This is a genomic window from Yinghuangia aomiensis (assembly GCF_039542225.1).
Taxonomy (GTDB): domain Bacteria; phylum Actinomycetota; class Actinomycetes; order Streptomycetales; family Streptomycetaceae; genus Yinghuangia; species Yinghuangia aomiensis.
The window spans coordinates 1-57,128 of the sequence record NZ_BAABHS010000035.1; the positions used below are offsets into that span (position 1 = coordinate 1).

Here is a 57,128-nt window from a genome sequence, read left to right on the forward strand (position 1 = left end):
CCGATGATCCACACGTGCTCCGAAGCCATGCGGAGATTCCTTTCTGCGGGGTGGCGGAGGCTCAGGAGCGCGGGGCGAAGGCGTAGGCGACGGCTTCGACGCCGTTGTCGTCGGTGCCCGCGACGTATGTCGTCAGCCGCACCGGCATGCCCAGCGTGATCTGCTCCGGGTCCGGGTCGACGCCCACGATGTTGCTCTGCACGGTCTCGCCTTCGTCCAGCCGCACGATCGCGGAGACGAAGGGGACCGGGATGCCCGGCGCCGCGCGGTGCACGATCGTGAACGCGACGACCGCGCCGTCGGTGCCCAGCTCGCGCGCGGTGAAGTCGGTCCCGCCGCAGGACGCGCAGGCGTTGCGGCGGGCGAGGTAGTCGGCGCCGCAGGCCGCGCAGACCACGGCCTTCAACCGGGGCTCGGGCTCCAGCAGCAAGTGGTCGACGACGGGAATGCGCGTGGCCATGCGGCTCCTTCCGTAGCGGGGACCGTCCACGGCGGCGGGCGGCCGGTCGCGGGCGGGACACCGGCGGTCCGCGAGGCCCGCACCGGGCCGCGTCCCGCCGGGGCGGAGCCTAGGCGCAGTTGCTTGACTCTGCAATGCAAATGGCCGGGGTCTCGGCGGAACGGCGTTTGCGCAGGTCGCGGGGTGGTCTGCGGGGATCAGCCGTCCGTCGTCCCGGCCAGCGCCCGGAACGCGGGGCGCAGGGCCGCCGCGATGCGGTCAGGAGAGGCGTCGCGCAGCGTGTCGACCTCGAGCAGCTGGTGGCCGACCGTGACGCCGATCATCGCCATGATCATCACCGCGGCGCGGAGCTCGGCGTCCGGCCCGGGGCCGAGGGCCGCGGCGATGCCGGCGATCTGCTTGGCGATGGTGCCGCGGGCGTGGTCGGCGGCGGCCGGGTCGGTCAGCATCGAGCGCAGCAGCGCGACGGCGCCGTCCGGGAGGCCGCCGAGTTTGAGGCCCATGGTGGTGAGGAGCTGCTCGACCACGGCGTCCGGGCCGGCGGCCTCGGACCCGTCGGCGCCCGCGGGGATCGGCGCGGCTTGGACGGCGCGCGTGAACAGGTCGCGCTTCGATCCGAAGTACTGCATGACGAGTGCCGGATCGACCTCGGCCGCGGCGGCGACGGCGCGCACGGTCGTCCGGTCGAAGCCGCGTTCCGCGAACAGCGTGCGGGCGCTCGCGAGGATGCGCGCCTCGGTCGCGCGGCGGCGCTCGGCGCGGGTGGTCGGGGTATCGCTCACCGGTTCACTCTACAGCTGTTGACCGAACCGGCGGGACGGTCGTACGGTGGCGGCATCGATTCGCTCAACACTTGTTGAGTGAATGCCGTGCGAATCGAGGAGTCGTTCCATGCCCACCGCCACCCGAACCGCCCGCGAGACGCTCGCCGCCTTCCACGACGCGATGCGCACGAAAGACGCCGACGCGCTGGCCGACCTCTATGCGCCCGACGGCGTCCACGAATTCCCGTTCCCGTTCCCGGGCTTCCCGGAGCGATATGTGGGGCGCGAGGAAGTGCGTGCCGGATACGGCGCGAGTTGGGGGGCGACGCCCCTGCGAGTGAGGGAGGTTCGGGCGACCGCCGTGCACCAGTCGGAGGAGCCCGGTGTCGTCGTCGGCGAGCACGTCGTGGTCGTGGAGCACTCCGCCGGCGGCACGTTCTCCGTGCCGGGGCTGGTGGTTCTGCATGTGCGCGAGGGGTTCATCACGCTGGCCCGCGACTACATGGACGGGCTGAGCGTCACCCGGGCGCGCGGGGCGGGAGAGGGCTGAATTGGTGAAGGGGTGAAGGGGTGAAGGGAACGCGGCCCGGCCCCGGCCCTGTCCGGCCGCGGCCGAGCCGCCCTGAGGCCCGGGCCGTGCTTCAGCCCCGGTAGTTCCGCCACGCCGCGATCTCCGGCTCGGGCGGCCGCCGGTTCGGCAGCGGCGGTTCGTCCGACGGCCGCAGCCCGGTCGTGTTGGCCACCGCCCACGTCGGCGGCTGCCGGTGCACCGCGCGCGGCGGGGGAGCGGCGGGAGCGGGGGCCGAGCGGCGGACGGTGACCGAGTCCGGTCCGGCGGCCGCGGCGGCTGCCGCGTCGGCCGGCAAGTCGATCCGGTAGCGGCAGCTCTGCCGCCGCCACCCGTCGGCGACCCGCAGCACGCCGCCGTGCCGCTCGACGATCCCGTGCGCCATCCGCACCCGCGCGTCGTCGCTCGGCCCCGGCGAGCGGATGTCGATGCGGACATGCGCGCCGTCCCGCGTCGGCACGGCGGTCACCGTCGACGGCGCCCGGTCCGCGGCACCCCACGGCGCCGGATCGTCCGCCGGGACCGCGGGTTCCCCCGCGATCAAGTGCGCCAACGCCGACACCAGTTGCGGGACGTCGGCAGGCAGCTCGATGCGCGCGACCGGCAGCGTGTACTCCGCCTGCCGGGCGCCGAGCAGTTCCGTCGCCGTGCCGACGGCCTGCTCGAGGACGTCCGCCAGCGTCACCGACATCCACCCGGGAACCCGGTCGCCGTCCGCGGACACCCGCGCAGCCGACGACTGTTCGCGGAAGGTGACCACCGCGCCCCGGACGTGCTCCCCGTCGAGCTGCGGCAGCGTGGTCATCCGCACCGGCACCGCCCGGCCCGCCTTCGACCACAGCACCGCGCTCGTCTCGTGGTGGCGCCGGCCCGAACGCAGCGTGTCGGCGACCGGCGTGTCCCGCGGCGGCAGCGCGGAGCCGTCCTCGCGCGCGTGCATGGCGAGCGCCACCAGGTCGCGGCCGCGCAATTCGCCCGCCCGATAGCCGAGCAGCCGGATCGCGGCGGGGTTGGCCATGACGATCCGGCCGAACGCGTCCACGCCGACCACGCCTTCCGACGCGGCGCGCAGGATCAGCTCGGTCTGCCCGCGCTGGTAACGGAGTTCGGCCTCCAGGCGAAGCCGCTCGCCGATGTCCCGGACGGTCACCAGGAACGCCGTCCCGGGCCACGCCGCTCCGCGGCCGAACACGCCCGCGTCGCGGTACGGCACGCCCCGCACGATGATCTCCGCCGGGAACTCCGTCCCGTCCGTGCGCCGCGCGGTCGTCCGCTCCGGGACGTCGTCCGCCGGATCGCCTGCCGTGTCCGGATCCGGCGGAAACCGGTCCGGATCCCAGAGCGGCAGCAAATCGAGAACGCACAGGCCGATCAGGCCCGGACCCGATCCCGCGAAGACGTGGGACGCCGCGGTATTCGCGTCCACGATGGTGCCGATGCCGTTGACCAGCAATACCGGAAACGGCAACGCATCGGCCCGCACGCCGTCCGGTGTGCCGGGACCAGGCCCACCGCGGGTGTTCTGCGCACGCGGCGCCGGCCACGGGACGGCCCGCAAGGCCACCGCGGACCGCACTTCTTCCACTCCGAGATTCCGCTGATTCAACCCGGCCGCCAAATGTTCGAGTCGCTGGTGGAACTGCCCGGGGAGAAAAGGACTTTGCCGGAGCGGGCGGTCCCCGGCGCTCCCGATGCTAAGGCGGCCCGAGCGGCCCGGGCCCGGCGATAAGCCACTGTTAAGGCAGCCGATCGCCACCCTTAATCAGCGCAGGAACCGGCGTAAATGCGGGAAGAGTTCCGCAGCCGCCGCCCGGGTCACAACGCCAGCCGGTACACCACGAAACCGTGGTGCTCCGCCACCGCGTCGTACAACCGCCGCGCTGCCGTGTTGTCTTCATGGGTCTGCCAATACACCCGGTCGCACCCGCGTGCGCGCGCCCAGTCGGCCACCGCCGCGATGAGCGCGCGCCCGACCCCCGCGCCCCGGGCCTCCGGCGCGGTGAACAGGTCTTGCAGGTAGCACAAGTCGGCCGTGGTCGTGCTCGGGTGCGTGAGGAAGTGGACGATGCCCACCAACACCCCGTCGACGCGCGCCCCCAGCGCGTGGATATCCGCGTCCGCCGCGAATCGGCCCCATGCGGTGTCGAAGAACCCGGCGCTCATCGTGCGCCCGTAGAAGGTGTTGTAGCCGTCGAAGAGCCGCTGCCATACGGCGCGGTCCTCGGGGGTGAGCATGCCGACGGTGACCATGCGGCGATTCTCCGCCGCGCCCGGAAACCGGCGCCATCCCGCGTATCGCCGGATTGCCAAGCAAAGGTAAAGTCCGCGTCATGGATCTTCTCCCGGGCGCGAATGCGGCGCTTCCCGCCGCATCCCTCGCCATCGACGTGACGTGGCGCGACGGAACCGGCGTGGACGTTTCCGCGCTGCTGCTCGGAGCGGACGGCAAAGTCCGCGGCGACGCCGACATGGTGTTCTTCAACAACCCGGAATCCGCCTGCGGCGCGGTGCGGTTCACCGGCCGGCCCGGCGCCGCCCGCATCGACATCGACCCCAAGGCGCTGCCCGCGGACGTGGAACGCGTCGCGCTGGTCGCCGCGGTCGATGTCGACGCCGTTCCCGGCACGACGTTCGCCCAGGTCGCCGGCCTCCACGCGGCCGCGGCCGCCGGAGTGGAGACGTTCGCGTTCGCCGTCCCGGACCTCGACCGCGGCGAGACCGCCGCCGTGCTCGCCGAGGTGTACCGGCGCGGCGCGGACTGGAAGATCCGTGCGGTCGGCCAGGGATACGCCTCCGGACTCGCGGGCGTCGCCACCGATTTCGGCGTCGACGTCGGCGAGGAGCCCGCCGCGGAGACACCCGCGCCCGCGGCAGCGGCACCCGTTGCCGAACCGGCTCCCACCCCGCCCGTCTCCCTCGGCAAAATCGACCTGGCCAAGGGCGCGAAGGCCACCATCTCCTTCGACAAGCGCGACGATTCCGCCACCGTCGTCGCGACCCTGGAATGGGACGGCGGCAGCGAAAGCCGCCGTGAGCAGGGCGCCGACCTCGACCTGTACGCGCTGTTCGTCCCCGCGGCCGCCGTCGTCGACGTGTCCGACGCCACCATCGGCGTCCGGCTCGGCGGCAAGCACGGCGGCAAACTGCCGCGCCCGCTCAAGAAACTGGCCGGCGAAGCCCGCGACAAGCCCAAGCGGGGCGCGGTCTATTGGAACCACCTCGGGTACCTGACGCGCGACCCTCACATCGCGCTCGACAAGGACGCCAAGAAGCCGGGCATCGAGACGGTCCGCATCACCCGGCCGCAGGACCAGGGCTTCGTGCTCATCTGCGCCTACAGCGCGGTCGGCAACGGCATCGGCAGCTTCAAGAGCTACGGCGCGAAAGCGGTCGTCACCGACGGCCGCGGCAGCACCGTCACCGCCCCGCTGTACGACGACAACGACACGTCGTACTGGGTGGCCATCGCCCTGGTCGACTTCACGGCCGACCAAGGCGTGGCCATCCACCACGTCGAGGCCTACAGCGACCGAAGCTCCGAGCAGCGCCCCGTGCTCTTCCCGGACGGCAGCTTCGCGATGGACCAAGGCCCCATCGAGTTCAAGTAGCCGATCAGCCGCCGAGCGCCGCCACGGCCAGCGCGGTGCCTTCGATCCGCGCGCGGATCTTGGCGAACGCGGTGTCCCGGGACTTCGACCGGTCGTCCGCGTACGGCGCGAAGCCCGCGTCGTCGCAGGTGCCGAGCCGGTCGAGGGGGATGTGCCGGGCGGCGTTCAGCACCCGGTCGCGGACCTCCTCGGGGCTCTCGACCCGCGGGTCGATCGGATCGACGACACCGACGAAGATGCGGCCTTCCGAACGCATCTGCTCGGCGACGATCCGCAGCACCCGGTCCGGGTCGGACTCGCTCGCCATCTGGAGGTAGAAGTTGCCGGCTTCGAGACGGAAGAGCGAGGGGAGCACCTCGGCGTAGTCCACGTCGAGGCTGTGCGTCGCATCCTGGTCGGCCCCCGGGTCGCAGTGGATGCCGATCCGGGCGCGGTCGGCGTCGTCGAACCGGGACAGGAGCCGGTTGTTCAGATCGACGAAGTCCCGGAGCAGGCCGCCGCTCGGGTCGAGCTTGACGGAGAGCCGCGCTTCCGGGAAGTCGATCTGCACGACGTGCGCACCCGCCGCCAGGCAGGCGCGGATGTCGGCCTCCGTCTCGTTGAGCACATCGTCGACGAAGTCCTCGCGCGGGTAGCCCGACAGCCCGTCCGGCGGGTAGAGCAGGCTCAGCGTCGAAGGCGCCACCACGGCCTGCTTCACCGGGACCGTCGCGTGCTTCTGCGCGGCACGCAGGTAGTCGGCCGCGTGGTTCCGGATCCGGAACGGCCCCGCGGTGAGCCGGGGGAGCTGCCGCTGGTGGCCGTCCGCGTACGGGATCACGACCCCGTCCCCGACGGCGACGTTGTCGGCGCCCGTGACCGGGTACGTCCACGCGTCCGCTTTGGTCTGTTCCCCATCGCTGACGACCCGCGAGCCGAGCTTCTCCAGCATCTGGACGGTGTCGCGCACGGCCTGCACGACCACTGCGGCACCCTCCGAACCGTCCCACATGGAGACGAGTTCGGTGGTACGCGGAAGGCTGCCGACGAGTTCGGAAGGAATAGTCACGGCGGCAGGCTAGAAGTACTCGCACCCCGCCTCGGCCCCTCACACGCCCACCCGGACCATGATCGCTCGTTCGGGGGACGACCCGTTGGTTCGGGACGCGTACGAGACGCGCCCGAGCCGGCCGAGGAGGGGAGTTTTCTCCACCGCCCCGGACCCGCGGCACCCGACAGAATGACAGCGCGGCCGCCCCCCCGGCCGCCCCCACCGGGACACACACGCAGGGAGAACGCAGCCATGGACGCCGCCACCGGCGCGATACCGCTCGACGACGAGCCTTCGGGAAGCCGGGTCACCGGCTTCTCCGCCGCCGCCGGATGGACGGCGCTGCGCCGCTCGCTGACGTTGTGCCACATGTCCTGGGCCGTGCTCTGGCGTTCGTTCGTGCTCAGCTGCGCGCTCGCCATGGTGTGGCCGAACCTCGGCCTGATGCAGCGGGCGATGGAGGGCATCCGCAGGCTCGGCGACCGGTACCGGGACGTGGCGTTGCGCTGGTCCGGCGTCCGCATTCCGCCCCCGCCCGCCGAATTGCCGCCCGTTCCCGCGGGCGCGTCCGGGACGATCGCCCGCTACCGCTGGCTCGCGGGCAATCCGCAGACGCGCCGCGAAGGCATCTGGGTGTTCGCCGAACCCGTCGTCGGAGCGTTCCTCGCGTTCCTGCCGATCGCGCTGGTGATCGCCGGGGTATGGGGCATGTTCCTCGGCTTCTTCGGCCCCCGGCTGGCGCGTGAATGGGACGGCCTCTGGTTCGAGTTCGTCCCGATCGACGGCACGTTCACCGCCGTGCTCGCGGGGCTGCTCGGCGCCGCGCACCTGCCGCTCGCGCTCTGGGCGGCACCCCGCACGGTGCGCAGGCACGCCGAGTTCACCCGGTCGATGCTCGCCCCGAGCGAAAGCGAGGTCATGGCGAGCCGCATCCGCCACCTCGCCGCCACCCGCTCGGAAGCCGTCGACACGCAGATGGCGGAGATCCAGCGCATCGAACGCGACCTGCATGACGGTGCCCAAGCCCGCCTCGTCGCCATGGGCATGACCCTCGACGCCGCCGAACACCTCCTCGACACCAACCCGGAAGCCGTGCGCACCCTGCTCGTCGAAGCCCGCGAGTCGTCGTCCAAGGCCCTCGAAGAACTGCGCAACCTGGTCCGCGGCATCCACCCGCCGGTGCTCGCCGACCGCGGACTCGCCGACGCGGTACGCGCGCTCGCCCTGGTCAGCCCCATCCCGACCGACGTCGAGATCGACCTGCCCGGCCGCCCGCACATGCCCGTCGAGTCCGCCGCCTACTTCGCGGTCAACGAACTCCTGGCCAACATCGCCAAGCACGCCGCCGCCGACCACGTCCGGATCACCCTCGGCTACGATCACGGCGTCCTGCGGATCGTCGTCTCCGACGACGGGCGCGGCGGTGCGGACGCCGCCCGCGGCACCGGCCTCCGCGGCATCCAGCGGCGCCTCGCCACCTTCGACGGCGTCCTCGCCGTGGACAGCCCGGCCGGCGGCCCGACGACGGCGACCATGGAGATCCCGTGCGCATTGTCCTCGCCGAAGACCACTTCCTCCTGAGGGACGGGCTCATCCGGCTCCTGGAGGCCTACGGCCACGAGATCGCCGCCGCTGTCGACAACGGCCCCGATCTGCTCGCCGCGCTCACCGCGGAACGCCCGGACGTGGCCGTCGTCGATGTGCGCCTTCCACCGGACTTCACCGACGAAGGCCTCCGCGCCGTCGTCGAAGCCCGCCGCACCGTCCCCGACCTGCCGGTATTGCTGCTGTCCCAGTACGTCGAACCGCTGTACGCCCGCGAACTCCTCGCCGCGGGCGGCCGCGGCGTCGGCTACATGCTCAAGGACCGCGTCACCAACGGCCGCCAGTTCCTCGACGCCATCGGCCGCGTCGCCGCCGGCGGCACCGCACTCGACCCCGACGTCGTCGCCCAACTCCTGGTCCGCAAAGAACGCGACACCGCGGTCGCCGGGCTGTCCGCCCGCGAACGCGAAGTCCTCGCCTGGATCGCGCAAGGCCGCTCGAACGCGGGCATCGCCCAAGGCCTGTTCATCACCGAGAAGGCCGTCGCCAAGCACATCGGCAACATCTTCACGAAACTGGGCCTGCACGCCACCGACACGGACAACCGCCGCGTCCTCGCGGTGCTCGCCTACCTCGATCAGTGATCTCCGGCAGCGCCGACCACGAGGGCCATCAGGCGAGCCGCACGATCCGCACGACGATTCCCCGGCGCCGGGGGGCCGCCTCAGTGGACGCGGTCGGCCGCGGTGCGGCCCAGCGCGGTGGCGATGCGCAGTGCGTCGGCGTCCTTCAGCCGCAGGAACACCGAGAACGCCAACGACACGGTCCGGCCGCCGTTTTCGAACACCAGCTGCCGGCTGCCCGGGGACCAGCGCGCCTGCTCGCCGACCCCGGAGACCGGCACGGCGTCCGCGGGAGTGCCGCCCGCCGCGGCCTGTGCCGAGGGCGCGACGCGCACGACGACGGCACCGAACTGCGGCGGAACGTCCGCGATTTGGTAGCGGCATTCCTTGGCGCTGTCGGTGCCCAGATGACTGTCGGCGACTTCGGCGCGTTCGACGGCCTTGCCCAGCGCGGCGGACACCTCGGCGGGAGTCAGATAGCCGCAGAGGTCGTCGGCCGCCGCAGGGCCGCTCGGCGGTGCCGCACTGCTCGAACCCGGCGCGCTCGGCGGCGCCGCCGGGGCGGACGGTGCGCCGTTCCGGGTCGACCGCGCCGACTCGGCGTCCTCCTTCGAGCAGCCGGCCAAGCCGGCCGCCGTTACCGCCACCAGCACCGCGGCGGTTGCGCCCACCGCTGTTCGCCCACCGGACACGCTGATCAGCCCCCGTACCGATTCCGCGTTGTTGCGTCGTCCCGCAACCACCAGGGCCATGATGGCACCGGAGGGGAGGAATGCGACCTGTGTTGCCGAAGTGGCCGTGCGGACAGGGGAATTCCGCGCGGCCACCGGTTCGGAGGGTCGGTCAGGAGCCGTCGCGCTCCGGGGCGACGTTGGCGATCATTCGCTGCATGACGCGCACGGCGGTGGCGTAGTCGGCGTCGCCGATGCCTTCGTGGATGTGCGCGCGCACCGACGGGGCGATCTCCTTGACACGCAGGCGCGCGGCCTCGCCTTCCGCGGCGAGCCGCAGACGGCCGTCGGGCTCCCGGGTGAGCCACCCGCGTTCCACCAGCACATCGGATTCCGCGACGAGGTCGTCGGTCGGGAGCAGGTAGTCGCGCATGGCGTCCTGCAGCTCGGCGACCGAGCGCGGCGCGCCGTCGGGTGACAGGTCGTCCGTCGAGAGATTGCGCAGCAGCCAGAACTGCGGCTGCGTGAGGCCGATTTCGCCCTGGCGTCGGCGGATGTACGCGATCACGTCGCGGTGCGCGAGGCCCGTCCAGTAGCCGACCGGCTGTCCGGCAAGCTCGGCGTCGGTGGCGGTGTCGATCGCGGCGGCGGTGGAGGCGGTTTCGTTGCTCATGGCACTGTCTCCTGTCGGCTTGCCGCCTGCCCCGTGTCCCGGTGCCGGCGGTGCCCCGGGGGAACGGGGTTGATGACAGTAACCGGCAGGGCGCGGGGATCGATCCCGGACGGGGCGGTGATCACCGCCACAGGATCGTGTGCCGTGTCCCGGATTGACCCGCGGGCGGGTTTCGCTGCTGCGCCCGCCTGTTCACCCCCGCCGGATCAGCCCCCGCGAGCGGGCCGCGGCCACCGCCGACGTGCGCGAGTCGACGCCGAGCTTGGCGTAGATGTGCACCAGGTGGGACTTCACCGTCGCCTGGCTGAGGAACAGTTTCCTGCTGATCTGCTGGTTGCTCAGACCGTCGGCGACCAGCCCGAGCACCTCCGCCTCGCGGGTGGTGAGCGACGGCAGCGGGTCGCGCATGCGGCTCATCAACCGGCCTGCGACGGACGGCGCGAGCACCGACTTTCCGGCGGCCGCGTTCCGTACCGCGGCGGTCAGTTCCTCCGGCGGCGTGTCCTTCAGCAAGTACCCGGCGGCGCCGGCTGCGACCGCCTCCAGGATGTCGGCTTCGGTGTCGTACGTCGTCAGGATCAGCACTCGCGGCGCACCCGGCCGCGCGCAGATCTCCGCGGTCGCATCGATGCCGCTCATGCCGGCCCCGAACTGAAGGTCCATCAGCACGACGTCCGGCGCGAGTTCCCCGGCCAGCCGGACCGCGTCCTCGGCGGTCGTCGCCTCGCCGACGACGTCGACACCGGGATCGGTGGCCAGCAGGGCGCGCAGCCCGGCGCGGACCACCGGGTGATCGTCGGCCAGCAGCAGGCGAAGGGGCGCGGTCACGGGGTCTGCTCCGGGATCGGGGCGGGGGCCGGGGTCTCGTGGTCGTGGGGGCCGGTGTCCGCGCGGGCGGCCGCGAGCGGGAACGCCGCGGCGATCGCGGTCCCTTGGCCGGGTGCGGACTCCACCTCGACGCGGCCGCCCAGCTCCTCGGCACGGGCACGCATCGTGATCAGCCCGTATCCGGAGCCGTCCGCGGGGCGCGCGCCGAGCGCCGCGGGGGCGAAGCCGACACCGTCGTCGACGATGTCCAAGGTCACCGAGGCGTCCATGTAGCTGAGCGTCACCTCGGCCCGCTCGGCCTTCGCGTGCGCGGCGGTGTTCGCCAGCGCCGACTGGGCGATCCGCAGCAGTGCCGCCTGATAGGCCGTCTCCAACGGGAAAACGTCACCCGTTCGGTGGAAGCGCACCGCCACCCCGGATTCCTCCGCGCTCCGTGCGCACAACCGCGCCAACGCGGACTCCAACGAGGCCCCGTCCAACGACGGCGGCGCCAGCGCGCGGACGAAGCGGCGCGCCTCCGCGAGGTTGTCGGTCGCGGTGACGCGGGCCTGCCGGACGTGCGGCACGGCGGCCTCCGGGTCGCCGGGGAGTACGCGCTCCGCGGCGCGCAGCAGGAGCTGGATGCTGGAGAGGCCCTGCGCGAGAGTGTCGTGGATTTCGCGTGCGAGCCGCTCGCGCTCCGCGAGGACCCCGGCCCTGCGTTCGCTCGCCACCAGCTCGGCCCGGGTGTCGACCAGCTCGGCGATGAGCCGGCGGCGCGCCTCGCTCTCCCGGTGCAGCGCCTGATAGCCGAGCACCATGCCGACGGTCACCGCGGCGCCGAGCGTCGGCCCGAGGACGGTGCCGAGGCTCAGCGCACCGCGGTGCGCGGAGTAGCCGGCAACGGCCGCGGCGGTGGTCGCGGCGACCGTGGCGATCCCGGCCACGCGCGGCAGCGTGTGCAGCTCCACGACGAACAGGGGGAACGCCAGCCACGTCGCCTCCGGCGACAGCCCGAGCAAGGCCAGCCACGAGGCCGCCAGGACCAGCAGCCACCACCGGTCGGCGTGCCGGGGCCGCGCCAGCCGGGCCACCCGCGGCCCCACCGCGTACGCCCCGGCGAACACCCCCGCCGCCACCGCCACCGGCACGACGTCCCCACGCGGGACGGCGGCGATCACGGCCACGACGAGCAGAACCGCAACCAGCAGGTGAAGACACGTACGCAGCGCACGCAGAACGGGGGTGAAGGCGGAGACGTCCATTTCCTCCAGGCTACGGGGAGGCGGGCGGCGGGCCATGAATCAAAGGGTTGATTCGAGGGGGCGTGTGGGCCCGCGCGCCGGGCGGATGGCCTCGACGAGCCGTGGCTCCCGACGCCGCCCCGGCCCCCGCGCTTGACGACGGACGTGGTGACGCGGAATCCGCATGCCCGACCGCACCGAGCGACGACGCGCACGCGACCCGCGGACCCGGTCGGGTTCGCGCTCCCGCTCGCGCCCGCCCCCGCGCACCAGAAACCCCAACGCCGCGGCCCGCCCCCGAACGCGTGCGTCCGGGAGCGGGCCGATGTCCGGCGGGCGTCAGGTCCGGCTCACGTCGTCCTGGCCTTCGGGGCTTCGCCCGCCCGGTCGGCGGCGGCCTTGGCGAGCACGGCCGAGGAACCGAGGACCGTGCCCGCGGGGCCCGTGTCCGAGGCCTCCACCAGGACCGTGCGTTCGCCGAGGAACGTGTGGGTGGCGCGGTCGAAGATCCACTGGGTCTCCCGGCCCTGCGCGGAGCGCGCGACCGCGACGCCCTCGCGGCCCGCCGCGTCGGTGGCCGACGGGACCACGGTGACGCCGGGAATCCGGGCCGCCGCCTGGTAGAGCGCGGCGCTGACCTGCGGCGGGGCCCACGAGCGCCCGCCCCCCGCCGCGCCTCGACCTCCGCCTCGGTGAGGTTCCGCAGCCGGTCCCGGGCACGCGACAGACGGGACCGTACGGTGCCCACCGGAATGCCGCGCCTCCGCGGCGGCCGTGTACTCCAGGCCCGCCCAGACGACGAGCATGAACACCTCGCGGTCGCGCCGCCGGAGCCCGGACAGTGCGGCGTGCGCCGCGCGCAGCTGCTCGGTCTCCGCGACGTGGCCGACGACGTCGTCCGCGAAGTCCGGAACGGTCCCGCGCTCCGGCAGGCGAGCCAGGGCGATGTCCCGGCGCCGTCGGGAGCGCGCGTCGTGCCGCATGATGTTCGTCGCGATGCCGAGCAGCCACGGGCGCAGGCTGTCCCCGTCCGGCCGCAGTTCGGCGCGGCCGCGCCACGCCGCCGGGAATGTCGCGGACACGACGTCTTCGCCCTCGGCCCCGTTGCCCGTCACCCGCAGGGCGTAGCGGTAGAGCACCTGGGCGTTCTCGTCGTGGAGCTGCGCCAAGGCCTCGGGTTCTCCGCTGCGGAAACGGTTCCTCATGAGTGATTCCACAGCCGGCACTGCCGCCCCGGTTGTCCGGGTTCCGGTGATCCGCGCCACAGGGGCAGAGGGGCCGGTCCGCGCGCTCCGCCGAACGGGCGCTCCGCAGGCGGTCTTGCCGCGCTCGTGTCAGGTTGGTGTCCGGCGGGGCGCCACCCGCCGACCTTCTCGGAGGAGGTGGAGGCCGTGCACGAGATGCGACTCGACGCCGGCGACGACGCCCGGCCGCGCGCCTGGCACATCACGGAGCCCGGCGAGCACACCGCACTGTGCGGCACTGCGATCGTCCCCGTCGGCGGTCCGCCGCCCGCGGACGGCTGCCTCGGAGACGACCTGCACTGCGGCGACTGCTTCGCCGCCTACCGCGAACTGATCACCGCGGAACCCGCGGGCAGCAACAACTGACGGTCACCCCGCACGGCACCTCAGCGCCCGCCGGAAGCACCTGATCCCGGCGGGCGCCACACGCGTGCCGCGCGCGGGCGCCCGGCCCCTGACGCCCGCACCCGCGCAAAACGAACGCCGGACCTCCGCGGGCCGCCACCCGCGGAGGTCCGGCGCGTCGGCGCGGGCCGTGCCGCCCCTACAGAGGCTTGCGCGCCACGCCGCCGAACTCGATCCACTCGGTGGTCTCCTGGACCGGACCTTCGGTGCCGTCCGGGCGCCACGTGGAGATCTCCACCAGGCCCGGGTCGAGGAGATCCAGGTCGCCGAAGTAGCCGGTGACGTCGGCGGCGGTGCGGACGCGGCCCCAGTTGCCCTGGGTCGCGGTCAGCATGAAGTCGGAGAGCCGCAGCCGGACCGCGTCGTCCTCGGCGACCAGATGCGAGATCACCACGAAGCTGCCGGGCGCGAGCCGGTCCATGACGCGGCGGACCAGGCCCGCCGGGTCGTCGGTGTCCGGGATGCAGTGCAGGACGGACACGAACAGGGCGGCGACCGGCTTGTCGAAGTCGATCAGCTTCACCACGTCGGCGTCGGCCATGACCGCGTCCGTGTCGCGCATGTCCGCGGTGATGACCGTGGTGGCGGCGTTGTCGGCGAGCAGCGCACGGCCGTGCGCGAGCACGATCGGGTCGTTGTCGATGTAGACGACGCGCGCGTCCGGGTTCACCGACTGCGCGATCTGGTGCACGTTGTCCTGCGTCGGCAGGCCGGATCCGTGGTCCATGAACTGCGTGATGCCGTACTGCTCGGCGAGCACCCGCACCGCGCGCTGCATGTAGCGGCGGTTGTTGATGGCCAGCGCCTTGGTGCCGGGCGCGGCGAGGGCGAGCTGGTCGGAGGCCTCGCGGTCGACCTTGAAGTTGTCTTTGCCGCCGAGGTAGTAGTCGTACATGCGGGCCACGCTCGGCACGGTGACGTCGATGCCCGTCGGTGCCCAGTCGTCGGCCGGATTGTGGTCGTGGGTCTCGGACACCCGTACTCCTGTGGTCACTTGACGGTTCGTCAGTTCGATGTTGCGCTGTACAGCGTAATGCCTTGCCGCTCATATGAAATGACGAAAAGCGTGTCGCGACGACAAGTCGGTTGATACGCGCCGGCCCCGCCGGTGCGAAACCGGCGGGGCTGGCGGCAACACGCGGGCGGCTACACGTCGTACGTGATGATGTTGTCGATGTTGCGCTCGGCCAGCGCGGTGATGGTCACGAACGGGTTCACGCTCGTGTTGCCGGGGATCAGCGAACCGTCCATGACGTACAGGCCGTTGTAGCCCTTCAGGCGCCCGTAGTTGTCGGTCGCCTTGTTGAGGATCGCGCCGCCCAGCGGGTGGTACGTCAGGTGGTCGCCCCAGATCTTGTACGTGCCGAACAGGTCCGTCCGGTAGATCGTGCCCTCGGTCGAGTTGATCCGGTCGAAGATCGACTTCGCCATGTCGATCGCCGGCTGCTTCCACGCCGTCTGCCAGTTCAGGTCGACCTTGCCGGTCGCCGCGTTGTAGCTGAACTGCGCACGGTTCGGGTTCTTGGTGATCGACAGGTAGAACGACGCGTAGGTCTCGATGCCGGTCGGCAGCGGGGCTACCTCGGCGAACGCGCCGCCCGCCGCCCAGTTGTCGATGCCCGCGGTCGGGATCGACGACTGCTTGGCACCGGTCGGGTCCCACATGTGGTTGGCGCGGCCGCACATGACGTTGCCGTTGTCGCCCCAGCCCGTGCCGACCTCGCCGTTCAGGTTCGGCAGCGAACCCGTGTCGCGGAACTTCACCAGCAGCTTGCTGGTGCCGACGCTGCCCGCGGCGAAGAACACCTTGTCGGCGACGACCGTCTTGACGCCGGTGACATTGCCGGAGGTGTCGATCGTCTCCATCGACACCGTGTAGCCGCCGCCGCTCGCCGGGGCGACGTTGGTGACCCGGTGCTGCGGCGAGATGGTGACCCGGCCGGTCGCGAGCGCGGCCGGGAGGTAGGTCTTCGCCAGCGACTTCTTGCCGCCGTTGTTCCCGTACAGGATCTCCGCGGCCAGCGCCGACTTCGGGACGGTGCCGGCCTCTTCGGCCTTCATGTAGTCCCAGTCGTACACGTTCGGGACGAACACGAACGGGAAGCCCGAGCGCTGCGCGTGCTTCCGGCCGACGCGCGCGAACTGGTAGTACTGCGTGCTCTCCCACCAGCGCTGGTCGACGTTGGTCACGCCCAGGCCGGCGTTCGCCCGCGGGTAGTAGGTGTTGTACATCTCGTCCGGGTTGACCGATGGCAGAATCGCCCCGAAGTTCTCGCGCTTCGGCGTGACCGCCATACCGCCGTTGACCAGCGAACCGCCGCCGACGCCGCGGCCCTGGTACACGGTGATCCCGGAGAACTCCTCGGCGTCCAGGATGCCGGTGTACTTCGGCACGTCCTTGTCGATCGGGAAGCCCAGGAAGTTGCTCAGCGGCGCCTTCGTGCGGGTCCGCAGCCAGTACGAACGGTAGTCCGGCGACGTGGTGTTCGCGAAGATCTTGCCGTCCGAGCCGGGCGTGTCCCACGACATGCCCTGCTCGATCACGTGCACGTTCACGCCCGCCTGCGCGAGGCGCAGCGCGGTGACCGAACCGCCGTAGCCGCTGCCGACGATGAGCGCCTGCACGCGCGCACCGTCGCCGATGACGGTGCCGCCGGGCAGCGCGGCGGCCGAGGTCGCGGTCCGGCCGATGAGGGTCGCGGCACCGATCGCCGCGCCCGTGCCGAGCACGAAACGGCGCCGGGAGAAACCGGACTGGGGGGCGGCTTCGGCCGCGACGGGGGTGGTGCCGGACTCGACGTTCTCACTCATGGAGCGTTCTCCTTGGTACGGACGGGAAAGGGGAACACGTGCGGTGGCGCGGGGTCGTGCGGGTACGGCGGCATTACCGGACGGTCGAGTTCCGGTTGGATCGCCGCGGTGTCCGTGATCCGGGCCGGGGTACGGACGTTTCCGCGGTCCGCGCGTTACGGCGTGCGCGGGACCGAAGGCAGGGTGAAATCACGCGGGCGGCACAAAGCCGCGGCGTGCGACGCGGTACCGGGTGGTGCTGCGCCCGGGCGCGCGCTCGGCGTCGGCGCGCCCGGGGCCGGCATGGGGTTGCCCGCGCCGCCGTCCGGGGTGGCGGCGCGGGTCGTCACGGGGTGTGCGGTGGAACGGCCCTGCGGTGAACGGGCTTGCGGTCGTGCGGGCTTGCGGTCGAGCGGGGTGTGCGGCCTATCGGGAAGCCGGGCTCAGTGCGGGGCGATCACGCACACACTGTCCAGCCCCAGCACGTGGTTGAGCCGACCGAACGCCAGCCACGAGCCGATGGCCATGCTCAACTCGACGATCTCCGCCTGGGTGTACTGCGCCTTCATGCGCTCCCAGAACTCGTCGTCCAGGTTGTGGTGGTCCTCGGCGTAGCGCTCGGCGTACTCGGCGGCCAGGCGCGTGCGTTCGTCGAAGGCGTCGGTCGTCCGCCACTCGGCGACCGCGTCGATGAAGGTGCTCTCGACGGTGTCCTCCCCCTCGCGCTCGGTGCGCCAGTCGAGGCAGAACACGCAGCCGTTGATCTGCGCGATCCGCAGCCGCGCCGCCTCGAACTCGCGCAGGCCGAGCTTGCTGTGGTCGTACACCGACATGGAGTACGCCGCCGCGGCGGTGCCGATCTCCGGCACCATTTCGGCCCACACGTAGGGGATGGGCTCCTCGCCCTCGGGGATGTCGATGATCACTGTTGCTTCCTTCCCGCCTTCCCGAGCTTCCCGACTGCCGGGCGCAGCGGGACGTCGAGCGCGTCGTACAGTCCGGGCTCGGCCTCGGCCAGCCAGTCGATCGCGTTGACCAGGCGGCCGACCGCGGTCGCGTTGCCGCCGGCCGCGCGGTTGCCGCCCTCGTCGGTGGCCTCGACGGTCACCTCGATGTGCGGGCGGCCTTCGATGATCACGCGGTGCGCGCCCGCACCGTCCGGCGGCATCGGCCAGTCGGTCGCGCACGTCGGGTGGATCCGGGTGACGTGCTCCACGACGATCCGCGGCTCGCCGCCCACGATGCCCTGCACCTCGAAGCGCACGGCGCCCTGCGTGCCGGCCTCGAAGTCGCCCATGGTGGAGGTCGATACGGTCGACTCCAGCGGCCGCCGTTCGACGGTCTCCCGGATTTCGTCCAGTTCGACACCCAAGGCCCGCGCCATCAGCCGGACTTGCCCGCCCCAGACGAGCGTCGGCATGTCCGGCCACAGCATCGGCGGGCCGTAGTCCATGGGCTGGCCCATGCCGACCAGGTTGCGGACCGAGTCCTCCTGGTCATACGTCGAGTAGTCGAAGATCTCCTGGCAGCGCACCGCGTCCACGACCGACCCGAGCCCGCTCATCAGCAGCGGCAGGATGTCGTTGCCCCAGCCGGGGTCGACGCCGGACACGAACAGCGAACCGCCGCCTTCGGCGATGGCGGCGAGCACCGGGTCGCGGAACTCCTCGGGTGCGTTGCGCGGGTCGTACAGCGGGTACAGCGCGGGGCTCACCACGATCGCGCCCGCGCGGATCGCGCGGCAGATGTCGGCGAGCGCGTCGTCCGGGCGGATGTCGCCGGACGCCGCGTACACGACGGCCTTGGGACCGGCGGCGAGCACGGCGTCGATGTCGTCGGTCGCCGGCACACCCAACGTGCCTTCCATATCCGCGAGTTCGGCCGCGTCCCGGCCGACCTTCGCGGGGTTGCTCACCAGAACGGCGGTGAGTTCGAGCGCCGGGTGGGCATCGACCGCGCGGATCGCCGCGCGGCCCACGTTGCCCGTACCCCAGACCACGGTGGGAATCATGCGGCGGAAGATAGCAACCGGAGTCGGTGATTCCTAGACCGTCTGCGCACCGTCTTTTGCGCGTCCCGACGCCCCTCCGCGGCAATCCCGCAACCGGCTTGATCAAGCCCCTTCGATATCCCGTGCGGCCCTTGTGGAACTGGTCAAGGCGCGGTCAAATGTCTCATCGCCGGGGTGCCCGAGGAATTTACCCGCCAGGTCCTGCGGATCTTCCTCATGCCTGCTAACACCGGTCCGGAGAAAGGGCGTTGCCCCGCAGCAGCCAAGAGATCGACACCACCCACCCGACACGTGTCGAGTGCTGTACGGGCCACGGAATTCCGGGTCGGTAAACCGGTACGGCCACCACGGTCGGCGAATGCCGACGCGATGCGGAATGCCCCGCAGCGTCGGCCGCAGGGCATTCCGCGGAATATGCCGCCGAGGTCGTCAGCGCAGCGGCGGGCTGCCTTCCGGAAGCTCGACCCAACGGCGCGGCGGACCGGCAACGGCGGTGGCGTCGGTGATGCGAAGGCCGGCCATCGCCGCGGCGAAGGCGAGGTACGGTGTCGACCGCATGCCCGGCTCGAGGTCCCAGTCCCAGAACCGGTACAGCCACTGGAGTTCGGGGTTGCCCGAGCCTTCGCGCACGGCCAACCCCAGCTCTCCGCCGCACGTGTCCGCACCGTCGACCGAGAAGTGGCCGAACGTGCCGCCCTTCGGGTTGAAGTACAGGCTGAACGCCTTCCCGCCCGGCGACAAGGCCGTCAACAGCGGGGTGGTGTTCGCTTTGTAGCCGCTCGGCTGGACGACCACGCACCCGCCGTCGACCCCGGTGACGCCGAGGAACCGCAGGGCGGTGTCCCAGTCGTACGGATCGAAGCCCCCGGGCCCCGTCCCGTGCGGTCCCGGCTCGGCAGCCAGGTCGAGCACCGGCGAACTCTCCGGGGTGGAGCCGAGACGCCGAACGGCCTCCTCCTCGTCGACCCCGCCGACGAACGCCACCGACACGCCTTCGGTGTGGATCCCCTTGAACACCGCCGCGTGAGCGTCGGCTTCGGCCTGCTCGGCACGTTCCGTCGCGGTCAACGGCACACAGCCGGGCAGGCCTTCGAACAACGGCGCGAGCTTGGTGCGCAGGGCGAGAGACCCTGCGGACCGCCCGCCGAGCACCGGCGCCCACGGCTTCGCACCGGCCGCCAGCAGCGCCTCGGCGGCTTCCGCGTGCCCACGGCAGACCGCGGCCCACAGCGGGGTCTCGCCCGACAGTTCGTTCACCCGGTCGATGTCCCGGGCGTGCCGTGCCACTTCGGTGACGACACGCCCCGATCCCTGCTCCGCGGCCCACTGCAGTACGGAATCGCCGTTGACCAGAATCGCGTCCGGATCGGCGCCGTGCGCCAATCGGGATTTCACCAAGGCGAGGTTGCCGAAGTTCTGCCGGTGCATCCCCTGCCAATCGTCGCGCTCGAACGCGACCGGGGGCGGAAGGGGAGGCCGGTAAGGCTGCGGTGGAGGAGGCGGCGCCATCAGCCTCCGCGGCGCGGAACTGGTGCGCAGCATGCTGAACCTCTGCGGTGCCGCCCCGGGCTCCGGCGGGTTCGGCGGAGCGATATCCGGCCACACCTCGACGGCCCGCGAGGCGGCCGCCACCACCGCCGAACCGTCCAACTCCGTCCAGGTCTCAGGTACATTCCGATCCGGCCACTCGGTCACCAGTCGCAGTTCGCCTTCGGGCGGCAGGTGGGACAGGTGCAAGTTCATCGTGTACCGGAACACGCCGCCCATCCCGGGTCGAACGCTCAGCGTGGGCCTGGCCGCGGCGGGCGATTGCGGCCACGCCGCGCCGTCCAACGTGGTGATCCGCCGCCCGTCGGCGAACCGGAGCCCGAAACGCAGGCCACCTGCGGTATTGCGGCCATGTGCCGACGCGGAACCGTCACCGCCGGCCGGGATACGCGAGACGAAGACATCGAGCCGTAGCGTCGCCGAATTGCGCCACACCCGCCATCCGTTGACCCGGATCCGCACGTCGGTGCCGCGGCCCGCCTCGGCATGGTGCTCCAGCCACGCGGGGACGAAGTGGTCTTCGGGCGGGAAATCCTCACCCGCCTCCCGCAGCTGATATCGCGTCAAGAACCGATCCTGCGGCTGGGGTTCCGGCTGCGCATCGGGATCCGGGGTGACGAGTCCGTCGAAGAAGCCCATGCCGGGGATGGTGGCAGCCACCACCGACAACCCGTTGGCGGGCGCCCGAGGGGGAGTTGCCGCCGTGGGCGGACCACCGCCCGGCACCGACGCACAGTTCCGGCCGTGGCGGCGGTCGCTGGTAGAACGGGAGCACGGGGGAGACGGTGGTGGACGGTACGGAAGCGGGGACAGCATGGATGACAAGATCGCCTCGGCGGGGCGGGGAGAGGACGGTGCGCACACCGGCGAGGCGGCGGCGCCGCTCGACCTCGATGCGGCCGACGCGCGCGCCGTCGAGGCGGTGATCGCCAAGGCCGCGGGCAAGCGCCTCACCCGGCCGTTGCGCGACGAACTCCGGCGGCTCGGCGCTGTCGTCCGTGCCCGCGGTGAGACGTGCGACGTCGTCGGGGCGGCGACCGAGCGGCCGTGGAGGAGCCCGTCCGGCGCCGTCTACGACCTCGACCTCGACCTGCTCGACGCCGCCCTCGAGGCGGGCGTCCCGATCACCGACCCGGCCGCCGGCACCGTGTTCGCCTTGCGCACCTGGCTCGCCCGCGCCCGCCGCGGACAACTCGCCGCGGTCGCCGCCGACGCACGTTTCCGGCCACTGCTGCGGGACGCCGTGCTGGACTGGCGCGGCGACCTCCTCGCGCTCGGCCGCTCCGGCGCGCTGCTGAGCCACGGGGAGGGCGCGGCCGAAGCCGTGCTCGCCGCGGCGGGCATCGTCGACGTCCTCGGCGAAGCCGTCGCCGCGTGGGCCGAGCAGGTCCGCGGCGGCAGCCTCCCGGCGCTCCACGAAGCCGTCCACTACCTCGACCTGCTCGGCCCCGCCCGGCTCGTCGCCGCGTCCGCCGACCCGGGCCTACGTGACGCCATCGGCGCCATCCTGGCCGCCGACCCGGCCGAGGCGCTCGCCGCGACCTGGCGGACCGGGCTCGTCGACGAACTCGGCGACTCCGGGCTGGACGCGTACGGCCGGTTCAGCCACACCGACGACGTCTTCCGCATCACCCCCGAGGCCGGTGCGGCAGAAGACACCTTCGTGGTCGCCGACGAGAACCGCAGCATCGTCTTCGGCCCCCGCGGCGTCGTCGCCGGCCCGCTCTACGGCCGCTTCCGCCACCAGCCCAACTCCGCCCAGACCACCGACCTGTTCCGGTACGCCGACTGCACGTACACCGCCGAGCCGCTTGCCCCCGGCGACAGCCCCGACACCGCCGTCGCCCTGCCCGGCGCCCCCGCCCCGGTCCGCGCCCACCGCACCGCCGACGGGTACTGGGAACTCCAGGACGCGCACGGCACCGCCACTGCCCGCTGGTACCAGGGCCCGGCCCGCCCCAACGGCGTCGCCGGCACCCACAGCGTCGGACGGCAACGCCACCGCTGGGCATCCGGCAGCGAACTCGTCCCGCCTCCGCAGGTCTGGCACCGCCTGCCCGCCCGCGACACCGCCGGCTCCCGGCTGCTCCGCACCGCCGACCGCGCCTTGGCCGCCCGCGTACTCGACGCCGCCTCCGGCCCCGACGGCGACATCGCCCGCCACGTCACCGAACTCGGCAGGCGCCACCCCGTCGGCGACCACTCCTGGGAAGTCGCCGAAGCTTTCGCCGCCCTCCGCGCGGCCGCGACGCCCGAACTCCCCGGGATCACCGCGGACCGCCTCCTCGACGGCATCGCCGGGACCCTCTGGACGGCTCTCGAAACCCGGGTCCTGGCGGCCCGGCACCTCGACGACGCGAGCGCGCTGCGCATCACCCCGCTGCCTTGTCCGCGCGCGGACGCGGGCGACCTGCGGGCCCGCATCTTCACCGAGATGCAGGACATGTACCGGCGCATCCAGACCGTCGCCGACCTGTGCGTCGACCCGGGCATCCCCGTCCCGCCCCCGCACATCGACCTCGCCAACGCACAGGGCTGGGAGCAGAAACTCGGCCGGCTCGGCGGGCAAGCCCTGCGCGCCGCACTCTCGACGGCCACCACCTCCCGCGGCGGCGACCTCAACAACGACGGCCTCCGCTCGTGCGGTGCCCTGCCGATGAGCGACCCGGCAGGCCGCTGGCGCACGATGACCCTGAGCCTGGACGTGCGGAACAGCCCTCGGGAAGGCACCGTCTGCCGTACCCCGCGCGGCTGCCTGATCGTCCTGCAACGCGCCAACTCCGGACCGGTCACCGCCCTGGAATACGCCGCCGACGGCGTCTTCGGCCCCCCGCCCTTCGGCAGCACCACCGACGCCCGGATCTGCGCCGGCTGGGGCGGCGCCGACCGCATCGCCGCGCTGCTCCGGCTCCTCGACGAACGCGGCGGCGCCCCCTGGCCGGAGAAGTCCGTCGCGGCCTTCGCCCAAGCCACGCACATGTCGGTCGCCCGCGCCGCGATCCTGACCGTCGGCTTCGAACCCCGCAACGCCCCCATGGTGGCGCGCGGGAATCCCGGCATGACCCAGCCGTTCGCCGATGCCGCGGGCCTGAGCGCCCGCGACTTGGCCGACGCCGGCGCCGGGCTCGCCCGCGACGTGCCCATCGAACTCCGCCTCGAACTGCCCGAATTCCTCATGCCCGACGACCCCGAGGACCTGTGGCGCGACCGGTTGGCCGTCACCCGCGCGGCCGCGTGGTGGAACGCCGCCATCCTCGGCTGACCGACAACCCCCGACAAAGCGCGACCGCCGCGCCCCGCCCGAAGGCGGAACGCGGCGGTCGCGTCGTATCCCGTGCCGGTACCCGCGCTACGCCGCGGCGCGCGCCCCCAGCACGCTCCCGAGCAGGTCGTCGAGACCGACCATGCCCAGCAGCTGCCCGTGCTCGTCCTGCACCAAGGCCAGCGAGGCGCGGCGCTCCCGGAGCGCGGCCACGGCCTGCTGGATCGGGGTGTCGACCGGCAGCGACAGCACCGGCGAGGCCAACTCGCCCGCGGTCGGGGCCGGACCCGCGGAGTCGCCCCCGCGTATCGCGAGCACCTCGCGCACATGCAGTACACCGGTCAGTCGGCCGTCCGGCGTGCGGACCAGCAGCCGGTTCCGGCCGTTGCGCCGCGACGCCGCGACGATCTCCTCGGGCCCCGCATCGGACGGCACCTCGTCGATCCGGTCGGCCGGCACGACCAGCCGGGCCAGCGCCTCGGTGTGCGTACGCAGCGTGGCGGCCAGCACGTCGTGCTCGTGCGAGCCGATCAGCCCCAGGCGCCGCGACTCGCCGACCAGGCGGCGCAGCCCCTCGGCGTCCTTCGGTACCGACAGCTCGTCCTTGGGCTTCACCCGGAACAGCCGCAGCACGCCGTTGCTGACCCCGTTCAGGCCGCGCAGCAGCGGCCGCACCGCCTTGGTGAACGCCCGGAACGGAGGCGCCAGCACCAGCGCGGCCCGCTCCGGATCGGCGATCGCCCACGACTTCGGCGCCATCTCGCCGACCACCATGTGCAGCAGCACCACGACGGTCAGGGCGAACGCGAACGACACCGCGTGCGCCGCCGTCGACGGCACGCCCGCGGCCCCGAACAACGGGCTGAGCATCGCCGCGAACGCCGGCTCGGACACCACACCAAGGCCCAGCGAACACATCGTGATGCCGAGCTGCGCGCCCGCCAGCATGAGGGTCAGCTCGCGGACTCCGGCCAGCGCCGACGCCGCGCCGCGCTTGCGGGCCGCGGCGGCCTGTTCCAGCCGGTGCCGGCGCGCGGCCAGCAGCGCGAACTCGGCCGCGACGAAGAACGCGTTCCCGGCGAGCAGCAGGACCGTCGCGATGACGGCCGGGACGACACCGATCGAGCCGCCGCCCGCGGCAAGCGTCATCGACGCCGGCTCGGCGGAAGCGACACCGGTGGAAGCAATACTCGTGGAAGCAATACCAGCGGAGACAAGCCCGGTCATGCGGCCGCCTCCACGGTTCCGGCGCCGACCGACGCGGTGTCCGCGTCGGACTCGGACACGACGGGCACCCGGGTGCGCACGCGCACCAGCTCGGGCACGTGCCGCTCGACGGTGAGCACCTCGATCTCCACCACGGTGGTGACCGGCGCCTCGGGGTCGACGGCCTCGTCGGGATCCGGAATGGTCACCCGGTCGCCGACCTGCGGCAGCCGGCCCAGGCGGGCGATGACCAGGCCGCCGAGCGTGTCGTACGGGCCCTCGGGCAGTTCCGTGCCGATCATCCGCTCGACCTCGTCGACGCGGAGCACCGCGTCGAGACGCCACCAGCCGTCCTCGGGGCACGCGTCCACGACGGGTTCCGTGTCGGTCTCGTCGGCGATCTCACCGACCAGTTCCTCGGCGACGTCTTCGTAGGTGACGATGCCAGCGAGGCCGCCGTGCTCGTCCAGCACGATCGCGAATTCCTCGTCCGCGGCCCGCAGCTGCTCCAGCAGGGACGGCAGGCCCGCGGTGTCGGGCACCAGTAGGGGGGTCCGGGCGAGCGTGCCCACGCGGACCGCGTCGGCCCGCTCGGGCGCGACCTCCAGCAGGTCGGCGACGCCTATCACGCCCACGATGTCGTCGACACGGTCGCCGACCACCGGGTAGTGCGAGTGGCCGCATTCCTGCACCAGCGCGATCAGCTCGGCGGCCGTCGCGTCGGCGCGGACGCGTATGACGTCCGGCCGCGGCACCATCACCTGGTCCACGGTCAGCTCACCGAACGCGATCGCCCGCTGGAGCATGTCGGACAGCTCGTGGTCCAACTCGCCGTCGCGGTCCGCCTCGGCCACGATGTGGCCCAGTTCCTCGGTGGTGGCACCGCCGTGGATCTCCTCGACGGGCTCGATGCCGACCGCGCGCACCAAGCGGTTCGCCAGCGTGTCGAACATCCGGATCACCGGACCCATGACCTTCAGGTAGACCAGCGTCGGCGGGGCCAGCAGCACCGCGACGCGCTCCGGCTCGGCGATGCCCCAGTTCTTGGGGACCAGCTCGCCGACCACCATCTGCACGCCGGTCGCGATGGCGAAGCTCAGCACCAGCGTCAGCGCCTTGTCGGCCGCGCCCGGCAGCCCGAGGGGTTCCAGCACCGGACCGAGCACCGCGCTCAGCGCCGGTTCGGCGATGAAGCCGACCAGCAGCGTGGTGATGGTGATGCCCAGCTGAGCGCCGGAAAGCATGAAGGACAAACGACGGGTCACGGTCAGTGCACGGGACGCGCCGCGGTCGCCCGATTCCGCACGACGGCGCAGCAACGCGCGGTCGGCCGCGACGAACGCGAACTCCTGGGCGACGAAGAAGCCGGTGCCGACCGTGAGGACGACAACGGCGAGTATGCCGAAAGCGGCGGACGCGGCGTTCATCGCACATCCTCCCGAACGCCGCCGCGCGCACCACCGAATGGCATGCTGGTCCGGGAGGGACCGGTACTAGGGGGGTCCGTCTCTGGGGCGGACACGCACACTCCTCGAAAAACTGTGTGGATTCCGGCCGCCTTCGGCCGGAATTGCGTCAAGGTTCGGTCACGAACTTGTGTCTTAGAACGTATCACCGCACGGGCGTGTTCCCGAGGTGCTGTTCCCCACGCCCCAGGTCACCCGCACTTCCTGTGGCGCAGCTCACGTGACGCATCGTCAAAAGCTACTGACGGTTAGTACTTGGCGTTCGCCAGGGGATCGTGACAGTGTGTGCGGCCACGGGTACGGTACGCCGATCGGCGGAGCGGATTGTAGGCATGTCGTCCCCGTGCGGAGCAGCCGGAGCCTCCTTGTCCTCCCGGAGTAGCCCGTGGATTCATCCGAACGGGGGAACCCGGGCGGAGCCCGTGTCGACAAGGATGGGGAGTGCAATTCCACGACCGCGGCACGTGGCGCGCGGCGACCACCGGGGGCGGTGTTGGAGGACAGCAGAGCCGGGCGCACGCAGCCGGAACCCGCAGGGGTCCCGCGGCCGCGTCGCTCGGTCCGGGGGGAAACCGGACAAGAAAGGGAAAACCGTGCCGCGCCGGATCCCTTGCGCGACGAAACGAGCGCCGGCGCCGCTGATTCCCGCAAAATTTCCGGCGAAAGCTGCAACGCCGCGGGCGCTCGCGACGTTCAAGGGTCAGCGGGGATCGCCCGGGAGGCGGACCTCCTCGCCGCGGAAACCGTGGACGGCGCCGCCGTCCCGGGGACTGCCCGTACCGAGCCCGTCCGACCCGACGAGGTGGCAATGACCCGCACACTCGACGCGTATGCGATACGCCTGGCCGCGCTGAAGGCGTACGACATCACCGGTGTGCGGCCGCGCGAACTCCACCGCTACCGCGCCTACGGCGAGGTCCCCGACGGCCTGTCCGAGGAGATCGTGCAGCGCGCACAGAAGATCGTGGAAGAGGAACGGGCCCGGCTGCTGCGCTTGGCGGGATCGTGAGCAAGGTCTGAGACCCGGCGCCGGGGGTACGGCGCCGGGTCTCCTTGCGTTCCGTTGCGTGTTCCGGCGCCTTTCCCGGGTCGCGTTCCGGTTCGGGTCGCGGGCCGGACCCGGCCCTCGTCAGGCCCGGTCGTCCGTGGCGGCGATCTCGGCCAGCGCCGCCGCGAGTTCGGCGGGCTTGGAGAACATCGGCCAGTGCCCGGTCGGCACCGCCCGCACCGTGCGCGTCTTGGCGGCGGTGAACTCGGCGAAGAACGGGTGGCCCTCGGCGACCATCTGCTCGACCACCTGCACCGGGAAGGTGCTCACCACCAGATGGCTCGGCACGTCGTAGCGCGCCGGGTTCACCAGCCGCAGCGGACGGCTCGCCACACCCCACGGCTCGGGCGTGCTCCGCTCGCGCAGCAGCGCCAAGTCCTCCTCGGTCAGCCCCGCGAGGTTCTGCGGGTCCGCCGCCGCATCCCACGCGGGCGGCGGCACCGAGACGTCGCCCGACGCGGCGACCTCGGCGCGGCGCAGCGGCTGCTCGTCCGGGTCCAGCGTGTCGAACTGCGAGGTGCCGTCCGCGAGCGGCCCGCTGTCCACGAACACGATCTTCGCGAGCCGCTCCGGGATCCGGTCCGCCGCGCCGTAAGCCGCGATGCCGCCGCCGCTGTGCCCGACCAGCACCACCTCGTGGAGGTCGCGTTCGCGGACCAGGTCCACGATCGCCTCGATGTGGGTGTCGAGGTCGATGGCGGTGAGATCCTCGCCTGACCGCTCCGCCAGTCCGGGCAGGGTCACCGGGATCACCTCGTGGCCGGCCGCGGCGAGCGGGCCGACGACCCGCTCCCACGCCCACCCGCCGAGCCAGAATCCGGGGACGAGAACGATGGTGGCCATGATGCGCTCCTTCGGCGGATGCCCTCGGGGGCTGCTTCCCCGGGGCTGCTGAGAGCGACGCTATGACGGATACCTGACAGGAAGCGTCAGGTTTGCAGGCGGGCGTGGCGCGGGGCGCGGCGGCGGCGTTACACAGGCCGGCCGAATACCAAGGGCAGCGTGCGCAGCCCGGTGTGCCGGTTGCTGCGTGTCCACTCCGGCGCGCCGACGGTCTGCACCGTGCCGAACCGGGTGAGCAGCTCGGCCAGCACCGTCCGGGTCTCCAGGCGGGCGAGGTTCGCGCCGAGGCAGTAGTGCACGCCCTGGCCGAACGCCAGGTGCGGATTCGGGTCGCGGGAGACGTCGAACCGGTCCGGCTCGGGGAACGCCAGCGCGTCCCGGTTCGCCGAGCCCTCCCACACGAGGACCTTGTCGCCCGCGGCGATCCGCCGACCGCCGAGCACGGCGTCGCGGGTCGCGGTCCGGCGCTTCGACGGCGAGGGCGACGTCCACCGCATGATCTCCTCGACCGCGGTCCCCATGAGGTACTCGGGATCCGCCCGCAGCGCCGCGAACTGCGCCGGATTATCGGCCAGTGCCAGAAGCCCGCCCGCGATGGCGTTGCGGGTGGTCTCGGCGCCGGCGGCGAACAGCAGGTTGAAGAACATCTGGAGTTCGACGGGGGTGAGGCGGGGCGGATCGACGTCCGCCAACTCGGCGTGCACGACGAGCGACAGCATGTCCTCGGTTGGCCGCTCCCGTTTCTCGGTGATCAGCGCGGTGCCGTAGCCGAACATCGCCCGCTGCGCCGCGACCTGCTCGGCTTCCCGGCCTTCGCGGTGGTCGAACAGGTGCTCGATGTAGCCGAACAGCTCGTGCCGGTCGGCCTCCGGCACGCCGAGCATCGAACAGATCGTCTGCATCGGCAGCTCGCCCGCGACGGCGGCCAGGAAGTCCACGGGCACGCCGGGCTCGATCCGATCGACGAGCAGGCGCGTGCGGCGCGCGAGGTCGTCGGCGAGCAGCGCGACCATGCGCGGCGTGAGGCCTTTGTTGACGAGGCGGCGGATCCGGTTGTGCCGCGGGTCGTCCATCATGTTGATCACCAGGCCGCTCGCGGGGGAGTCGGCCAGGATCGTGCCGCCGTGCTCGGAGGAGTAGGTGTCGGCATCGCGCAGGACTTCCAGCGTCTCGGCATGCGTGGCAACCGACCAGAAGCCGACCCCGTCGGGGGTGTGCGCGGTGGGCTCGTGCCAGTACACGGGCGCTTCCTCCCGGTGCACCGCGAACACGTCGTGCGGAAACCCGTCGGCGAACACGTCGAGATCCGTCAGATCAACCCCCGCAAGCCCCAGCGACGGTATGGCCATAGCTCCCCCTCGAGACATGCGGCCGCACGGGACCGCCCGGTGACCCCACAAAAATAGTCAGGAAACCAGACCGGCGGGCTCCCGGCTTTCGTTTCCCCCGTCAGCCCGCTCCGCGGTCACCGCAGGCGCGGTAGGGAGAGGGGGAGAGAGCGGGGTGAGGTGTTCCCGGTCGGCATCCGCTCGCCGCTCGTGCCTCGCGCTGCCTCGTGCCTCGCGCTGCGCCGCACTGCACCGCGCCTCGCCCCCGTCTCCCGCTCCGCTCCGCGCTCCGCGCTCCGCGCTCCGCGCTGGGTCGCGCCCTGCCTCCCGCCTCGGTCGCCGTCGGCTCCGCCTCAATCGCTCCCACCCGCCAATCCACCGCTCGGCAGCCCGCCGGAGTCCGCCCCTCCCATGCTCGCCCGGCGTGCCGTGTCCGGGGTCTTCGGTGTCGGCGCGGGATCATGAAGGGGTGGACGCGATCGATCTCAGCCTGCCGCCGGATCTTGCCGATGCCGCCCAGCTGGCGTTGCGGATGGAGCACAACCTCGCCGAGCACGCGTGCCACCTGCACCGGCGGACCCATCACATGACCGTCACCGAGACGGCCGATCTGGTGTTCGCGGACAGCGGGTTGCCCGACGACACGTTCAACATCGTCGCCGCGGCGCGGTTCGCCGAGCGGGATGCCGATCTGCGGATCGCCGACACCGTGCGGCATCTGCGGGGGAGCGGGAGGCCGTTCTCGTGGTGGGTGGGGCCCGCCTCCCGGCCGGCCGACCTGTCCGAGCGGCTGAGCGCCGCCGGCCTGCCGGAGGCCGAGCACGAGCTGGCGATGTGGGCCGACCCCACCGCCGTCCCCGACGGAGCCCCGTCCGCGCTGGAGATCCGGATCGCGGACGACGTGCGCACGCTCGCCGACTTCGCTGTCGTGCTGGCCGCCACCTGGGACCCGCCGTCCGCGACCGTCCGCGAGTTCTTCGCAGCCACCGCGCCGACCGCGCTCGGCCCGGACAGCGCCGCGCGCTACCTGGTCGGTTACGTGGACGGCGAACCGGTCGCCACCGCCGAGGTGTTCGCGCACATGGGCGTCGCCGGCGTGTACAACATCGCGACCCTCGCCGCGCACCGCCGTCAGGGCCACGGCACCGCCATGGCGCACGCCGCCGTCCGCACCGCCGCGGACCTCGGCCAGGCCGTGGTCGTCCTCCAGGCCTCCGAGGCCGGCCAGTCCGTCTACCGCGCCGCGGGCTTCCGCCCGCTCGGCCCGGTCGTCGAACACGCGCTGGTGCCCGGCGCCGTCCCCGTCCCCGGCTGACTCACCCGATCGGCCGACGTGCCGTGTCGCGTTTCTTCAAGACGAACATCTGTGCGAACGGTTAGCGTCGGATTCATGGACATCCCCATCTCCCAACTCCTCGCCGCCGCCGGCACTCGCGCCCTCCCCGTCGTCGACGGCATCACCGAAGACCGCTTCGCCGAGCCCACGCCGTGCGCCGACTACACCGTCGCCGACCTGGCCAACCACCTCTACCTGGTGGTGGTCAACTTCCAGGTCCTCGCCGCCAAGGGATCCGTCGACTGGACGGTCCCCGCCGACTACCTGCACGGCGACTGGCGCAAGCAGTTCGCCGCCGAGGTCGACAACCTCGTCACCGCGTGGGCCGCACCGGACAGCGAGGAAGGCGTCTCGCCCGGCTGGGGCATCGCCTCCCGCACCGTCGGCCACATGGCCCTGCTCGACCTGACCCTGCACGCCTGGGACCTCGCCCGAGCAACTGGTCAGTCCTACGAGCCCGCTCCCGAAGCCGTCGCCGAGATCGGCGTCTTCATCGACGCCATGGCCCCCATGGCCCGCGACAACAAGGTCTTCGGCCCGGAATTCCCCGTCCCCGCCGACGCCCCCGCATTCGCCCGCGTCCTCGGCGCCGCCGGCCGCAACCCGGACTGGAAGGCGTAGCAGCTCAGCCGAACAGCGGCATGAGAGCCTCGTCCCCGGCCAAGGCCCGCCACGCGGGCACCCGGATCACGTCGACGACGCCCTCGGCACCTGCCCGGCCTTCGACCGGCAACCCGACCAGGAGCCGCGCGCGTTCCTGGCTCAGCCGCAGGTGGCGCGCCGGATCACCTCCTGGGATCGGGCCCGCGTCGACCAGCACCGCCACCGGACCCTCCGCACCGGCGAACAGGAGGTCGACGGGATAACCGCCGATGACGGCATCGCGTTCCACGCCGCGGGCTCCCAGGAATTGCTGCACCCGGTCCACCAGCAGCTCCCGGTCGGGATCCCGCGGCATGCCGGGCACGAAGCCCGGAACGGGCGCGGCGCCGCCTGCGGACACCAGCCCGGACCGGGTCGCGAGTACGTGCGGCAGCCCCGTCCGGTCCCGCCAGAACCCGTGGTCGCCCACCGTGGTCAACTGCGACTTCGCGCGGGTGATCGCCACATTCCACAAATTGACCTGGTTCGCCACCCACTTCGCGGTGCCCGGGGGAGTGTTCCCGGTGGCCACGGGGCTGAGCACCATGACGTCCCGTTGCCCGCCCTGGAACGCATGCACGGTGCCCACCCGCACCCGGTCGCCGCCGATCTCCCGTTCCAGCGCGTCCTTCTGCGCTCGGAACGGGGTGACGACGCCGACCGTCGCGGTCTCCGGAAGCTCCTGAAGCAGGTCCTTCACCACGGCGGCCACCACGGAGGCCTCCGCCGGATTGCACCACGACTTGTCGCCCGGCCCGCGCATCGACTGCCCGTTCGGGACATCCGACCAGGCCAGCACCTGACCGGGACCCCGGCCGCCGGCGCCGCCGATGCCGACCGGCGGGACCTGCCCGAGGACGTTGGTCAACACCTCCAACCGGCCCGCGTAGCAATGTCCGTTGACGACATCCGCGATCTCGGGACGGCACCGGTAGTGCTCGTCGAGCAGCAGCGCGGCATCACCGTTCTGGGCGGCGGCGTGATACGCCGAGTACACGTGGTACGCGAACCTACGGTCCTCCAACCATGCCGCCGTCAGGCCGGCCCGAACGCGCGCCTGGCGTTCCTGCTCGGGAGAGATCCCCGGAATATGGCCGAGCTGCATCGGGTCGCCGATGATCAACGCCCGGCGCGCGCGGAACAGCAGCGGCACGACCGCGGCGATCGAACACTGGCTCGCCTCGTCGATGACGACCAAGTCGAAGAGCTTCGGTTCCAACACCAGTTGTCGCACCGCATGCGTCGTGATCGCCCAGCCCTTCATGTGGGCCATCAGATTGCGCTGGCTGCGCTGGGTTCCGCGTCGCCGCTGCAGCGTGTCGAGCCGCTGTCGCATCAGCTCCGCGCCCCGGACAAGCGTCTCGGCCGACAATGCCTCGGACAGTTCGCCGGACAGCCGGATGCGTTCTCCGGCGTATTTCTCGCGTTCGGCCCGGACCGCATGCTCGTCGTCGGCAAGCCGGGTCGTCGTCGAGGAGTGCCACCGACACCGTTGGTGCGGTGTGGTTGCCGGCCTCTGTGCTCATGCGTCCCCCAGGGCTTGCCGTCCATCGAACCGGTTGCCACGGCAAGCTATCGGAAATCAGCGGAGCGTGACCAGGCTTTTACAGCCATCCCCGCCGCTTGAACAGCAGATACAGCGTCACGCACACCAGGATCATCAGGGCGATGGCGAACGGGTAGCCCGCGACCCAGTGGAGTTCCGGCATCTCGTCGAAGTTCATGCCGTAGATGCCGCCGATGAGGGTCGGGGCGAACAGGATGGCCGCCCACGCGGAGATCTTCTTGACCTCTTCGTTCTGGGCGAGGCTGACCTGGGTGAGCTGCTTCATCTCCTCGTTCTGCGCCTGGGTCACGAGGGCGGCGTTGACGGCCATGATGTTCTGCAGCATCTGGCGGAAGCCGTCGACGCGTTCGACGACGGTGGTGGCGTGGTCCTCGACGTCGCGGAGGTAGCGGCGGAGTTCCTCGTCGACGCCGTACTTGTCGAAGCCCGCGGACAGGTCGCGGAGCATGTCCAGCAGCGGGCGGCCGGCGCGTTGGAATTCGATGACTTCGCGGCCGAGTTCGTAGATGCGGCGGGAGACGTTGGGCTCGCCGAGGAAGACCTCGTTCTCGATCTCGTCGATGTCGTGCTGGAGGCCGGCCACGACGGGGGCGTAGTCGTCGACGATGCTGTCGAGGATCGCGTACAGGACCGCCTCGGGGCCGCGTTTCAGCAGGTCGGGGCGGTCCTCGACCCAGCGGCGCACGGCGGCCAGGTCGGGGGATTCGGCGTGCCGGACGGTCAGCACGAAGTTGCGGCCGAGGAAGACGTGGACCTCGCCGAAGTCGACCTCCTCGGTCTCGTCGAGGTAGCGCGCGGCGCGCAGGACGGCGAACAGGGTCTCGCCGTAGCGCTCCAGCTTGGGCCGCTGGTGCGCCACGATGGCGTCCTCGACGGCCAGTTCGTGCAGGCCGAATTCCTCGGCGGCGGACAGCAGCTGCGCGGCGGCCGGGCGGTACAGGCCGATCCACGCCATCGCGCCGGGGCGTTCGTGCAGGTCGCGGTAGGTGTCCGCGAGGGTGGTCGGCGAGGCCGCCCGCTGCCCGTCGACGTATAGCGCGCTGTCGATCAGCGACCGCTCCACGGGCGGCGTCGGGTCCGGGGCGCGGGGGTCCATGGACTCCTCCGGCGCGGTGGTGTCCGGCCGGGGCCCGGCGGAGTGCCTGCGGCCGCGCAGCGAGGGGCGTCGCCGGTCGTTCATCGGACCTCCGGAGCGGAGCGAACAGCGTGGGGCGGAGCGGGCACGGCCGAGGGCCGGTCGGATGCCGACCGGCCCTCGCCATTGTCCCTTTTGTCGCCCCGGAATCCACTGCCCTCCGGTGTCCGGCGTGCCTTACTTGCCGTAACGCCGGTTGAACTGCTCGATGCGTCCCGCGGTGTCCAGGACGCGGCCCTTGCCGGTCCAGAACGGGTGGCTCGCGGACGAGATGTCGACGTCGAAGACCGGGTAGGTCTTGCCGTCCGTCCATTCCACGGTCTGCGTGCCGGTCAGCGTGGACCGGGTCAGGAACGCGAAGTCCGCGGACTTGTCACGGAACACGACGGGGCGGTACTCGGGGTGGATGGTCTTGCGCATGGGATGCCTCCAAGGCGTCGTCGGACGGACGGGTGGGCGCTGTCGCGCCTGGCCGGGTGCGGCGGGTCAGCGCTCTTCGCGGAAGAGCACGTGCCGGCGGGCGACCGGGTCGTACTTGCGCAGCTCCAGCCGGTTCGGGTCGTTCCGGCGGCTCTTGCGCGTGACGTACGTGGTTCCGGTGCCTGCGGTCGACCGCAGTTTCACGACCGGGCGCAGCTCGCTGCGTGCCATGGGGGCCTCCTCGTTTTCTCGGTGTCCCGCGATGCCGACCGCGGCGACATGAGCTGAAAACGATTTCCGGCAAGAAATATTCCGGGGGCCGCTCGGGCCCTCGTTCCGCCCCGGGTCAGGCCTCGAACGGCCCCCGTCCCATCTGGTCCCGGACCGCGACCATCGGCGGGTTGAGCAGAGCCCGCCGCTGCCAGTTCGCGCCGTCCACGACCAGGGTGTGGCCGGAGATGAAGCGGGCGTACGGCGAGGTGAGGAAGGTGGCCGCCCAGCCCAGCTCGCGCAGCCGTCCGGTGCGCAGCGCGGGCTGGAGCGGGTCCTTGGCGCTGCTGCGGTCCACGTTGCTGCGGATGTCCGCGGTCATGTCCTCGTGCGGGAAGAGCCCGGGGACGAGGCCGTTGATCTGGATGCCGTACGGCCCCCACTCGACGGCGAGCGTCTCGACCATGTTCTTGACGCCGGCCTTGGCCGCGGCGGAGTGCGCGAAGCCGGGGCCGCCGGTCCAGGCGTAGGACGCGCCGATGTTGACGATCGACCCGGGGGATTCGGCGGCGATGTGCCGGCGGGCGAACTCGCGGGCGCAGAAGTAGGTGCCGTTGAGGGTGATGTCGACGACGGTGCGCCAGGCGTTCGGCGACATGTCCTCGGCCGGGACGGGGAAGTTCGCCGCGGCGTTGTTGATCAGCACGTTCGGCAGGCCGAAGTGCGCTTCGGCGGCGTCGAACGCGGCGGCGATGGCCTCGGGGTCGCGGATGTCGCAGGTCACCGTGGCGATCCGGCCGCCGAGGCCCTCCAGGCCTTCCTTCGCGGCCTTGAGGTGGTCGTCCTTGCGGGACGCGACGACGATGTCCGCGCCGAGGCGCGCGTACTCGGTGGCGATGGCCTTGCCCAGGCCGGTGCCGCCGCCGGTCACGAACACGACCGTGCCGTCGTAGGTGCCCTGCGGCAGCGCGCTGGCGCCGTGCGGGGCGGGCTCGGGCAGGCCCTGGTAGCGGCCGTGCGCGATGTTCTGCATGTTCTCGACACCGGTGTCCGGGGTGCCGCCGGGAGTGTTCTGGGTCATGGCGTCGTCAGCTTCCCGTGTAGTGCGGCGGGCGGTTCTCGGCGCGCGCGGCGCGGAACTCGGCCAGGTCGTCGGAACGGCTCAGGTACGTCTGCGCGATCAGCTCCTCGGCCATCGAGCTGCGCACCTCGGGCTCCGCGAGGTGCTTGATGACCCGGCGCGCGGTCTTCACGGTCGCGAACGGCACCGCGGCGATCTTCTCGGCCATCTCGCGTACCACGGCGTCGAGTTCCCCGGCGGGCACGACGCGGGACACCACGCCGTGCGCATACGCCTCGTCCACGCCCATCGGCCGCCCGGTCAGCACCAGGTCGGACGCGACGCCGTGGCCGCAGATCTGGAACAGCCGCCCGACGCCGCCGGTGTCCGGGATGACCCCGTGGGTGGTCTCCGGCAGCATGAACCGCGAGCCCTCCGCGGCCACCCGGATGTCGGCGAGCAGCGCGCGCTGGAACGACGCGCCGATCGACCAGCCCTTGCACGCGACGATGATCGGCGCGTCGAGTTCGAACATCTGCTGGACGCCGCGGTGCCCCCGCGTCATCAGCTCGTGGTGCGTCATCTGCACCTGGTGGCCGCCGATGGAGCCCACGTCGCGCCCGGACGAGAACGACTTGCCCTCGGCGCGCCAGATCACCGCTCGCACGTCCTTGCGCCCGCGCAACTCGGCCAGGATCTGCCACAGCAGCTGGTCCATGTCGTCGTCGAACGCGTTGTGCTTCTCGGGATTGTTGTTGGTGATCGTGGCAATCGGACCGTCGTATTCCAGCAGTACCTTGTCAGCCACCTGGCCTCCGTCCGCGCTGAGTACCGGGGTGCGTGGCGATCCGAGCATCGGCGCACCTCGACCTGACGATGTGTCAGTGTTGTCAGTGACCTGGATATACCAACCGCGCGCCGGATACGAGGGGTGCACCGCGGTGTGGGGATCGTCACCGTGAGGTAAAGATCACCGAACGCCCTGCCACCGTCGGACGGAGCCCCAGCGATGCGCGTCGACCTGCGCCACAACCCCTCCTGGACGGTCGCCCGCTGCGTCCTGGCCCCCGGCGAGCAGATGAAGGCGGAAAGCGGCGCGATGCTCGCGCACAGCGCCGGCATCTCCATCGAGGCCAAGATGGAAGGCGGCCTGATGGCGGGGCTGCGCCGCAGCGTCCTCGGCGGCGAGTCGATGTTCATGACCACCTACACCGCCCCGCACAACGGCGGCTGGGTCGACGTCGCGGCCAACCTGCCCGGCGACGCCATCACCATCGACCTGGAGCCCGGCCAAGACCGCTTCCTGCTCACCAAGGGCTGCTGGCTCGCCAACTCCGTCGGCGTCGGCATCGACACCAAGTGGGGCGGCGCCCGCAACCTGTTCGGCGGCGAAGGCGGCTTCCTCGTCGAGGCCACCGGGCACGGCGTCGTGGTGGCGAGCTGCTTCGGCGCCCTCGACGTCATCGACCTGGAGGCCGGCGAACAGGTCGTCGTCGACACCGGCCACGTCGTCGCCTACGCGCCGACCATCGCCTACAACATCCGCCGCGCCGTCCAAGGCCGCTCGATCCAGAGCATGAAATCGGGCGAAGGGTTCGTCTTCGAGTTCACCGGGCCCGGACGGGTCCTGGCCCAGTCGCGCAACCCGAGCGGGCTGCTCGGGTACATCGGCGCGAACCTGCCCGGCGGCCGCGCTTGACCCGCGGCCCCTTGCGGAGTGAACGAGCGGGTCAGCCCACGTACGCGTCGATCTCCGCGAGCAGCGCCGCCTTCTCGGCCGGCTCCAGGAACGACGCCCGCACGCCGTTGCGCGCCAGCTCGGTCAGCGCCTCCGCGGACAGGCCCAGCTCGCGCGCATACCGGTATTCGCCCAGCAGCGTGGTGCCGAACATCGGCGGGTCGTCCGAGTTGAGCGTCACCATCAGCCCGGCCTCGATCATCCGCGGCAGCGGGTGGTCCGCGCGGCGGGCGACCGCGCGCGTGCACAGGTTCGACGTCGGCGACACGTCCAGCGGCAGCTGCGTGTCCCGCAGGTGGGCGACCAGCTCCGGGTCGTCCATGCTGCGGATGCCGTGCCCGATCCGGTCCGCCTTCAGCGCGCGGATCGACGACCACACCCGGTCGGCGCCCTCGACCTCGCCCGCGTGGGGGAAGCTGCGCAGGCCCGCGGCCCGCGCCCGGTCGAACACCGCGGCGAACTGGTCGCGCTCCACCTCCGGCCCGCCCACGCCGAACCCCAGCACGCTCGCCGGGCCGTGCGCGAGCACCGCGTCCAGCGTCTCCTCGCCCGCGTCGGGCCCGAGGTGCCCGGCGAAGTCCGGGATCCAGCGCATCCGCACGCCGGTCTCCCGCTCCGCCTCCCGCCGCCCCGCCTCGATGCCCGCGAACACGGCCTCGGCGGGCACGCCGCGCACCATGTGGCCGTTGAGGCTGACCGTCACCTCCGCGTAGCGCACGTTCTGCGCGGCGAGCGTACGGCCGGTCTCGGCGGCGAGCAGCGCGAAGTCCTCCTCGTCGCGCAGCGCCTCGATCGACCGCATGTAGACCTGGATGAAGTGCCCGAAGTCCTGGAACTCGTACCAGGATTCGATGCCCTCCACGGTGTCCGGCACGCCCGACACCCCATGCTTGCGCGCGAGCTTCAGCAGGGTCTGCGGCAGCATCGAGCCTTCGAGGTGGACGTGCAGCTCGGCCTTGGGCAGGCCGTCGATGAAGGCGTCGGTGGCGGTGGTCACGCGGGGCTCCCGAGAAGTGGACAGAAGGCCCATTCGATCACGGATGCGTGCCGGAACCGCCATCCGGGTTGCGCGGAGGTTCCCCGCCCAGCGCGGCCAGCCGCGCCTCGATGCGCGCCAGCCGGGCGTCCAGCAGCGCGATGTCGCCCTTGTCGGCGCTCTCCTCGTCCTCGCGCAGCCGGACGACGACCAGCCCGCCCGGCTCCAGCGTCACCAACTCGGCATCCCGCACGGTGTCGCCGCCCTGGTGCTTGATGGACACGTCCACGTCCGCGGGGGTCAGGCCGAGATGGCGCAGCGCACCGCGGTCGTACGCGCCGTCCCGCACCAGCACCGACGCGGTGCCCTGGAACACCTTCTCGAACCGGGGCGAGACCGCGTTCGTGTGCACCACCAGCGAGTTGACCGCGAGCAGCACCGCCGCGCCGACGATGCCGCCGGTCAGCGAGTTGTCCGGGCCGATGATCGCGTTCTGCACCACGTTCGACAGCAGCAGCATCACCACGAGGTCGCCCGTGTCGATCTGCGCGAGCCCGCGCTTCCCGGCCAGGCGCAGCAGCAGCATGATGACGAAATAGACCACGGTCGTGCGGATGACCTTCTCCGCCAACGGGACCCCGAGGGCCCACAAGTCGTGCCACACGCGCGCCGCCCCGGCTCAATCCGCCTGGAACACCGGCAGTCCGGCCAAATACGTCGCGTGCACGCCGATGCCCGGAAGGTCCTCGGCCGGCGTGCGGTAGGGATCCTCGTCGAGGACCACCAGATCGGCGTACTTGCCGAGCGCGATCGACCCGGTGACGTCGTCCGCGAACATCTGCCACGCGGCGTCCAGCGTCTGCGCCCGGATCGCCCGGTCGAGCGTGATCCGCTCCTCCGGCGCCAGCACCCGCCCGCTCGACGTCGCGCGGGTCACCGCCGTGGCGATGTTGCGCAGCGGCTCCAGCGGTGTCACCGGGCCGTCGTTGTGGAACGAGATCCGCATCCCGGACTCCAGCGCCGACCCGGCCAGCGCGTAGTGCGTGCCGTGCTCGATCCCGAACAGCCCGTCGACCATCACATTGCCCCAGTAATAGAGGTGGTCGACGAAGATCGAGCAGGTCACCCCGAGCGCGGCCGCGCGCCGGTACTGGTCCGGCCGCATCGTGCCCACGTGCTCCAGCCGCAGCCGGTGGTCCGGGCGCGGATGCCGCCGCAGCAGGTCCTCCCAGACGTCGAGCACCATCGTCACCGCGTCGTCGCCGTGCACGTGGCAGGCCAGCTGCCAGCCCTTGGGGAAGTACGCCTCGGCGAGGTCGGCGAGCTGCTCCGGCGTGTAGTTGGCGTGCCCGCGGTGATGCGCGTCCAGCCCGATCGCCCGCGTCGACGGGGTGTCGAGATAGGGGAACGAGGTGGCGATGTTGCCGACCCACGGCGAGCCGTCCGCCCACATCTTGATACCGACCTGCCGGACCAGGTCGTCGCCGTTGTCCGGCACCAGGTCGCTGGCCCGCTGCGGGTTCGACACCTCGTAGAGCCGCAGCCGCACCGTCGGGGTGCTCGCCGCGACGGCGCCGCGCAGCGCGGGGGTGAAGGCCATGTCGGACGCCATGGTGATGCCCGCGGCGTTGAAGCGGGCGTAGGTGGAGTTCAAGGCCGCCGGGAAGTCGGCGGGCAGCGCGGGGGCGAGCACGCGCCCGATGGCGGCGGTCTCGTACGCGGTGCCGTCGAGGCCGCCGTCGTCGTCGCGCCCGTAGTGCGCGCCGACGGGATCGGGCGTGTCCCGGTCCAGGCCGAGGCTGCGCGCCGCGGCGGTGTTGAAGTACGCCTGGTGGCCGGAGTTGTGCATGATCACCAGCGGGTGGTGCGGGGCGAGGCCGTCCAGCCAGTCGAGCGTGGGCTCGGGCAGGCCGCGCTGCAGCAGCGGGTCCCAGCCGTACAGCCACGCGCCGTCCGGGCCGCGCCGGTCGACCTCGGCGAGGATCGCCGCGAACACGTCGTCCGGGTCGCGCAGGGTGACCGGGCGGATGTCCGCGATCCGGTCGCCGAGCACCACCGCGTCCTCCGTCGGATGCCCGTGCGGCTCGACGAACCCGGGCATCAGGCACCGGCCTTCGAGGTCGACGATCTCGGTGTCCGGCCCTCGCACGCCGGCCATGTCGGCGGTCTCGCCGACCGCGGTGATGCGCCCGCCGGCCACCGCGACGGCCTGCGCGAACGGGCGCTCGGGATCGACGGTGACGACCGGGCCGCCGGTGAAGATCCGGTCGGCGTACGAGTTCCGGGGCATTCCCGTCATGCGGCTCATGCCGACGACGGTACGGATCATGCGGGCGATTTGCCCGTTTTGACACTCGGATGCGGGTAACGTCGTGGGGTCGTTCCAAGCGAGGAGATCCCGCGATGAAGGCCGTGCAATACGTCGAGGTCGGGTCCGCCCCCGTCGTCGTCGACATCCCCAAGCCCACCCCCGGCCCCGGCCAGGTCCTGCTCAAGGTCACCGCCGCCGGCGTCTGCCACTCCGACATCGCCGTGATGAGCTGGACCGCCGAGCAGCTTCCCTTCCCGCTGCCGCTCACCCTCGGCCACGAAGGCGCCGGCATCGTCGCCGAAGTCGGCGACGGCGTGCGGGCGGTCAAGGCCGGCGACGCCGTCGCGGTCTACGGGCCCTGGGGCTGCGGCATGTGCCTCGAATGCGCCCAAGGCAAGGAGAACTACTGCCTGCGCGCCGACGAACTCGGCATCAGGCCGCCCGGCCTCGGCGCGCCCGGCGCCATCGCCGAATACCTCCTCGTCGACCACGAACGGCACCTCGTGCCGCTCGACGGCCTCGACCCCGTCGAAACCGTGCCGCTCACCGACGCGGGCCTCACGCCGTACCACGCCATCAAGAAGTCCCTGCCGAAACTCCTGCCCGGCTCCACCGCGGTCGTCATCGGCACCGGCGGCCTCGGCCACGTCGGCATCCAACTGCTCCGCGCGATGACCGCCGCCCGGGTGATCGCCCTCGACGTCACCGAGGACAAGCTCGCCCTGGCCCGCGAAGTCGGCGCCCACGACACCGTCATCTCGGATGCCGGCGCCGCGAAGAAGATCAAGGACATGACCGGCGGCCTAGGCGCCGAAGTCGTCCTCGACTTCGTCGGCGCCCCGCCCACCGTCGCCACCGCCGGAGCCTCGGTACGCGTCGAAGGCGACGTCACCATCGTCGGCCTCGGCGGCGGCACCCTCGCCGTCGGCTTCGGCGCACTGCCCTACGAAGTCTCCGTCATGTCGCCCTACTGGGGCTCGCGCTCCGAACTCATCGAAGTCCTCGACCTCGCCCGCGCCGGATCGGTCAAGGTGCACGTCGAGACCTACGGCATCGACGAAGCACCCAAGGCCTACGAGCGCCTCCACGAAGGCAAGATCCGCGGCCGCGCGGTCATCCTGCCGAACGGCTGAACCACGCCGGGGCGGGCGGGGCCGGACACCCGGCCCCGCCCGCTCACGCCGACGCGCGCACCACCAGCCGCGTCGGCAGCACCACCGACTCGGCCGGACGCCCGCTCGCCACCTCGTCCAGCAGCATCCGCGCCATCAACCGGCCCTGCTCCAGCACCGGTTGGTGCACCGTGGTGAGCGGCGGATCCGACCACAGCGCCGCTTCCACGTCGTCGAACCCGACCACCGCCACATCGTCCGGCACCCGGCGGCCCGACTCCCGCAGCACACTCACCGCGGCGCCCGCCATCAGGTCCGACGACGCGAACACCGCATCCAACTCCGGTTCCTTGGCCAGCAGTTCGCGCATCGCCGCGACGCCGGAATCGCGCATGAAGTCGCCGTGCGCGACCAGCGGCTCGCCCTCCACCGCCGCCAAATACCCCGCCAGCCGGTCGATGCCCGCGCACATGTCCTGCGGCCCCGCGATGGTGGCGATCCGGCGCCGGCCTTGCTCGTGCAGGTACCGGGTCGCCAACGTCGCCCCGCCCACGTTGTCCGCGTCCACGTATGTCACACCGCGATCCGCCCCCAGCGGCCGCCCGCCGACCACCGCCGGCAGCCCCTGCTCGCGCAACCGGGCCGGCAGCGTCGCATCGCCGTGCAGCGACACCAGCAACGCGCCGTCCACGTGGCCGCCGTGCAGATAGCGCTCCAACCGCGTCTGCTGCTCCGTGGTGCGCACCATCATCAGCACCAACTGGATGCCGGTGTCCGACAACTCCTCGCTCACCGACCGCACGATCCCCGTCAGATACGGGTCGCCGAACAGATGCGACTCCGGCTCCTGGATCACCAGCGCCACACTGTCCGTCCGCCGCGTCACCAGCGCCCGCGCCGCCCGGTTCGGCACATAACCGGTGCTCGCGATGGCCGCCTCGACCGCCTCCCGCACCTGCGGACTGACCTTCGGGGAATTGTTGATGACGCGCGATACCGTCGCCCGCGACACCCCCGCGACCGCGGCCACGGTCTCCAGGGTCGGCGCCTCGCCGGAAGGCGTTTCGTCAGGCACTGTGCTCTTCCCCGTTCCCCCGCCCACCCTGGTGGGCGGCGATCACCGACGCGTACCAGTGCGCGCTGTCCTTGAGCGTACGACGCCCGGACGGGAAGTCGACGTGGACGATGCCGAAGCGCTTCGAGTAGCCGTACGCCCACTCGAAATTGTCCAGCAGCGACCACACGAAGTAGCCCCGGACGTCGGCCCCGTCCGCCAGCGCCCGGCCGACCGCGCCGAGATGCGCCGCGATGTACGCCCGACGCTCCGGATCCTTGATCCGCCCGTCCGCATCGACGGTGTCGGCGTAGGCCGCGCCGTTCTCCGTCACCATCAGCGGCAGCCCCGGCGCTTCGTGCGCCACGCGCATGATCAGCCCGTACAGCCCGTCGGGATCGACCGGCCAATCCATCGCCGTCCGCGGCCCCGGGGCATGCCGGAACGCGATGTCGTCGCATGCCGGCCACGGCGAGAAGTCGCTGACGCCGTGCCCGTCGTTGCGCGGCTGCCCGGCCACCGCACCACCCGCCACCACCGTCGGCGTGTAGTAGTTCAGCCCCATGGCGTCGATCGGCCGGGAGATCACCGCGAGATCGCCGTCGCGGACGAACGACCAATCCGTCACCGACGCCGTGTCCTCGAGCACATCCGCCGGATACTCGCCGCGCAGCACCGGGTCGAGGAAGATCCGGTTGGCCAAGCCGTCGATCCGCCGGGCCGCGTCCACGTCCGCGGGACTGCCGGACGCGGCGCGCACCGCCGCCAGGTTCAGGACCAGCGACACCTGCCGCTCCTCCGTTGAGGGCATCGCCGAGCGCAGGGCCGCCATGCCTTCGCCGTGCGCCAGCAGCAGGTGGTGGTGTGCGGTCAGCGCCGCCGCCGGATCGGTGATGCCGGGCGCGTGCACGCCCGAGCCGTAGCCGAGGAACGCCGCACACCACGGCTCGTTGAGCGTCGTCCACAGCCGGACGCGGTCGCCGAGCGCGCTTCCGGCGAGCGCCGCGTACTCGGCGAAGCGAGCCGCCGTGTCGCGGTTCGTCCATCCGCCCGCGTCCTGCAAGTACTGCGGCAGATCCCAGTGGTACAGCGTCACCGCAGGCTCCACACCGGCCTCCAGCAGCGCGTCCACCAGCCGGTCGTAGAACGCGATCCCGGCCGGATGCGGTGCGCCGCCCAACTCCGGCTGCACCCGCGACCAGGACAGCGAGAACCGGTACGAGCCCAGCCCGATCGACCGCATCACGCCGACGTCTTCACGCCACCGCGTGTAGTGGTCCGCCGCGACGTCGCCGGTGTCGCCGTCCAGCACCTTGCCGGGCGTCCGGCTGAACACATCCCATATGGACGGCGACCGGCCGTCGGCGGACGCGCCGCCCTCGATCTGGTAAGCGGCAGTGGCGGCGCCCCACAGGAACCCGGGCGGGAATCCCGAGACGGCGACGTCCGCATCCGCGGCGGTGACAGCAGTGGTAGAGCGCACGCGTAGTCCTTCTCTGTGCAAAAGGGGGCGAGAACCGAAGGGGGAGGGGGCGGCGCGGGTCAGCCCTTCACCGCGCCCTGCATGATGCCGCCGACGATCTGCCGGCCCAGCAGCCCGAAGACCACCAGCACCGGCAACGTGCCGAGCACCGTGCCGGCCAGGATCACCGACTGGTCGGGCACGTGCCCGCCGCCGAGCGAATTGATGGCCACCTGCACCGTCGGGTTGTCCTGGCTCAGCGCGATGATCGGCCAGAAGAAGTCGTTCCAGGTCGTCATGAACGTCAGCAGCGCCAGCACCGCCATCGCCGGGCGCGCCACCGGCAGCACGATGCTCCAGAAGATCCGGAAGTACGACGCGCCGTCGACCCGGCCCGCCTCCACCAGCTCGTCCGGCAACGCCTCCGCCAGGTACTGCCGCATGAAGAACACCCCGAACGCGGTGACCAGCGTCGGCAGGATCACCGACTGCAACTGGTTCGCCCAGTGCAGCTTCGCCATCATCATGTACAAGGGGATCAAGCCCAACTGCGGCGGAATCATCATCGTGCCCACCGTGAACGCCAGCAGCGCGTTCCGGCCCCGGAACCGCAGCTTCGCGAACGCGAACCCGGCCAACGTGCAGGCAAGCACCGTGCCCACGGCGACACTTCCCGACACGATCGTCGAGTTCAGCAGCGCCTTGCCGATGTGCGCGGTGTCCGCCGCCTCCTTGAAGCTGTCCGTGTGCGTGCCGGGCAGGAACGGCGGCGGCACCTCGTTGATTTCGCTGTTCGTGTGGGTCGCCGCGACGATCGACCAATAGAAGGGGAAGGCCGACACGAGAGTGGCGAAGATCAGGATCGTGTACGCCAGAATCCCGGGCTTGTCATGGCCCCGGAGCCGGCGCTTCCGCGGCTTCGCCGCCGGCTCGGCGGTGGGCGCAGGTGCCTCGGACAGAACGGCCACGGCGTTCACCTCGTCTCCTTGGCGGAACTCGACGCAGCAGCAGCCGACTTCATCCGATAGCGCGCGATCACGGCATTGATGCCGATCACGATCAGGATCAACAGGAACAGCAGCCATGCGATCGCGGCCGCCTTCCCCAGCGAGAAGTACTGCCAACCCGACTGGTACATGTACAAGCCGGTGGTCTGGTACTGCCGGGACGCGCCGCCGTTCATCCCCGTCGTACCGCCCTGCAGCAGCAGCGGCTCACCGAAGATCTGCAGCGCCCCGATCGTCGACACGATGATCGTGAAGATGATCGTCGGACGCAGGCCCGGAAGCGTCACGTGCCGGAACTGATGCCACCGGTTCGCGCCGTCGAGCATCGCCGACTCGTAGCGGTCGTGCGGGATCGCCTGCATCGCGGCCAGGTAGATCAGCGCGTTGTAGCCCGTCCACCGCCACGTCACGATCGACGAAATGGCAATCTGCGACGGCCACTTCTCGTTGAACCAGTCGATCGGGTCGACGCCGAACAAGCCGAGGAACCAGTTGAGCATGCCGTAGTCCCGGCCGAAGAGGCCGGCGAACACCAGGGTCGCGGCGGCCACCGACGTCGCGTACGGCATCAGCATCGCGACCCGGAAGAACGTCCGGCCGCGCAGCTTGTAGTTCAGGATGTGCGCGAGACCGAGCGCGAGGCACAACTGCGGCACGGTCGAGATGACGCCGATCGTGAACGTGTTCTTCAGGCTGTTCCAGAAGAACTCGTCCTGCAGGAGCGTCGTGTAGTTGTCGAAGCCGACCCACGACATGGCGTCCGGGTTCTGCAGCCGGACCCGGTGCAGCGACACGTACCCCGTGTAGATCAGCGGGAACAGGCCGAACGCCGCAAACAGCACGAAGAACGGCGCGATGAACGAATACGGCGCGGCCTTGCTGCCGCGCCGCCGCCACCGCTGACCCGAGGTCAGCGGCGCGGCGGCCAGACGGGGAGTCGTCACGCGGATCAGCCCAACGCCGCCTTGACGGACGCCTTGGCGTCCTTCCACGCGTCATCCGGCTTGACGCCTTGCGCCTCCACCGAGTTGAGCGCGTTCTGGATGCTCACCTTGATGTCGCCGTCCCGCACACCCAGCGTCTGCACCGGCATCGCCTGCGCGGCCTGGCCGAAGATCTGACCGATCGGCGCGTTGTTGAAGTACGGGTCCGTGGTGCCCGACACCTGCGAGATCGCCGACGTCCGCGACGGGAACGACCCGCGCTTCTCGAACAGCGTCTTCTGCTGCTCGGGCGCGGTCAGCCACTGCAGCAGGTCGTACGCTTCCTTCGCGTGCTTCGCACCCTTCGGAATCGCGAGGTACGCGCCACCCCAGTTGCCGGTGGCCCCCGGCGCCTGGGCGACGTCCCACTTGCCGCCCATGCCGTCGCCGGACTTCTCCTTGATGTAGCCGATCATCCACGACGGGCACGAGATCGTCGCGAAGCCGCCCTTGGCGAACGCCTGGTCCCAGTCGGTCTGGAACTGCACGAGCTTCGCGCTCAACTTGTCCTGCGCGGCACGCGAGGCGGTGTCGAAGGCGTTCTTGACGGACGGGTTCGTGTCGTAGATCAGCTTGCCGCCGGCGTCGTAGTAGGACGTCGGCTGCTGGCCGATCATCGCGTTGTACATGCCGGTGACGCTGTCCATGAACGCGCTGCCCTTCGGCGCGTTCGCGGCGAACTGGCGGCCGACCTCGAGGTAGCCGTCCCACGTCGACCAGCGCTTCGCCAGCTCGGCGCGGTCGGTCGGAAGCCCGGCCTGCTGGAACAGGTCGGTGCGGTAGCAGATCGCCATCGGCCCGACGTCCGTGCCCATGCCGACGACCTTGCCGTCCTTGGTGGTCGCGGCCTTGGTCTTCCACGGCAGGTAGTCGCCGGTCTGGGTCTGCGCGCCGAACTGGTTGAGGTCGAGCCACTTGTCGCTCTGGTTCGTGGCGACGTCCACGATCCGGCCGACCTCGATGCCCTGGATGTCGTCGAGGTCGCCGCCCCCGCCGAGCCGGGTCTGGAGGGCGGGCCAGTAGACCTCCTCCTTCTGCACGGAGTTCTGGCGGATCTTGATGTTCGGGTGCGCCTGCTCGTACGCGGCGTAGAGCCCGGCCTCCTCGAACCCGAACGAGCCGAAGAGGCCCACGGAGAGGGTGATCTGCCCGTTGCTGTCGCCCGCGCCGCCGTTGGCGGTCGAGTCGGTCTTGTCGTCGTCGGACCCGCAGGCGGCGAGCAGAGAGCCGGCGAGGAGGGTGGCGCAGAGCGCGGCTATGGCTCTGCGACGGGGGTGCGGGGTGGGCATGGGGTCTCCTGGTCGGTGGGGACGGGGTTGCCGGGTGGACGGTGGTGCGGTGGTGCGGGGTGGTGCGGGTGGTGCGGGCCGTTGGGGCGGCCGGGTGGTGCGTGTGCTGCGGTCGGCGTCTGCCTGCCTGACTGTGGCGCCGGCCGGGTCATGCGTGGTGTGGGCGCACCGGTATCGGCGCCGACCGGCGTCGGTCGAGCGTCGTCGTGTGCGTCCACGGCACCGCCCGCGGGCGGCACGCGGCGCCGCCCGGGACGAGCCGGAACTCGGGTGGTGGTGCGGGTGGTGCGCGTCGAGCGGGCAGGGCATGGCACCGTCGGGCGCCCCGCGGCCGCCGTGCGGCACCGCGGGACCGTGGGCACGAGGCCGCTCGGCGGTTTTGCGCTGTACGTCTGTGTTACGCCCCGTGAGAGCGCTCTCACGCCCTCGTCGTGAGAGGAGATTGGCGCGCCGGAGCGGAGGTGTCAACCCTTTGGGGGAAAGGTGTTCGAGGGGTGGGGTGGGGGAGCGGCTGAAACAGGAGCAGTGATTTTCAGCCATCCTCCCGTCCGGGTCTCCCGCTGCCACACCCGAGGGTTACCGCCCGCCACCCCGAGCCAAGATCCCCCCATGGCCCTCATCGCGCTTCCCACCGCGCCCTCCGCGGACGTGATCGTGCTCGGACTCGGGGCGATGGGCAGCCACGCCCTGTGGCGGCTGGCGGCGCGCGGCGTGGACGTCCTCGGTGTCGAGCAGTTCGCGCCCGGCCACGACCGCGGCGGGAGCCACGGCCAGTCGCGCATCATCCGCACGGCTTACGCCGAAGGCGCGGGCTACGTCCCCCTGGCCCGCGAGGCCTGGCGCCTGTGGCGCGAACTGGAGCACACGTCCGGCACCGCACTCCTCACCCGAACCGGCTGCCTGTCGATCGGCCCCGCCGGATCACGGAAAACCACCGCTCCGCTCGTGTCCGCCCGCACCCACAACCTCGCCTGCGAGCTGCTCCCGGCCGTCGAACTCAAAGCCCGCTTCCCGCAGTTCGCCGTCCCTGACGACCACGCCGCGGTCTACGACCCGGACGCCGGCCACCTCCGCCCCGAACGCGCCATCGCCGCCGCCGTGGCCGCCGCGCGAGCGCACGGCGCCCGCGTCCTGACCGCCACGGCCGTGGTCGCGCTCACCCCGGACCCGGTCCGCCCGAGCGTGCTCCTCGCCGACGGCCGGCGCCTGACCGCCCGCCGTATCGTCGTCGCCGCGGGGGCGTGGCTCCGCGGACTGGTCCCCGCGGTCGGGCGTCACCTGCGGATCGAACGCCGCGTCGTCGGCTGGTTCCCGATCGCGCACGACCCGGCCCCGTACCGCGACGACGCCATGCCCGTCTTCACCGGCGGCGACGACACCGGCGAGCGCAGCTGGTACGGCGTCCCGTCCCTCGACGGTGAAACCGTCAAACTCGGCCTCCACCGCTGGCCGGAAATCGCCGAGCCCGTCGACCTCCGCCGCGGGCACCGCCCACCCGACCCCGCCGACGCCGCGCGCTTCTCCCAGGCGATCCCCCTCGCCCTGACCGGCATCGACCCCACCCCCTCCCGCATGCAGACCTGCATGTACGACCTGACCCCCGACGAACACTTCGTCCTCGGCCCCCACCGCGACGCCCCCGGCCTGATCCTCCTCGGCGGCTTCTCCGGCCACGGCTTCAAATTCGCCCCCGTCATCGGCGACATCACCACCGACCTGGCCACGACCGGCACCACCCCCCATCCCATCACCGCCTTCAACCCCCACCGCTTCCCCTGACCGCACCGCCTCGCTCATCGACGCCTTCGATCGCCTTCAGCCGGGCCACCCCACCCCGTCACTCATCTCGCCCACCCCGCCCCCGCACCCTTTGCACCCCTTTGCAACCTTTGATGGACTTGTGGAACCCCATATCCACGGAGGCATCCGCAATGTCCGTGTCCTCGTTCGGTTCCTTCGGGTCGTCGGATCCCTTCGGCGAGCTGCTCAACCGGTTCTTCGGCATGTCCCCGGCCGCGTCCCCGCCCGCGGTGCAGCGGGTGCCGATCGGGCGGCTGCTGACGGACTCGGCCCGCGAGCTGCTCGCGCGAGCATCGAACAAGGCGCAGGAAGACGGCAGTTCGGACCTCGACACCGAGCACCTGCTGTGGGCCGCCACCCAGACCGAGCCCGCGCGCGGGCTGCTCGCCCGGGCGGGTGCCGATCCCGACGCGCTCGGCCGCGACCTCGAGGGGATCCTGCCGCGCGAGGACAACGCCCCGTCGTCCGAGCCCGGGCTGACCCCGGCCGCCAAGCGCGTGCTGACCGGGTCGCACGCCCTGTCGCAGGCCTCCGGCGGGTCGTACATCGGGGCCGAGCACATCCTCGGCGCTCTGCTCGACGATCCGGACACCGGTGCCGCCAAGGTCCTCAAGGCCCGCGGTGCGGATCTCGGCGCCGTCGACAACGGCCTGGCACGCGGCGGCGCGGATGCTCCGCAGGGCGAGCCGCAGAAGCCGAGCGAGACCCCGACCCTCGACGAGTACGGCCGCGACTTCACCGAGGACGCCAAGGCCGGGCGCCTCGACCCCGTCGTCGGCCGCGCCGAGGAGATCGAGCAGACGATCGAGATCCTTTCCCGCCGCAGCAAGAACAACCCGGTGCTGATCGGCGAGCCAGGCGTCGGCAAGACCGCGATCGTCGAGGGCCTCGCCCAGCGCATCGTGTCCGGGGACGTGCCGCAGACGCTCAAGGACAAGCGCGTCGTCGCGCTGGACCTGCCCGGCCTGGTCGCCGGGTCGAAGTACCGGGGCGAATTCGAGGAGCGGCTGAAGAAGGTCATCGACGAGGTCAAAGCCGCCGAGCACTCGACGATCCTGTTCCTCGACGAACTCCACACCGTCGTCGGCGCGGGCTCCGGCGGCGAAGGCGCGATGGATGCGGGCAACATGCTCAAGCCCGCGCTCGCCCGCGGCGAACTCCACGCGGTCGGCGCCACCACGATCGACGAGTACCGCCGCTACATCGAGAAGGACGCCGCGCTCGAACGCCGGTTCCAGCCGGTCATGATCCCGGAGCCGTCCGTCGACGAGACCATCGAGATCCTGCAGGGCCTGCGCGACGCCTACGAAGCCCACCACCAGGTCCGCTTCACCGACGAGGCGCTCGTCGCCGCCGCCGAGCTGTCCGACCGCTACGTCAGCGACCGCTTCCTGCCCGACAAGGCCATCGACCTCATGGACCAGGCCGGCGCCCGCGTCCGCCTCGCCTCTCTCGGCCGGAGTACGGCCGTCGCCGACCGCGAGGACGAACTCGCCAAGCTGCGCCGCGAGAAGGACGAAGCCGTCGCCGCCGAGGACTTCGAACGCGCGAACGCCCTCAAGAAGCAGATCGCCGACACCCAAGGCGCCCTCGCCGGCACCGAGGAACGCCGCGAAGGCGTCACCGCCGTCACCGGCGACGACATCGCCGAAGTGCTGTCCCGCAAGACCGGCATCCCCGTCGCCCAGCTCACCGAGAGCGAGAAGGAGCGCCTCCTCAAGCTCGAGGACGCCCTGCACGACCGGGTCGTCGGCCAGGACGAAGCCGTCACCGCGATCGCCCAGGCCGTGCGCCGCAGCCGCGCCGGACTCGGCGACCCGAACCGCCCCGTCGGCTCGTTCCTCTTCCTCGGCCCCACCGGCGTCGGCAAGACCGAGTTGGCCAAGGCCCTCGCGGAGATGCTGTTCGGCGACGACGACCGGATGATCCGCTTCGACATGAGCGAGTTCCAGGAGAAGCACACGGTCTCCCGGCTCATCGGCGCGCCTCCCGGCTACGTCGGCCACGAGGAAGCCGGCCAGCTCACCGAGCAGGTCCGCCGCCGCCCCTACACCGTGCTCCTCTTCGACGAGGTCGAGAAGGCGCACCGGGACGTGTTCAACGCCCTGCTGCAGGTCCTCGACGACGGCCGCCTCACCGACGCCAAGGGCCGCACCGTCGACTTCCGCAACACCGTGGTCATCATGACCAGCAACATCGGCGCCCGCCGGATCCTCGCCCACCACGGCGACGTGGGGGAGATCCGCGAGGACCTGATGAACGACCTGCACGGCCAGTTCCCGCCGGAGTTCCTCAACCGCATCGACGAGATCATCATCTTCCACGGCCTCGGCGAAGACGACCTCGGGAAGATCGTCGACCTCATGCTCGACCAGAGCCGTCGCCGGGTCCGCGCCCAGGGCCTCGAACTCGTGGTCACGGACGCGGCCAAGAAGCTGCTCGTCACACTCGGCCACAAGCCGGAGTTCGGCGCCCGCCCGCTGCGCCGCACGCTGCAGACCGAACTCGACAACCGGGTCGCGAACCTCCTGCTCGGCGGCGAGGCCCAGCCGGGCGACGAGATCGTCGCGGACGCCAAGGACGGCGCGATCGTCTGCGTGATCGGCCGCCCGGCCGCCTCCCGCCCCGGCGCGGACGCGAAGGAGCCCGCGGACGTCTCCGGCTGACCCGCACCGGCACCGGCCCGCAACCGGCCGCGGCACCCGCACCACGACGGCAAACGAGGCCGGTCCGGCATCCCGCCGGGCCGGCCTCCCCCGTGCGGGTGGAACACGGGGGAGGGGCGTCAGGGGATCCCGAGCCCGTCCAGCAGCGCGTCCAAGCCGGACAGGAACTGCCGTTCGGCGCCGCCTTCGGCCAGGATCGGGGCGAGTTCGCGCAGCATCGGGAAGTCGCGGTGCAGCTGGTGCAGCCCGTACCGGTACGCGGGGTCGTCCTCGTCGGGCTCGTCCACGACGGCGCGCATGTCGACGATGACGTAGCCGAGCACCCAGGCGCTGAACGCCCGGTAGGTGTCCACCGCCGTCCGGTCGTCGACGCCTTCCGCGCGCAGCCTGGTCAGGACGCGCTCCGGCAGCCGCAGCACCGACGTGGGTCGGCGGGCCAGCGGCACGGTGATCAGCCGCCCGGTCAGCAGCGGCAGTATGTGCGGGTGCGACACCGCGACCCGGTACAGGGCCAGCCCGATGCGGTGTATTTCGCCCCGCGCCGACGGTGATTCGCCCTCCGGGTCGGCGTCCAGCACCGCGTGGGCTTCGGCGAACACCAGTTCCACGAGGCCCTCGAACACGCCCTCTTTGCCGTCCGCGTAGCGGTACAGCGACATCGGCTCGACATGCAGCTCTCCGGCGAGCTTGCGCATGCTCAGCGCTTCAAGGCCTTCGCGGTCCACCATCGCCAGCGCCGCGTCGAGTATCCGCTGCCTGCTGAGGGGTTGCCGGGCCGGATCCTTGGCGGCCATGGCCGGCCTCCCGGAAATCTTGACGGGCTGACACCGTAGTGCCAGTGTGTACGTATACGCCGTAAATGTACCGATTAAGTGTACTAAGTCGTAAGTGCTGAAATCCACTCCTTCAGGCGTGTCCAAGCAACCGGCGAAAACGGCACTTACGGTGTCCGCCCCCGTCCCCGCGACGGCGGCACGAACACGCCGCACCACACCGGAGCGCGCCCCCATGAGGCACTCCCGAGCCCGGCCGGTACCGCGCCGCGCCGCACCGGCCGACCCGGTCCTGCAGGCCCGGATCATGCGACTGTCGAGCGGCAACGTCGTCCGCGTCACCGGGTACGGACCCCTCTTCGGCGCCCACCCCGCCGCCCGCACCACCGCACCGGACTCCTTCGCCCCCGTGCTCGACCGCCGCGACCGCATCGCCGTGCGCGTGCTGACCGCCGGCTGGGCCGTGTGCTTCCTGTGGTTCTGGATCTGGTGGTGGAACCCCGTGCACCAGGTCGGCTGGTTCGGCATGGCCGTCACCAGCGTCCTGGTCTTCTACCTGGCCGGCCTCCCCGCACACTTCCTCGTCGCCGTCGCCCGGCTGCGCCGCCTCGACCGCAGCACCCCGGTGCCGCGCGTCCCCGTCGCATTCGTCGTCACCCGCGCGCCCTCCGAGGACTGGGAGGTCGCCCGCACCACCCTCACCGCGATGCTCGCCCAGGACTTCCCCGGCCCGTACGACGTGTGGCTGTGCGACGAAGACCCCGGCCCCGACGTGCGCCACTGGTGCCGCGAGCACCACGTCCGCGTCTCCTGCCGCCGCGACGCCCCCGGCTACCACCGGTCCTCATGGCCGCGCCGCACCCGCTGCAAGGAAGGCAACCTCGCCTACTTCTACGACCACTGGGGCTACGGCTGCTACACCGTCGTCGCGCAACTCGACGTCGACCACATCCCCAGCCCGCACTACCTCACCGAAATGGTCCGCCCCTTCGCCGACCCGGCCATCGGCTACGTCGCCGCCCCCAGCGTCTGCGACAAGGACGCCCGCCACTCCTGGTCCGCCCGCGGCCGCCTGCACCGCGAAGCCGTCTTCCACGGCGCGGTCCAACTCGGCCACGACGACGGCTTCGCCCCCCTGTGCATCGGCTCCCACTACGCCGTCCGCACCCGCGGCCTCCGCGACATCGGCGGACTCGGCCCCGAACTCGCCGAAGACTTCTCCACCACGTTCCTGCTCAACTCCGCAGGCTGGCAGGGCGTCTTCGCCATCGACGCGGAAGCCCACGGCGACGGCCCGGTCACCTTCGCCGCCATGGTCACCCAGGAATTCCAGTGGTCCCGCAGCCTCACCACGATGATCTTCGACCTGGTCCCGCGGCACCTCGCCCGGATGCGCCCCGGCCTGCGCATGCGCTTCGGCTTCGCGCTCTCGTACTATCCGCTGCTCGCCCTGACCACCATCGCCGGACTCCTGCTGCCCGCCGTCGCCGCCGTCACCGGCCAACCCTGGGTCAACGTCAACTACTTCGCGTTCCTCGGACACTTCTGGGCGATGACCGCATGGCTCCTCGCCATCATGATGCTGCTCCGCCGCCGCGGCCTCCTCCGACCCGCCACCGCCCCCATCCTCAGCTGGGAAAGCTGGCTCTTCGGCCTGTCCCGATGGCCGTTCGTCGCCTGCGGCGTCATGGCCGCCGCGGCCGGCAAGATCCGGCCGAAGACCCTCGACTTCAAGATCACCCCCAAGAGCCGCCCCGGCCTGGAACGCCTGCCGCTGCGCCTGGTCGCCCCCTACCTGGTGATCACCCTGGTCCTCGGCTCGTGCGCGCTCGCCGGCGAACAGCTCGGCCCCGCCGCCGGATACGTCTTCCTCTGCATCGTCGGCGCCACCGCCTACGCCCTCGTCACCTTCGCCGTCGCCGGCCTCCACATCACCGAAACCGCGCACGCCGCCGGCGTGGCACGCCGCAAAGCCCTCGGCACCATACGCGGCCCCGCCCTCGCCGGACTGGCCGTGCTGCCGCCCCTCGTCCTCGCGATCCTCATCTTCCCGCCCTACGCCGCCGCCGTCTTCGGCTGGTGAGCCCGCACCCGCAAAGGAGGCCCGTCATGCGCGACGAACCGCTCGTCCTGGTGACCGGCGGCGCCGGCTTCATCGGCAGCCACACATGCGTGGAACTCCTGTGCCACGGCTACCGCGTCGTGGTGGCCGACGACTTCTCGCACGGCACCACCGAAGCCCTCGAACGCGTCGAGAAGATCGCCGGACGGCAGCTCGCCGCCGTCCACGGCACCGACATCCGCGACCACAACGCCCTCGCCGCCGTCTTCGACCGGCACCCCGTCGACGCCGTCATCCACTTCGCCGCCCGCAAGGCCGTCGGCGAATCCATGGCCATCCCCGTCGAGTACTACGACACCAACGTCGGCGGCACCACCACGCTCCTCGCCGTCATGCAAGAGCACGGCGTCCACCGCCTGGTGTACTCGTCGTCCTGCTCGATCTACGGCGACGCGCAATCCGTCCCCATCGCCGAAGACGCCCCCGCGCGGCCCACCAACCCCTACGCGGCCTCCAAGCACCTGTGCGAGAGCATCCTCAGCGACGTCTGCGCCCGCCGGCCCGAATACGCCGTCCTCGCGCTGCGCTACTTCAATCCGATCGGCGCCCACCCCGGCGGCCTCCTCGGCGAGGACCCCCGCGGCGAACCCGACAACCTCGTCCCCTACATCGCCCAGGTCGCCGCCGGAGAACGCCCCCTCCTGCACGTCTTCGGCGACGACTACCCCACCCCCGACGGCACCGGCATCCGCGACTACATCCACGTCATGGACGTCGCCGAAGCCCACCGCATCGCCCTCGTCCGCCTATCCGCCCCCGACGGACCCGGCTACCACGCCCTCAACATCGGCACCGGCACCGGCAGCTCCGTCCTCGACCTCATCGGCGCGTTCCGGGAAGCCAGCGGACGCCCCATCCCCTACGACATCACCGACCGGCGCCCCGGCGACGTCGCCGCCCTGGTCGCCGACCCCCGCGCGGCCGCCCGCGCCTGGGGCTGGCACACCGTCCGCGACCTCGCCGAAATGTGCCACGACGCCTGGAACTTCCAGCAGCACAACCCCCGCGGCTACGCCGGATGACACGCACGCACCCGAACAGCCACGCCGCCAGATCAAGAGGAGGAGACATGAAGCTCTCCGTCATCGGCACCGGCTATGTGGGCGCGGTGCATGCCGCTTGTATGGCCGTTATCGGCCACGAAGTCCTGGGCGTCGACACCGACGCCGCCAAGATCGCCGAACTCACCCAAGGCAGGCCGCCCTTCTACGAACCCGGGCTCGCGGAACTGCTCAACCGCACGGTCCGCTCCGGGCGCCTCAACTTCACCACCTCGTTCGCCGAGGCCGCCGCGTTCTCCGACACCCACTTCGTGTGCGTCGGCACCCCCCAGCAGCCCGGCTCGCTCGCCGCCGACCTGCGGTTCCTCGACGCCGCCGTGGACGCCCTCACCGCCGAAGCCGAGGGCCCCTGCCTCGTCGTCGGCAAGTCCACCGTGCCCGTCGGCACCGCCGAACGCCTCGCCAACCGGCTCCGGGACCGCGACGGCAACGGGGCCCACGAACACCCGGAAATCGCCTGGAACCCCGAGTTCCTCCGCGAGGGCTTCGCCGTCAAGGACACCCTCACCCCCGCCCGGCTGGTCGTCGGCGTCCGCAGCCCGAGCGCCGACCGCACCCTGCGCAAGGTCTACCGGCCCATGGTCAACGCCGGCGTGCCGTTCATCAGCACCGACCCGGCCACCGCCGAACTCCTCAAGGTCGCCTCCAACGCGTTCCTCGCCACCAAGATCTCGTTCATCAACACGATGGCCGAACTCTGCGAAGCCAGCGGCGCCGACGTCGTGACCCTCGCCAACGCGCTCGGCGAGGACCCGCGCATCGGCCACCCGTTCCTGTCCGCCGGACTCGGTTTCGGCGGAAGCTGCCTGCCGAAGGACATCCGCGCGCTCAGCGCCCGCGCCGAAGAACTCGGCGTCCGCGAAGCCGTCACCTTCCTGCGCCAGATCGACGAGATCAACCTGCGCCAGCGGCAACGCACCGTCGACCTCGCCCGCACGCTCCTCGGCGGCGCGTTCGCCGGCCGCAACGTCGCCGTCCTCGGCGCCGCGTTCAAGCCGGACAGCGACGACGTCCGCGACTCGCCCGCCCTCGCCGTCGCCGCCGAGATCCACCGGGAAGGCGCCCACGTGCGCGTCCACGACCCCGAAGCGCTCGCCAACGCCCGCCTGGTGCACCCCGAACTCGACTACGCCGCGACCGTCCACGACGTCTGCGACGGCGCCGACATCGTGCTGCACCTGACCGAGTGGGACCTGTACCGCGGCCTCGACCCGCGCACCCTGGTCCGCCTGGTCCACGCCCCGATCGTCGTCGACGCCC

General features: G+C 71.7%; 50 protein-coding genes (1 of these 50 running past the window's edge). 16 read left to right on the forward strand and 34 right to left on the reverse strand.

Going from position 1 to position 57,128, the window contains the following annotated elements; all coding sequences use genetic code 11:
• Window positions 1-61: 61 nt before the first annotated feature.
• Window positions 62-460, reverse strand: a complete 399-nt coding sequence (locus ABEA93_RS33760) for a Zn-ribbon domain-containing OB-fold protein (protein ID WP_345679717.1) — start codon at window positions 458-460, stop codon at window positions 62-64.
• 197 nt (window positions 461-657) lie between these two features.
• Window positions 658-1,242, reverse strand: coding sequence for a TetR/AcrR family transcriptional regulator (locus ABEA93_RS33765; RefSeq protein ID WP_345679718.1), 585 nt, complete (start codon window positions 1,240-1,242; stop codon window positions 658-660).
• Window positions 1,243-1,351: 109 nt separating this feature from the next.
• Here ABEA93_RS33765 and ABEA93_RS33770 point away from each other — a divergent pair, with 109 nt between their 5' ends.
• On the forward strand, window positions 1,352-1,774 hold the full coding sequence (locus ABEA93_RS33770; protein WP_345679719.1) for a nuclear transport factor 2 family protein: 423 nt from the start codon (window positions 1,352-1,354) through the stop codon (window positions 1,772-1,774).
• A 91-nt stretch (window positions 1,775-1,865) separates the two neighbouring features.
• Here ABEA93_RS33770 and ABEA93_RS33775 read toward each other — a convergent pair whose 3' ends face one another.
• Together ABEA93_RS33775 and ABEA93_RS33780 are read right to left on the reverse strand one after the other, a co-directional pair.
• Window positions 1,866-3,275, reverse strand: coding sequence for a PAS domain-containing protein (locus ABEA93_RS33775; RefSeq protein WP_345679720.1), 1,410 nt, complete (start codon window positions 3,273-3,275; stop codon window positions 1,866-1,868).
• A gap of 332 nt (window positions 3,276-3,607) precedes the next feature.
• On the reverse strand, window positions 3,608-4,042 hold the full coding sequence (locus ABEA93_RS33780; RefSeq protein WP_345679721.1) for a GNAT family N-acetyltransferase: 435 nt from the start codon (window positions 4,040-4,042) through the stop codon (window positions 3,608-3,610).
• 80 nt (window positions 4,043-4,122) lie between these two features.
• Between ABEA93_RS33780 and ABEA93_RS33785 the strand changes: the two genes are divergently transcribed.
• Entirely contained in the window at window positions 4,123-5,400 is a 1,278-nt protein-coding gene (locus tag ABEA93_RS33785; protein WP_345679722.1) for a TerD family protein, read from the forward strand.
• A 4-nt stretch (window positions 5,401-5,404) separates the two neighbouring features.
• Here the strand turns inward: ABEA93_RS33785 and ABEA93_RS33790 are convergent, their stop codons facing one another.
• The gene (locus tag ABEA93_RS33790; protein ID WP_345679723.1) at window positions 5,405-6,448 is read right to left on the reverse strand and encodes a uroporphyrinogen decarboxylase/cobalamine-independent methonine synthase family protein; all 1,044 of its coding nucleotides are present in this window, start codon (window positions 6,446-6,448) and stop codon (window positions 5,405-5,407) included.
• A gap of 234 nt (window positions 6,449-6,682) precedes the next feature.
• Here ABEA93_RS33790 and ABEA93_RS33795 point away from each other — a divergent pair, with 234 nt between their 5' ends.
• Window positions 6,683-8,011 carry a sensor histidine kinase gene (locus tag ABEA93_RS33795; RefSeq protein WP_345679724.1) on the forward strand — a complete coding sequence of 443 codons (1,329 nt, stop codon included), beginning with the start codon at window positions 6,683-6,685 and terminating at the stop codon, window positions 8,009-8,011.
• On the forward strand, window positions 7,975-8,619 hold the full coding sequence (locus ABEA93_RS33800) for a LuxR C-terminal-related transcriptional regulator (RefSeq protein WP_345679725.1): 645 nt from the start codon (window positions 7,975-7,977) through the stop codon (window positions 8,617-8,619). Before ABEA93_RS33795 ends, ABEA93_RS33800 begins: the two co-directional genes overlap by 37 nt.
• A gap of 80 nt (window positions 8,620-8,699) precedes the next feature.
• On the opposite strand, the gene ABEA93_RS33805 is transcribed toward ABEA93_RS33800, so the two are convergent.
• From ABEA93_RS33805 to ABEA93_RS33825, 5 genes are all read right to left on the reverse strand, one after another.
• Complete coding sequence (locus ABEA93_RS33805) at window positions 8,700-9,350, reverse strand: hypothetical protein (protein ID WP_345679726.1); 651 nt, start codon at window positions 9,348-9,350, stop codon at window positions 8,700-8,702.
• A gap of 91 nt (window positions 9,351-9,441) precedes the next feature.
• Complete coding sequence (locus ABEA93_RS33810) at window positions 9,442-9,942, reverse strand: MarR family winged helix-turn-helix transcriptional regulator (RefSeq protein WP_345679727.1); 501 nt, start codon at window positions 9,940-9,942, stop codon at window positions 9,442-9,444.
• 192 nt (window positions 9,943-10,134) lie between these two features.
• Window positions 10,135-10,770 (reverse strand): response regulator, encoded by a 636-nt coding sequence (locus ABEA93_RS33815; protein WP_345679728.1) that lies wholly within the window; start codon window positions 10,768-10,770, stop codon window positions 10,135-10,137.
• The gene (locus tag ABEA93_RS33820) at window positions 10,767-12,014 is read right to left on the reverse strand and encodes a sensor histidine kinase (protein ID WP_345679729.1); all 1,248 of its coding nucleotides are present in this window, start codon (window positions 12,012-12,014) and stop codon (window positions 10,767-10,769) included. Before ABEA93_RS33820 ends, ABEA93_RS33815 begins: the two co-directional genes overlap by 4 nt.
• 329 nt (window positions 12,015-12,343) lie before the next feature.
• Window positions 12,344-13,198: a sigma-70 family RNA polymerase sigma factor gene (locus ABEA93_RS33825; RefSeq protein ID WP_345679730.1), complete on the reverse strand. Its 855-nt coding sequence runs from the start codon at window positions 13,196-13,198 to the stop codon at window positions 12,344-12,346.
• Between the two features lie 186 nt (window positions 13,199-13,384).
• Between ABEA93_RS33825 and ABEA93_RS33830 the strand changes: the two genes are divergently transcribed.
• Window positions 13,385-13,603 carry a hypothetical protein gene (locus ABEA93_RS33830; RefSeq protein WP_345679731.1) on the forward strand — a complete coding sequence of 73 codons (219 nt, stop codon included), beginning with the start codon at window positions 13,385-13,387 and terminating at the stop codon, window positions 13,601-13,603.
• 178 nt (window positions 13,604-13,781) lie between these two features.
• Here the strand turns inward: ABEA93_RS33830 and ABEA93_RS33835 are convergent, their stop codons facing one another.
• The 5 genes from ABEA93_RS33835 to ABEA93_RS33855 all read right to left on the reverse strand — a co-directional run bounded on the left by ABEA93_RS33835 (window position 13,782) and on the right by ABEA93_RS33855 (window position 20,651).
• Entirely contained in the window at window positions 13,782-14,618 is an 837-nt protein-coding gene (locus tag ABEA93_RS33835; RefSeq protein ID WP_345679732.1) for an SAM-dependent methyltransferase, read from the reverse strand.
• Window positions 14,619-14,788: 170 nt separating this feature from the next.
• The gene (locus ABEA93_RS33840; RefSeq protein ID WP_345679733.1) at window positions 14,789-16,453 is read right to left on the reverse strand and encodes a GMC oxidoreductase; all 1,665 of its coding nucleotides are present in this window, start codon (window positions 16,451-16,453) and stop codon (window positions 14,789-14,791) included.
• A 422-nt stretch (window positions 16,454-16,875) separates the two neighbouring features.
• Entirely contained in the window at window positions 16,876-17,358 is a 483-nt protein-coding gene (locus ABEA93_RS33845; RefSeq protein ID WP_345679734.1) for a carboxymuconolactone decarboxylase family protein, read from the reverse strand.
• The gene (locus ABEA93_RS33850) at window positions 17,355-18,443 is read right to left on the reverse strand and encodes an NAD(P)H-dependent amine dehydrogenase family protein (protein ID WP_345679735.1); all 1,089 of its coding nucleotides are present in this window, start codon (window positions 18,441-18,443) and stop codon (window positions 17,355-17,357) included. Before ABEA93_RS33850 ends, ABEA93_RS33845 begins: the two co-directional genes overlap by 4 nt.
• A gap of 429 nt (window positions 18,444-18,872) precedes the next feature.
• A complete protein-coding gene (locus ABEA93_RS33855) occupies window positions 18,873-20,651 on the reverse strand; it encodes an ankyrin repeat domain-containing protein (RefSeq protein ID WP_345679736.1) in 1,779 nt (592 codons plus the stop codon).
• Between the two features lie 154 nt (window positions 20,652-20,805).
• Between ABEA93_RS33855 and ABEA93_RS33860 the strand changes: the two genes are divergently transcribed.
• Complete coding sequence (locus ABEA93_RS33860; RefSeq protein ID WP_345679737.1) at window positions 20,806-23,253, forward strand: hypothetical protein; 2,448 nt, start codon at window positions 20,806-20,808, stop codon at window positions 23,251-23,253.
• Window positions 23,254-23,340: 87 nt separating this feature from the next.
• Here the strand turns inward: ABEA93_RS33860 and ABEA93_RS33865 are convergent, their stop codons facing one another.
• On the reverse strand, window positions 23,341-24,402 hold the full coding sequence (locus ABEA93_RS33865) for a hemolysin family protein (protein WP_345679788.1): 1,062 nt from the start codon (window positions 24,400-24,402) through the stop codon (window positions 23,341-23,343).
• 74 nt (window positions 24,403-24,476) lie between these two features.
• Complete coding sequence (locus tag ABEA93_RS33870; protein WP_345679738.1) at window positions 24,477-25,886, reverse strand: hemolysin family protein; 1,410 nt, start codon at window positions 25,884-25,886, stop codon at window positions 24,477-24,479.
• Between the two features lie 847 nt (window positions 25,887-26,733).
• Here ABEA93_RS33870 and ABEA93_RS33875 point away from each other — a divergent pair.
• Window positions 26,734-26,934, forward strand: a complete 201-nt coding sequence (locus tag ABEA93_RS33875; protein ID WP_345679739.1) for a hypothetical protein — start codon at window positions 26,734-26,736, stop codon at window positions 26,932-26,934.
• 120 nt (window positions 26,935-27,054) lie between these two features.
• Here the strand turns inward: ABEA93_RS33875 and ABEA93_RS33880 are convergent, their stop codons facing one another.
• Both ABEA93_RS33880 and ABEA93_RS33885 read right to left on the reverse strand, forming a co-directional pair.
• The gene (locus tag ABEA93_RS33880) at window positions 27,055-27,816 is read right to left on the reverse strand and encodes an alpha/beta fold hydrolase (RefSeq protein WP_345679740.1); all 762 of its coding nucleotides are present in this window, start codon (window positions 27,814-27,816) and stop codon (window positions 27,055-27,057) included.
• Window positions 27,817-27,944: 128 nt separating this feature from the next.
• On the reverse strand, window positions 27,945-29,165 hold the full coding sequence (locus ABEA93_RS33885; protein ID WP_345679741.1) for a cytochrome P450: 1,221 nt from the start codon (window positions 29,163-29,165) through the stop codon (window positions 27,945-27,947).
• A 511-nt stretch (window positions 29,166-29,676) separates the two neighbouring features.
• On the opposite strand from ABEA93_RS33885, the gene ABEA93_RS33890 reads away from it, so the two are divergent.
• Both ABEA93_RS33890 and ABEA93_RS33895 read left to right on the forward strand, forming a co-directional pair.
• On the forward strand, window positions 29,677-30,459 hold the full coding sequence (locus ABEA93_RS33890) for a GNAT family N-acetyltransferase (RefSeq protein ID WP_345679789.1): 783 nt from the start codon (window positions 29,677-29,679) through the stop codon (window positions 30,457-30,459).
• Between the two features lie 75 nt (window positions 30,460-30,534).
• Window positions 30,535-31,101, forward strand: coding sequence for a TIGR03086 family metal-binding protein (locus ABEA93_RS33895; RefSeq protein ID WP_345679742.1), 567 nt, complete (start codon window positions 30,535-30,537; stop codon window positions 31,099-31,101).
• Between the two features lie 4 nt (window positions 31,102-31,105).
• Here ABEA93_RS33895 and ABEA93_RS33900 read toward each other — a convergent pair whose 3' ends face one another.
• The 6 genes from ABEA93_RS33900 to ABEA93_RS33925 form a co-directional block, all read right to left on the reverse strand.
• The gene (locus ABEA93_RS33900; protein WP_345679743.1) at window positions 31,106-32,458 is read right to left on the reverse strand and encodes a DEAD/DEAH box helicase; all 1,353 of its coding nucleotides are present in this window, start codon (window positions 32,456-32,458) and stop codon (window positions 31,106-31,108) included.
• A gap of 268 nt (window positions 32,459-32,726) precedes the next feature.
• Window positions 32,727-33,869: a magnesium and cobalt transport protein CorA gene (locus ABEA93_RS33905; protein ID WP_345679744.1), complete on the reverse strand. Its 1,143-nt coding sequence runs from the start codon at window positions 33,867-33,869 to the stop codon at window positions 32,727-32,729.
• 132 nt (window positions 33,870-34,001) lie between these two features.
• Window positions 34,002-34,244, reverse strand: a complete 243-nt coding sequence (locus ABEA93_RS33910) for a type B 50S ribosomal protein L31 (protein ID WP_345679745.1) — start codon at window positions 34,242-34,244, stop codon at window positions 34,002-34,004.
• Between the two features lie 66 nt (window positions 34,245-34,310).
• Window positions 34,311-34,475, reverse strand: a complete 165-nt coding sequence (gene rpmG, locus ABEA93_RS33915) for a 50S ribosomal protein L33 (protein ID WP_345679746.1) — start codon at window positions 34,473-34,475, stop codon at window positions 34,311-34,313.
• A gap of 115 nt (window positions 34,476-34,590) precedes the next feature.
• Window positions 34,591-35,535, reverse strand: a complete 945-nt coding sequence (locus tag ABEA93_RS33920; protein WP_345679747.1) for an SDR family oxidoreductase — start codon at window positions 35,533-35,535, stop codon at window positions 34,591-34,593.
• 7 nt (window positions 35,536-35,542) lie between these two features.
• The gene (locus tag ABEA93_RS33925; protein WP_345679748.1) at window positions 35,543-36,322 is read right to left on the reverse strand and encodes an enoyl-CoA hydratase/isomerase family protein; all 780 of its coding nucleotides are present in this window, start codon (window positions 36,320-36,322) and stop codon (window positions 35,543-35,545) included.
• Window positions 36,323-36,523: 201 nt separating this feature from the next.
• Here ABEA93_RS33925 and ABEA93_RS33930 point away from each other — a divergent pair, with 201 nt between their 5' ends.
• Complete coding sequence (locus ABEA93_RS33930; RefSeq protein WP_345679749.1) at window positions 36,524-37,213, forward strand: TIGR00266 family protein; 690 nt, start codon at window positions 36,524-36,526, stop codon at window positions 37,211-37,213.
• 31 nt (window positions 37,214-37,244) lie between these two features.
• Here the strand turns inward: ABEA93_RS33930 and add are convergent, their stop codons facing one another.
• Genes add through ABEA93_RS33945 form a run of 3 tightly spaced genes read right to left on the reverse strand, consistent with a single transcriptional unit; the run spans window position 37,245 to window position 40,557 of the window.
• A complete protein-coding gene (gene add / locus ABEA93_RS33935; RefSeq protein WP_345679750.1) occupies window positions 37,245-38,249 on the reverse strand; it encodes an adenosine deaminase in 1,005 nt (334 codons plus the stop codon).
• 37 nt (window positions 38,250-38,286) lie between these two features.
• Window positions 38,287-38,892, reverse strand: coding sequence for a DUF421 domain-containing protein (locus ABEA93_RS33940; RefSeq protein ID WP_345679751.1), 606 nt, complete (start codon window positions 38,890-38,892; stop codon window positions 38,287-38,289).
• Window positions 38,893-38,907: 15 nt separating this feature from the next.
• Window positions 38,908-40,557 carry an amidohydrolase gene (locus ABEA93_RS33945; protein ID WP_345679752.1) on the reverse strand — a complete coding sequence of 550 codons (1,650 nt, stop codon included), beginning with the start codon at window positions 40,555-40,557 and terminating at the stop codon, window positions 38,908-38,910.
• Window positions 40,558-40,631: 74 nt separating this feature from the next.
• Between ABEA93_RS33945 and ABEA93_RS33950 the strand changes: the two genes are divergently transcribed.
• The gene (locus ABEA93_RS33950; RefSeq protein WP_345679753.1) at window positions 40,632-41,672 is read left to right on the forward strand and encodes an NAD(P)-dependent alcohol dehydrogenase; all 1,041 of its coding nucleotides are present in this window, start codon (window positions 40,632-40,634) and stop codon (window positions 41,670-41,672) included.
• A 43-nt stretch (window positions 41,673-41,715) separates the two neighbouring features.
• Here the strand turns inward: ABEA93_RS33950 and ABEA93_RS33955 are convergent, their stop codons facing one another.
• From ABEA93_RS33955 to ABEA93_RS33975, 5 genes are read right to left on the reverse strand one after another with little or no spacing between them, the layout of a single operon-like run.
• The gene (locus tag ABEA93_RS33955) at window positions 41,716-42,726 is read right to left on the reverse strand and encodes a LacI family DNA-binding transcriptional regulator (RefSeq protein WP_345679754.1); all 1,011 of its coding nucleotides are present in this window, start codon (window positions 42,724-42,726) and stop codon (window positions 41,716-41,718) included.
• On the reverse strand, window positions 42,719-44,188 hold the full coding sequence (locus ABEA93_RS33960) for a GH1 family beta-glucosidase (protein WP_345679755.1): 1,470 nt from the start codon (window positions 44,186-44,188) through the stop codon (window positions 42,719-42,721). The genes ABEA93_RS33955 and ABEA93_RS33960 overlap by 8 nt, the downstream gene beginning before the upstream one ends.
• Window positions 44,189-44,247: 59 nt before the next feature.
• Window positions 44,248-45,135 (reverse strand): carbohydrate ABC transporter permease, encoded by an 888-nt coding sequence (locus ABEA93_RS33965; RefSeq protein WP_425585203.1) that lies wholly within the window; start codon window positions 45,133-45,135, stop codon window positions 44,248-44,250.
• Between the two features lie 5 nt (window positions 45,136-45,140).
• A complete protein-coding gene (locus tag ABEA93_RS33970) occupies window positions 45,141-46,118 on the reverse strand; it encodes a carbohydrate ABC transporter permease (protein WP_425585201.1) in 978 nt (325 codons plus the stop codon).
• Between the two features lie 5 nt (window positions 46,119-46,123).
• A complete protein-coding gene (locus ABEA93_RS33975; protein ID WP_345679757.1) occupies window positions 46,124-47,446 on the reverse strand; it encodes an ABC transporter substrate-binding protein in 1,323 nt (440 codons plus the stop codon).
• A 609-nt stretch (window positions 47,447-48,055) separates the two neighbouring features.
• Here ABEA93_RS33975 and solA point away from each other — a divergent pair.
• On the forward strand, window positions 48,056-49,225 hold the full coding sequence (solA, locus tag ABEA93_RS33980; protein ID WP_345679759.1) for an N-methyl-L-tryptophan oxidase: 1,170 nt from the start codon (window positions 48,056-48,058) through the stop codon (window positions 49,223-49,225).
• 152 nt (window positions 49,226-49,377) lie between these two features.
• Window positions 49,378-51,912, forward strand: a complete 2,535-nt coding sequence (locus ABEA93_RS33985) for an ATP-dependent Clp protease ATP-binding subunit (RefSeq protein WP_345679760.1) — start codon at window positions 49,378-49,380, stop codon at window positions 51,910-51,912.
• Window positions 51,913-52,031: 119 nt separating this feature from the next.
• Here the strand turns inward: ABEA93_RS33985 and ABEA93_RS33990 are convergent, their stop codons facing one another.
• Complete coding sequence (locus ABEA93_RS33990; protein WP_345679761.1) at window positions 52,032-52,706, reverse strand: TetR/AcrR family transcriptional regulator; 675 nt, start codon at window positions 52,704-52,706, stop codon at window positions 52,032-52,034.
• A 214-nt stretch (window positions 52,707-52,920) separates the two neighbouring features.
• On the opposite strand from ABEA93_RS33990, the gene ABEA93_RS33995 reads away from it, so the two are divergent.
• The 3 genes in view from ABEA93_RS33995 to ABEA93_RS34005 are tightly spaced (at most 47 nt apart) and all read left to right on the forward strand, a layout consistent with a single transcriptional unit that may run on beyond the window.
• The gene (locus ABEA93_RS33995) at window positions 52,921-54,768 is read left to right on the forward strand and encodes a glycosyltransferase (protein WP_345679762.1); all 1,848 of its coding nucleotides are present in this window, start codon (window positions 52,921-52,923) and stop codon (window positions 54,766-54,768) included.
• Window positions 54,769-54,794: 26 nt separating this feature from the next.
• Window positions 54,795-55,829: a UDP-glucose 4-epimerase GalE gene (gene galE / locus ABEA93_RS34000; RefSeq protein WP_345679763.1), complete on the forward strand. Its 1,035-nt coding sequence runs from the start codon at window positions 54,795-54,797 to the stop codon at window positions 55,827-55,829.
• 47 nt (window positions 55,830-55,876) lie between these two features.
• Window positions 55,877-57,128, forward strand: partial view of a UDP-glucose dehydrogenase family protein gene (locus ABEA93_RS34005; RefSeq protein ID WP_345679764.1) — the 5' portion only. The gene runs 311 nt beyond the window's last position; the window shows 1,252 of its 1,563 coding nt (coding positions 1-1,252); the start codon lies at window positions 55,877-55,879; its stop codon lies off the right edge, out of view.

Excerpts from the sequence above, each read along its gene's own strand:
- ABEA93_RS33760 (WP_345679717.1), bottom strand. The coding sequence starts at position 460 with ATGGCCACGCGCATTCCCGTCGTCGACCACTTGCTGCTGGAGCCCGAG.
- ABEA93_RS33770 (WP_345679719.1), top strand. The coding sequence starts at position 1,352 with ATGCCCACCGCCACCCGAACCGCCCGCGAGACGCTCGCCGCCTTCCAC.
- ABEA93_RS33780 (WP_345679721.1), bottom strand. The coding sequence starts at position 4,042 with ATGGTCACCGTCGGCATGCTCACCCCCGAGGACCGCGCCGTATGGCAG.
- ABEA93_RS33785 (WP_345679722.1), top strand. The coding sequence starts at position 4,123 with ATGGATCTTCTCCCGGGCGCGAATGCGGCGCTTCCCGCCGCATCCCTC.
- ABEA93_RS33795 (WP_345679724.1), top strand. The coding sequence starts at position 6,683 with ATGGACGCCGCCACCGGCGCGATACCGCTCGACGACGAGCCTTCGGGA.
- ABEA93_RS33805 (WP_345679726.1), bottom strand. The coding sequence starts at position 9,350 with ATGGCCCTGGTGGTTGCGGGACGACGCAACAACGCGGAATCGGTACGG.
- ABEA93_RS33810 (WP_345679727.1), bottom strand. The coding sequence starts at position 9,942 with ATGAGCAACGAAACCGCCTCCACCGCCGCCGCGATCGACACCGCCACC.
- ABEA93_RS33820 (WP_345679729.1), bottom strand. The coding sequence starts at position 12,014 with ATGGACGTCTCCGCCTTCACCCCCGTTCTGCGTGCGCTGCGTACGTGT.
- ABEA93_RS33825 (WP_345679730.1), bottom strand. The coding sequence starts at position 13,198 with ATGAGGAACCGTTTCCGCAGCGGAGAACCCGAGGCCTTGGCGCAGCTC.
- ABEA93_RS33840 (WP_345679733.1), bottom strand. The coding sequence starts at position 16,453 with ATGAGTGAGAACGTCGAGTCCGGCACCACCCCCGTCGCGGCCGAAGCC.
- ABEA93_RS33850 (WP_345679735.1), bottom strand. The coding sequence starts at position 18,443 with ATGATTCCCACCGTGGTCTGGGGTACGGGCAACGTGGGCCGCGCGGCG.
- ABEA93_RS33860 (WP_345679737.1), top strand. The coding sequence starts at position 20,806 with ATGGATGACAAGATCGCCTCGGCGGGGCGGGGAGAGGACGGTGCGCAC.
- ABEA93_RS33865 (WP_345679788.1), bottom strand. The coding sequence starts at position 24,402 with ATGACGCTTGCCGCGGGCGGCGGCTCGATCGGTGTCGTCCCGGCCGTC.
- ABEA93_RS33870 (WP_345679738.1), bottom strand. The coding sequence starts at position 25,886 with ATGAACGCCGCGTCCGCCGCTTTCGGCATACTCGCCGTTGTCGTCCTC.
- ABEA93_RS33875 (WP_345679739.1), top strand. The coding sequence starts at position 26,734 with ATGACCCGCACACTCGACGCGTATGCGATACGCCTGGCCGCGCTGAAG.
- ABEA93_RS33880 (WP_345679740.1), bottom strand. The coding sequence starts at position 27,816 with ATGGCCACCATCGTTCTCGTCCCCGGATTCTGGCTCGGCGGGTGGGCG.
- ABEA93_RS33885 (WP_345679741.1), bottom strand. The coding sequence starts at position 29,165 with ATGGCCATACCGTCGCTGGGGCTTGCGGGGGTTGATCTGACGGATCTC.
- ABEA93_RS33890 (WP_345679789.1), top strand. The coding sequence starts at position 29,677 with ATGGAGCACAACCTCGCCGAGCACGCGTGCCACCTGCACCGGCGGACC.
- ABEA93_RS33895 (WP_345679742.1), top strand. The coding sequence starts at position 30,535 with ATGGACATCCCCATCTCCCAACTCCTCGCCGCCGCCGGCACTCGCGCC.
- ABEA93_RS33900 (WP_345679743.1), bottom strand. The coding sequence starts at position 32,458 with ATGCGACAGCGGCTCGACACGCTGCAGCGGCGACGCGGAACCCAGCGC.
- ABEA93_RS33905 (WP_345679744.1), bottom strand. The coding sequence starts at position 33,869 with ATGAACGACCGGCGACGCCCCTCGCTGCGCGGCCGCAGGCACTCCGCC.
- ABEA93_RS33910 (WP_345679745.1), bottom strand. The coding sequence starts at position 34,244 with ATGCGCAAGACCATCCACCCCGAGTACCGCCCCGTCGTGTTCCGTGAC.
- rpmG (WP_345679746.1), bottom strand. The coding sequence starts at position 34,475 with ATGGCACGCAGCGAGCTGCGCCCGGTCGTGAAACTGCGGTCGACCGCA.
- ABEA93_RS33920 (WP_345679747.1), bottom strand. The coding sequence starts at position 35,535 with ATGACCCAGAACACTCCCGGCGGCACCCCGGACACCGGTGTCGAGAAC.
- ABEA93_RS33930 (WP_345679749.1), top strand. The coding sequence starts at position 36,524 with ATGCGCGTCGACCTGCGCCACAACCCCTCCTGGACGGTCGCCCGCTGC.
- ABEA93_RS33945 (WP_345679752.1), bottom strand. The coding sequence starts at position 40,557 with ATGATCCGTACCGTCGTCGGCATGAGCCGCATGACGGGAATGCCCCGG.
- ABEA93_RS33950 (WP_345679753.1), top strand. The coding sequence starts at position 40,632 with ATGAAGGCCGTGCAATACGTCGAGGTCGGGTCCGCCCCCGTCGTCGTC.
- ABEA93_RS33975 (WP_345679757.1), bottom strand. The coding sequence starts at position 47,446 with ATGCCCACCCCGCACCCCCGTCGCAGAGCCATAGCCGCGCTCTGCGCC.
- solA (WP_345679759.1), top strand. The coding sequence starts at position 48,056 with ATGGCCCTCATCGCGCTTCCCACCGCGCCCTCCGCGGACGTGATCGTG.
- ABEA93_RS33985 (WP_345679760.1), top strand. The coding sequence starts at position 49,378 with ATGTCCGTGTCCTCGTTCGGTTCCTTCGGGTCGTCGGATCCCTTCGGC.
- ABEA93_RS33990 (WP_345679761.1), bottom strand. The coding sequence starts at position 52,706 with ATGGCCGCCAAGGATCCGGCCCGGCAACCCCTCAGCAGGCAGCGGATA.
- ABEA93_RS33995 (WP_345679762.1), top strand. The coding sequence starts at position 52,921 with ATGAGGCACTCCCGAGCCCGGCCGGTACCGCGCCGCGCCGCACCGGCC.
- galE (WP_345679763.1), top strand. The coding sequence starts at position 54,795 with ATGCGCGACGAACCGCTCGTCCTGGTGACCGGCGGCGCCGGCTTCATC.